55 protein-coding genes (1 of these 55 only partly in view) are annotated in these 55,779 nt (G+C 64.2%); 44 read left to right on the top strand and 11 right to left on the bottom strand.

All coding sequences use genetic code 11. From position 1 onward, the window contains the following. Positions 1-12: the beginning of a SurA N-terminal domain-containing protein gene (locus ASC75_RS15160; protein WP_055976997.1), read on the bottom strand. Its footprint begins 1,887 nt before the window's first position; the window shows 12 of its 1,899 coding nt (coding positions 1-12); the start codon lies at positions 10-12; its stop codon lies beyond the left edge, outside the window. A gap of 146 nt (positions 13-158) precedes the next feature. On the opposite strand from ASC75_RS15160, the gene tpiA reads away from it, so the two are divergent. The 20 genes from tpiA to ASC75_RS15060 all read left to right on the top strand — a co-directional run bounded on the left by tpiA (position 159) and on the right by ASC75_RS15060 (position 18,494). Further along, positions 159-923: a triose-phosphate isomerase gene (gene tpiA / locus ASC75_RS15155; protein ID WP_055976994.1), complete on the top strand. Its 765-nt coding sequence runs from the start codon at positions 159-161 to the stop codon at positions 921-923. A 157-nt stretch (positions 924-1,080) separates the two neighbouring features. After that, positions 1,081-1,560, top strand: coding sequence for a preprotein translocase subunit SecG (gene secG / locus ASC75_RS15150; protein ID WP_055976993.1), 480 nt, complete (start codon positions 1,081-1,083; stop codon positions 1,558-1,560). Positions 1,561-1,776: 216 nt separating this feature from the next. Then, positions 1,777-2,871: a L,D-transpeptidase gene (locus ASC75_RS15145; RefSeq protein WP_055976989.1), complete on the top strand. Its 1,095-nt coding sequence runs from the start codon at positions 1,777-1,779 to the stop codon at positions 2,869-2,871. 150 nt (positions 2,872-3,021) lie between these two features. Continuing rightward, positions 3,022-4,659, top strand: a complete 1,638-nt coding sequence (locus tag ASC75_RS15140) for a CTP synthase (RefSeq protein WP_156381272.1) — start codon at positions 3,022-3,024, stop codon at positions 4,657-4,659. A 63-nt stretch (positions 4,660-4,722) separates the two neighbouring features. Continuing rightward, positions 4,723-5,265, top strand: coding sequence for a DUF1697 domain-containing protein (locus ASC75_RS15135; RefSeq protein ID WP_055976986.1), 543 nt, complete (start codon positions 4,723-4,725; stop codon positions 5,263-5,265). A 48-nt stretch (positions 5,266-5,313) separates the two neighbouring features. Continuing rightward, a complete protein-coding gene (locus tag ASC75_RS15130; RefSeq protein WP_055976984.1) occupies positions 5,314-6,177 on the top strand; it encodes a VOC family protein in 864 nt (287 codons plus the stop codon). After that, positions 6,174-7,007 carry a 3-deoxy-8-phosphooctulonate synthase gene (kdsA, locus tag ASC75_RS15125; protein ID WP_055976982.1) on the top strand — a complete coding sequence of 278 codons (834 nt, stop codon included), beginning with the start codon at positions 6,174-6,176 and terminating at the stop codon, positions 7,005-7,007. Before ASC75_RS15130 ends, kdsA begins: the two co-directional genes overlap by 4 nt. 97 nt (positions 7,008-7,104) lie before the next feature. Further along, positions 7,105-7,308, top strand: a complete 204-nt coding sequence (locus ASC75_RS15120) for a dodecin family protein (RefSeq protein WP_055976979.1) — start codon at positions 7,105-7,107, stop codon at positions 7,306-7,308. Positions 7,309-7,396: 88 nt separating this feature from the next. Next, positions 7,397-7,762 carry a PRC-barrel domain-containing protein gene (locus ASC75_RS15115; protein ID WP_055976976.1) on the top strand — a complete coding sequence of 122 codons (366 nt, stop codon included), beginning with the start codon at positions 7,397-7,399 and terminating at the stop codon, positions 7,760-7,762. 411 nt (positions 7,763-8,173) lie between these two features. Further along, positions 8,174-9,448, top strand: coding sequence for a phosphopyruvate hydratase (gene eno, locus ASC75_RS15110; RefSeq protein WP_055976973.1), 1,275 nt, complete (start codon positions 8,174-8,176; stop codon positions 9,446-9,448). 134 nt (positions 9,449-9,582) lie between these two features. Further along, a complete protein-coding gene (locus tag ASC75_RS15105) occupies positions 9,583-9,912 on the top strand; it encodes a septum formation initiator family protein (RefSeq protein ID WP_055976970.1) in 330 nt (109 codons plus the stop codon). 175 nt (positions 9,913-10,087) lie between these two features. After that, on the top strand, positions 10,088-11,131 hold the full coding sequence (pdhA, locus tag ASC75_RS15100; RefSeq protein WP_055976967.1) for a pyruvate dehydrogenase (acetyl-transferring) E1 component subunit alpha: 1,044 nt from the start codon (positions 10,088-10,090) through the stop codon (positions 11,129-11,131). Positions 11,132-11,145: 14 nt separating this feature from the next. Then, positions 11,146-12,534: a pyruvate dehydrogenase complex E1 component subunit beta gene (locus tag ASC75_RS15095; RefSeq protein ID WP_055976965.1), complete on the top strand. Its 1,389-nt coding sequence runs from the start codon at positions 11,146-11,148 to the stop codon at positions 12,532-12,534. Positions 12,535-12,552: 18 nt separating this feature from the next. Next, the gene (locus tag ASC75_RS15090; RefSeq protein WP_055976961.1) at positions 12,553-13,920 is read left to right on the top strand and encodes a pyruvate dehydrogenase complex dihydrolipoamide acetyltransferase; all 1,368 of its coding nucleotides are present in this window, start codon (positions 12,553-12,555) and stop codon (positions 13,918-13,920) included. 75 nt (positions 13,921-13,995) lie between these two features. Beyond that, a complete protein-coding gene (locus ASC75_RS15085; RefSeq protein WP_055976952.1) occupies positions 13,996-14,634 on the top strand; it encodes an SGNH/GDSL hydrolase family protein in 639 nt (212 codons plus the stop codon). Position 14,635: 1 nt separating this feature from the next. Further along, positions 14,636-15,217, top strand: a complete 582-nt coding sequence (locus tag ASC75_RS15080) for a GNAT family N-acetyltransferase (protein ID WP_055976949.1) — start codon at positions 14,636-14,638, stop codon at positions 15,215-15,217. A 15-nt stretch (positions 15,218-15,232) separates the two neighbouring features. Further along, a complete protein-coding gene (gene lpdA, locus ASC75_RS15075; RefSeq protein WP_055976946.1) occupies positions 15,233-16,678 on the top strand; it encodes a dihydrolipoyl dehydrogenase in 1,446 nt (481 codons plus the stop codon). 82 nt (positions 16,679-16,760) lie between these two features. Further along, positions 16,761-17,045 carry a GlsB/YeaQ/YmgE family stress response membrane protein gene (locus ASC75_RS15070; RefSeq protein ID WP_055976944.1) on the top strand — a complete coding sequence of 95 codons (285 nt, stop codon included), beginning with the start codon at positions 16,761-16,763 and terminating at the stop codon, positions 17,043-17,045. Positions 17,046-17,054: 9 nt separating this feature from the next. Next, positions 17,055-18,017, top strand: coding sequence for a lipoyl synthase (gene lipA, locus ASC75_RS15065; protein WP_055976941.1), 963 nt, complete (start codon positions 17,055-17,057; stop codon positions 18,015-18,017). A gap of 15 nt (positions 18,018-18,032) precedes the next feature. Beyond that, complete coding sequence (locus ASC75_RS15060) at positions 18,033-18,494, top strand: type II toxin-antitoxin system RatA family toxin (RefSeq protein ID WP_055976938.1); 462 nt, start codon at positions 18,033-18,035, stop codon at positions 18,492-18,494. On the opposite strand, the gene ASC75_RS15055 is transcribed toward ASC75_RS15060, so the two are convergent. Then, a complete protein-coding gene (locus tag ASC75_RS15055) occupies positions 18,470-18,976 on the bottom strand; it encodes a CinA family protein (protein ID WP_055976935.1) in 507 nt (168 codons plus the stop codon). The two genes, ASC75_RS15060 and ASC75_RS15055, sit on opposite strands and share 25 nt — an antisense overlap. Next, positions 18,973-20,196 (bottom strand): bifunctional 2-C-methyl-D-erythritol 4-phosphate cytidylyltransferase/2-C-methyl-D-erythritol 2,4-cyclodiphosphate synthase, encoded by a 1,224-nt coding sequence (locus tag ASC75_RS15050; protein ID WP_055976932.1) that lies wholly within the window; start codon positions 20,194-20,196, stop codon positions 18,973-18,975. The genes ASC75_RS15055 and ASC75_RS15050 overlap by 4 nt, the downstream gene beginning before the upstream one ends. 140 nt (positions 20,197-20,336) lie before the next feature. Between ASC75_RS15050 and dusB the strand changes: the two genes are divergently transcribed. The 9 genes from dusB (at position 20,337) to hflX (ending at position 31,863) form a co-directional block, all read left to right on the top strand. Beyond that, positions 20,337-21,365 carry a tRNA dihydrouridine synthase DusB gene (dusB, locus tag ASC75_RS15045; RefSeq protein WP_055976928.1) on the top strand — a complete coding sequence of 343 codons (1,029 nt, stop codon included), beginning with the start codon at positions 20,337-20,339 and terminating at the stop codon, positions 21,363-21,365. Next, positions 21,362-22,504 carry a nitrogen regulation protein NR(II) gene (locus ASC75_RS15040; RefSeq protein ID WP_055976924.1) on the top strand — a complete coding sequence of 381 codons (1,143 nt, stop codon included), beginning with the start codon at positions 21,362-21,364 and terminating at the stop codon, positions 22,502-22,504. The genes dusB and ASC75_RS15040 overlap by 4 nt, the downstream gene beginning before the upstream one ends. Continuing rightward, positions 22,501-23,958 carry a nitrogen regulation protein NR(I) gene (ntrC, locus tag ASC75_RS15035; protein ID WP_055976921.1) on the top strand — a complete coding sequence of 486 codons (1,458 nt, stop codon included), beginning with the start codon at positions 22,501-22,503 and terminating at the stop codon, positions 23,956-23,958. Before ASC75_RS15040 ends, ntrC begins: the two co-directional genes overlap by 4 nt. A 128-nt stretch (positions 23,959-24,086) precedes the next feature. Then, a complete protein-coding gene (locus ASC75_RS15030; protein WP_055976897.1) occupies positions 24,087-26,387 on the top strand; it encodes a PAS domain-containing sensor histidine kinase in 2,301 nt (766 codons plus the stop codon). After that, positions 26,377-27,738 carry a sigma-54 dependent transcriptional regulator gene (locus tag ASC75_RS15025; RefSeq protein ID WP_055976894.1) on the top strand — a complete coding sequence of 454 codons (1,362 nt, stop codon included), beginning with the start codon at positions 26,377-26,379 and terminating at the stop codon, positions 27,736-27,738. The genes ASC75_RS15030 and ASC75_RS15025 overlap by 11 nt, the downstream gene beginning before the upstream one ends. 32 nt (positions 27,739-27,770) lie before the next feature. Continuing rightward, positions 27,771-29,147: a Trk system potassium transporter TrkA gene (gene trkA / locus ASC75_RS15020; protein ID WP_055976892.1), complete on the top strand. Its 1,377-nt coding sequence runs from the start codon at positions 27,771-27,773 to the stop codon at positions 29,145-29,147. A 78-nt stretch (positions 29,148-29,225) separates the two neighbouring features. Beyond that, the gene (locus ASC75_RS15015) at positions 29,226-30,089 is read left to right on the top strand and encodes a D-amino-acid transaminase (RefSeq protein ID WP_055976890.1); all 864 of its coding nucleotides are present in this window, start codon (positions 29,226-29,228) and stop codon (positions 30,087-30,089) included. A gap of 139 nt (positions 30,090-30,228) precedes the next feature. Continuing rightward, on the top strand, positions 30,229-30,474 hold the full coding sequence (gene hfq / locus ASC75_RS15010) for an RNA chaperone Hfq (RefSeq protein ID WP_018428055.1): 246 nt from the start codon (positions 30,229-30,231) through the stop codon (positions 30,472-30,474). A 57-nt stretch (positions 30,475-30,531) separates the two neighbouring features. Further along, positions 30,532-31,863 (top strand): GTPase HflX, encoded by a 1,332-nt coding sequence (gene hflX, locus ASC75_RS15005; RefSeq protein ID WP_055977678.1) that lies wholly within the window; start codon positions 30,532-30,534, stop codon positions 31,861-31,863. A 104-nt stretch (positions 31,864-31,967) separates the two neighbouring features. Here the strand turns inward: hflX and mazG are convergent, their stop codons facing one another. Continuing rightward, positions 31,968-32,792, bottom strand: a complete 825-nt coding sequence (mazG, locus tag ASC75_RS15000) for a nucleoside triphosphate pyrophosphohydrolase (RefSeq protein ID WP_055976887.1) — start codon at positions 32,790-32,792, stop codon at positions 31,968-31,970. A gap of 153 nt (positions 32,793-32,945) precedes the next feature. Here mazG and crcB point away from each other — a divergent pair, with 153 nt between their 5' ends. The 5 genes from crcB to ASC75_RS14975 all read left to right on the top strand — a co-directional run bounded on the left by crcB (position 32,946) and on the right by ASC75_RS14975 (position 37,097). Continuing rightward, positions 32,946-33,323: a fluoride efflux transporter CrcB gene (gene crcB, locus ASC75_RS14995; protein WP_055976884.1), complete on the top strand. Its 378-nt coding sequence runs from the start codon at positions 32,946-32,948 to the stop codon at positions 33,321-33,323. 35 nt (positions 33,324-33,358) lie between these two features. Further along, on the top strand, positions 33,359-34,342 hold the full coding sequence (locus ASC75_RS14990; protein ID WP_055976882.1) for an RluA family pseudouridine synthase: 984 nt from the start codon (positions 33,359-33,361) through the stop codon (positions 34,340-34,342). Between the two features lie 26 nt (positions 34,343-34,368). Beyond that, the gene (locus ASC75_RS14985; protein ID WP_055977675.1) at positions 34,369-35,019 is read left to right on the top strand and encodes an HAD-IA family hydrolase; all 651 of its coding nucleotides are present in this window, start codon (positions 34,369-34,371) and stop codon (positions 35,017-35,019) included. Between the two features lie 29 nt (positions 35,020-35,048). Beyond that, entirely contained in the window at positions 35,049-35,843 is a 795-nt protein-coding gene (locus ASC75_RS14980) for an ATP12 family chaperone protein (protein WP_055976880.1), read from the top strand. 213 nt (positions 35,844-36,056) lie between these two features. Then, positions 36,057-37,097 (top strand): glutamine synthetase beta-grasp domain-containing protein, encoded by a 1,041-nt coding sequence (locus tag ASC75_RS14975; protein WP_055976878.1) that lies wholly within the window; start codon positions 36,057-36,059, stop codon positions 37,095-37,097. A gap of 96 nt (positions 37,098-37,193) precedes the next feature. Here ASC75_RS14975 and ASC75_RS14970 read toward each other — a convergent pair whose 3' ends face one another. After that, positions 37,194-37,499 carry a ribbon-helix-helix domain-containing protein gene (locus ASC75_RS14970; RefSeq protein WP_055976875.1) on the bottom strand — a complete coding sequence of 102 codons (306 nt, stop codon included), beginning with the start codon at positions 37,497-37,499 and terminating at the stop codon, positions 37,194-37,196. A 203-nt stretch (positions 37,500-37,702) separates the two neighbouring features. On the opposite strand from ASC75_RS14970, the gene ASC75_RS14965 reads away from it, so the two are divergent. From ASC75_RS14965 to ASC75_RS14955, 3 genes are all read left to right on the top strand, one after another. Beyond that, the gene (locus ASC75_RS14965; RefSeq protein WP_055976872.1) at positions 37,703-38,098 is read left to right on the top strand and encodes a VOC family protein; all 396 of its coding nucleotides are present in this window, start codon (positions 37,703-37,705) and stop codon (positions 38,096-38,098) included. A 71-nt stretch (positions 38,099-38,169) separates the two neighbouring features. Further along, the gene (locus ASC75_RS14960) at positions 38,170-38,703 is read left to right on the top strand and encodes a twin-arginine translocation pathway signal (RefSeq protein ID WP_055976869.1); all 534 of its coding nucleotides are present in this window, start codon (positions 38,170-38,172) and stop codon (positions 38,701-38,703) included. 48 nt (positions 38,704-38,751) lie between these two features. Then, entirely contained in the window at positions 38,752-40,323 is a 1,572-nt protein-coding gene (locus ASC75_RS14955) for a GMC family oxidoreductase (protein WP_055976866.1), read from the top strand. Positions 40,324-40,436: 113 nt separating this feature from the next. Here ASC75_RS14955 and glnA read toward each other — a convergent pair whose 3' ends face one another. Continuing rightward, positions 40,437-41,846, bottom strand: a complete 1,410-nt coding sequence (gene glnA / locus ASC75_RS14950) for a type I glutamate--ammonia ligase (RefSeq protein ID WP_055976863.1) — start codon at positions 41,844-41,846, stop codon at positions 40,437-40,439. Between the two features lie 50 nt (positions 41,847-41,896). Then, complete coding sequence (locus ASC75_RS14945) at positions 41,897-42,235, bottom strand: P-II family nitrogen regulator (RefSeq protein ID WP_055976860.1); 339 nt, start codon at positions 42,233-42,235, stop codon at positions 41,897-41,899. 327 nt (positions 42,236-42,562) lie between these two features. Between ASC75_RS14945 and ASC75_RS14940 the strand changes: the two genes are divergently transcribed. Continuing rightward, positions 42,563-44,059, top strand: coding sequence for a bifunctional ADP-dependent NAD(P)H-hydrate dehydratase/NAD(P)H-hydrate epimerase (locus tag ASC75_RS14940; protein ID WP_055976857.1), 1,497 nt, complete (start codon positions 42,563-42,565; stop codon positions 44,057-44,059). A gap of 830 nt (positions 44,060-44,889) precedes the next feature. On the opposite strand, the gene ASC75_RS14935 is transcribed toward ASC75_RS14940, so the two are convergent. Continuing rightward, positions 44,890-45,648, bottom strand: coding sequence for an SDR family oxidoreductase (locus tag ASC75_RS14935; protein WP_055976846.1), 759 nt, complete (start codon positions 45,646-45,648; stop codon positions 44,890-44,892). A gap of 97 nt (positions 45,649-45,745) precedes the next feature. On the opposite strand from ASC75_RS14935, the gene ASC75_RS14930 reads away from it, so the two are divergent. Further along, the gene (locus ASC75_RS14930; protein ID WP_055976843.1) at positions 45,746-46,363 is read left to right on the top strand and encodes a TetR/AcrR family transcriptional regulator; all 618 of its coding nucleotides are present in this window, start codon (positions 45,746-45,748) and stop codon (positions 46,361-46,363) included. A gap of 4 nt (positions 46,364-46,367) precedes the next feature. On the opposite strand, the gene ASC75_RS14925 is transcribed toward ASC75_RS14930, so the two are convergent. After that, the gene (locus ASC75_RS14925) at positions 46,368-47,168 is read right to left on the bottom strand and encodes a DUF72 domain-containing protein (RefSeq protein WP_055976841.1); all 801 of its coding nucleotides are present in this window, start codon (positions 47,166-47,168) and stop codon (positions 46,368-46,370) included. A gap of 262 nt (positions 47,169-47,430) precedes the next feature. Between ASC75_RS14925 and ASC75_RS14920 the strand changes: the two genes are divergently transcribed. Next, a complete protein-coding gene (locus ASC75_RS14920; protein ID WP_055976838.1) occupies positions 47,431-48,444 on the top strand; it encodes a hypothetical protein in 1,014 nt (337 codons plus the stop codon). Positions 48,445-48,777: 333 nt separating this feature from the next. Further along, positions 48,778-49,407, top strand: a complete 630-nt coding sequence (locus ASC75_RS14915; protein WP_055977672.1) for an MBL fold metallo-hydrolase — start codon at positions 48,778-48,780, stop codon at positions 49,405-49,407. Positions 49,408-49,483: 76 nt separating this feature from the next. Here ASC75_RS14915 and uvrA read toward each other — a convergent pair whose 3' ends face one another. Then, positions 49,484-52,405 carry an excinuclease ABC subunit UvrA gene (uvrA, locus tag ASC75_RS14910; RefSeq protein WP_055976835.1) on the bottom strand — a complete coding sequence of 974 codons (2,922 nt, stop codon included), beginning with the start codon at positions 52,403-52,405 and terminating at the stop codon, positions 49,484-49,486. 692 nt (positions 52,406-53,097) lie between these two features. After that, positions 53,098-54,021 (bottom strand): DUF6161 domain-containing protein, encoded by a 924-nt coding sequence (locus tag ASC75_RS14905; protein WP_055976831.1) that lies wholly within the window; start codon positions 54,019-54,021, stop codon positions 53,098-53,100. Positions 54,022-54,240: 219 nt separating this feature from the next. Between ASC75_RS14905 and ASC75_RS14900 the strand changes: the two genes are divergently transcribed. Genes ASC75_RS14900 through ASC75_RS14890 form a run of 3 tightly spaced genes read left to right on the top strand, consistent with a single transcriptional unit; the run spans position 54,241 to position 55,771 of the window. Further along, positions 54,241-54,981, top strand: coding sequence for an amino acid racemase (locus ASC75_RS14900; protein WP_055976828.1), 741 nt, complete (start codon positions 54,241-54,243; stop codon positions 54,979-54,981). A gap of 3 nt (positions 54,982-54,984) precedes the next feature. Next, positions 54,985-55,410 carry a DUF1801 domain-containing protein gene (locus ASC75_RS14895; protein WP_055976825.1) on the top strand — a complete coding sequence of 142 codons (426 nt, stop codon included), beginning with the start codon at positions 54,985-54,987 and terminating at the stop codon, positions 55,408-55,410. Between the two features lies 1 nt (position 55,411). Next, the gene (locus tag ASC75_RS14890; RefSeq protein WP_055976822.1) at positions 55,412-55,771 is read left to right on the top strand and encodes a phosphatase PAP2 family protein; all 360 of its coding nucleotides are present in this window, start codon (positions 55,412-55,414) and stop codon (positions 55,769-55,771) included. The last annotated feature ends 8 nt before the right edge of the window (positions 55,772-55,779 follow it).

Here is a 55,779-nt window from a genome sequence, read left to right as displayed (position 1 = left end):
CGTTTCGAGCATGTATCAGATCCCGTATACGCGCATTTTCACATGCGCCTGCATGAACGAAGCGCAATAGCGCCCTTCGCCGCCAGTGTCGATTGCTTTGTGGCTTGTTTTTGGTAGTGAGGTTGCCCCAGCGAACATCGATTTCGAGGAACAAGCACATGACGCCAGGAATTCGCCCACTCGTCGCAGGCAACTGGAAAATGAACGGCACCAGCGCCTCGCTCAACGAATTGCGCAGCATTGCCGGCGGCTTCATGACTGGCCTCGATGCCGAGACCGAGGCGCTGCTGTGCGTTCCGGCTACGCTTTTGTCGCGGGCTGCCGAAATCCTTCACCGCACGCCGGTCAAGGCCGGGGGGCAGGATTGCCACGCCAAGGAAACCGGTGCCCATACCGGCGACGTCTCGGCCGAGATGCTGAAGGACGCCGGCGCCAGCCACGTCATCGTCGGCCATTCCGAGCGGCGCACCGACCATGGCGAAAGCGACGTGGTCGTCCACGCCAAGGCGGAAGCCGCTTGGCGGGCAGGGCTCGTGGCCGTCATCTGCATCGGCGAGACCCATGCCGAACGCGAGGCAGGCGCCACGCTGTCGGTACTGTCGCGCCAGATCGACGGTTCCGTCCCGGGTACGGCCACGCCAGCCAATGCCGTCATCGCCTACGAACCCGTCTGGGCCATCGGGACCGGCTTGACGCCGACCGTTGCCGATGTCGCCGAAGCCCACGCGCATATTCGCGCGCGACTTGCCGAGAAGCTCGGCGAGGCGGCGGGCAAGATGCGCATTCTCTATGGCGGTTCGGTCAAGCCGTCCAATGCCGGCGAACTGCTGGCGGTTGCCAATGTCGACGGCGCGCTCGTCGGCGGTGCCAGCCTCAAGGCGGTGGACTTCCTCGGCATCGCCGAATCCTACCGCAAGCTCTGATTCAGCCCCGGGGCGGCCGTTGCAAAGGCAACGTGTCACCCCATATTCCGCGGGCGGGCTTGGAAATGCCTAGAAAGCATTGTATTGAGCCGCCTCCGGAATGCCGGGCGCTGCGGCGCGCGGCCAATCCCCGTCAGGAAAGATCTCAGGAAGCGCAATGGAAACCGTCGTTATCGTCATTCACCTGATGGTCGTGCTCGCCCTCGTCGGTGTGGTGCTCCTGCAGCGCTCGGAAGGTGGCGGCCTCGGCATCGGCGGCGGTTCGGGCTTCATGACGGCGCGTGGTGCTGCCAACGCGCTCACCCGCGCCACGGCAATCCTGGCGACGGTCTTCTTTGTCACGTCGCTGACGCTGTCGATCATCGCGCGCTACGGCGAGAAGCCGATCGACATCCTCGACCGCGCTCCGGCGACCCAAAGCGGCGCTCCGAGCGGCAGCGGCCAGGGCATTCTCGACCAGCTCGGCGGCTCGACTCCGGCGCCTGCACCGGCGGCACCTGCCTCGGGCACGACGGCTCCTGCGGCTCCGACCGCCGAACAGCCGGCAGCGCCTGCCGCACCGGCGGCTTCGGGCACCACCGAGCAGCCTGCTGCGGGCACGCCTGCTGCGCCTGCCACGCCGCAGGTTCCGAACTAAATCTGGCCTGCTTGCCGCAACCTGTTGTTGTTTGAACACAGTCGCGGCAAATGCAGCAATGATCACCTGAATTCGCACATCCAGCCGGGGGCGCCTCACTTGAGGCGTCTCCGGCTAATCGATTATAGCTTGGGCTGCGGCATATCGGCGGGGGCGCCTTGGGGCACCGCGCGTTGTCGCGCAAAGATTTGCGTTGAACGTTCGGGATCCTTCGCCATGCAGCTCCGCCGCATCCTACTTGCTGGAATTTGCGCCTCTCTCATGAGTTCGATGGCCTTTGCCGCCACTTCGGCCGGCACGGCTGTTCCGCCGCAGCCCGGGGCTGCGAGCGACATCGTCGCGGTCGCCGCCAAGAGCGATGCCGCCGAGCTTAAGCTGTTGAAGAAAAAGAAGAAGCCGACCGACGAGGACCTGGTCCGGATCAAGGACCTTGAGGCCAAGATCAAGGCCGACAGGGAAGTCGCGCGCCTGAAGATGCTCGAAGCCAAGAAGCTGGCGATGCGGGCGGCGGCCAAGGAAAAGGCCGAGAAGGCACGTGAGGTCGCCCGCCTCAAGAAGGCCGAGAAGGCGACCACCCAGGTCGCAGCGGCAGAGCCAGCGCCGAAGCGCAATCTCCAGCCGCTGGACGTCACCAAGCCGATCGAGCCGCTGACGCCCGACGCCATGGAAATCGCTGCCACCGGTAACAACGGTGAGTTGCGCAGCGAGAGCAAGGAGCGTCCGCGCCAGACCGGCCTGCTGGCGGGTATCTTCGGCGGCAGCGCGCCCCAGCAGTCGATGCTGCCGCAGACGCGCGCGCTCGACGCCGTGCTGCAGGCCAAGCAGGCCAAGAAGCAGTTCAAGGTGAAGTCCGATTTCGAGCCGCAGGAAGTGTCGTTCTCGGGCTATGAGCGCGGCCAGATCGTGGTCGATACCGGCTCCCGCTACCTTTATCTGATCGAATCATCCTCGACGGCGCGCCGCTATGCCATCGCGGTCGGCCGCGAGGGCCTGGAGTTCAAGGGCAAGGCCACCATCGGCGACAAGCAGGAATGGCCACGCTGGATTCCGACCAAGGACATGCAGGAGCGCGAGCCCAAGAAATACGGCCAGTACAAGGACGGCATGAACGGCGGGCCGGAAAATCCGCTCGGCGCGCGCGCCATCTACCTTTACCAGGGCAAGAAGGATACCCATATCCGTATCCATGGTACCAACCAGCCGCAGACGATCGGCACGAATTCTTCGAACGGTTGTTTCCGCATGGTCAACGACCATGTCATGGACCTCTACAACCGCGTGAAGATGGGCTCTGAAGTCATCGTCATGTAAGGCGTCCACAAGACGCTGATATCCGGGCCGGCCTGACCGCCGGCCTTTTTGTTTGCGTGTCTACTCGGCAGCAAGACTGAACAGCCAGATAGGGAAAAGTCCGACGCGGCGGATTTTTCTCTGGCGGAATCGATTTGGCCGCGTTAAGCGATGAATCCCATGGCGCGATATGTTTTCATTACCGGCGGCGTGGTCTCTTCCCTTGGAAAAGGCATAGCCGCAGCGGCCCTAGGGGCTCTTCTGCAGGCACGCGGATATCGCGTGCGCATCCGCAAACTCGATCCGTACCTCAATGTCGACCCGGGAACGATGTCGCCTTACCAGCATGGTGAGGTGTTCGTGACCGACGACGGCGCGGAAACCGACCTCGATCTCGGTCACTACGAGCGCTTCACCGGGCGTTCGGCGAACCAGAGCGACAACATCACCACCGGCCGCATCTACAAGAACATCATCGAACGCGAGCGGCGCGGCGACTATCTCGGTGCGACAGTGCAGGTCATTCCGCACGTCACCGACGAGATCAAGAACTTCATCCTCGACGGCAATGACGAGTACGACTTCGTACTCTGCGAGATCGGCGGCACCGTCGGCGACATCGAGGCGATGCCGTTCCTCGAGGCGATCCGCCAGCTTGGCAACGACCTTCCGCGCAACAACGCGGTCTACGTCCACCTGACCTTGATGCCCTACATTCCGACGGCGGGCGAGCTCAAGACCAAGCCGACCCAGCATTCGGTCAAGGAACTGCGCTCGATCGGCATCGCCCCGGACATCCTCCTGGTCCGCGCCGACCGCGACATTCCCAAGGAAGAGCGCCGCAAGCTGTCGCTGTTCTGCAACGTGCGCGAATCGGCGGTCATCCAGGCGCTCGACGTCGGCCACATCTACGACGTGCCGCTGGCCTACCATAAGGAAGGCCTGGATTCGGAAGTGCTGGCCGCCTTCGGCATCGACCCGGCGCCCAAGCCGCGTCTCGACGCCTGGCAGAACGTCTCGCAGCTGATCCACAATCCCGAAGGCGAAGTCACCATCGCCGTGGTCGGCAAGTACACCGGCCTCAAGGATGCCTACAAGTCGCTGATCGAGGCGCTGTCGCATGGCGGTCTCGCCAACAACGTCAAGGTCAAGCTCGACTGGATCGAGAGCGAGGTCTTCGAGAAGGAAGACCCGGCGCCGTTCCTGGAAAAGGTCCACGGCATCCTGGTGCCCGGCGGCTTCGGCGAGCGCGGCTCGGAAGGCAAGATCCTGGCGGCCAAGTTCGCCCGCGAGCGCAAGGTGCCGTATTTCGGCATCTGCTTCGGCATGCAGATGGCCTGCATCGAGGCGGCCCGTTCGTTGGCCGGCATCGACAATGCCTCGTCGACCGAGTTCGGTGCGACCAAGGAGCCGGTCGTCGGCCTGATGACCGAATGGCTCAAGGGCAACATGCTGGAGAAGCGCCGGGCCTCCGGCGACCTTGGCGGCACCATGCGCCTCGGCGCGTTCGACGCCAAGCTGTCCGAGGGCTCGAAGATCGCCGATATCTATGGCGACACCGACATCTCCGAGCGTCACCGCCACCGCTACGAGGTCAACATTGACTACAAGGACCGGCTCGAAGAGTGCGGCCTGGTCTTTGCCGGCATGTCGCCGGACGGCGTGCTGCCCGAGACGGTCGAATATCCCGACCATCCCTGGTTCATCGGCGTCCAGTACCATCCGGAGCTGAAGAGCCGCCCGCTGGAACCGCACCCGCTGTTCGCCAGCTTCATCGAAGCCGCGGTCGAACAGAGCCGGCTCGTCTGATTTTTCCATGCGCGCCGCCGTGAACTCGCCGGCGCGCAAATCTTTCCAGTGGCTGCACCGCGCATGACCACCTACGTCGCGCTTCTCTACAGCATCGTGCTCGGACCCGGCCGGCGCGTCGTCATGTCCGACCTGCGCGACATGGCCGTTGGCCTCGGCCTCGAAAACCCGCGCACGCTGGTTGCGACGGGAAACCTGGTCTTCGAGGCTGACAAGCCGATTCCCGACCTTGAACGCGACCTCGAGGCGGCGTTCGCCCAGAAGTTCGGCAAACATGTCGACATCATTGTCCGTGACGCCGGTGCCTGGAGCACACTGGTTGGCGCCAATCCGTTTCCTGAGGAGGCGGAGCGCGAGCCGGATCAGGTGGCGGTTCGGGTGATGCGTCAGCCGGTGGCACCTGACGTCATCGAGCGGCTTCGGTCCTATGTCGCCGCCGACGAGAAGCTGGCCGTCGTCAACGGCGACATCTGGCTGCATTTTTCGCGCAGCGCCGGCACGTCGCGGCTGCTCGGCGTGCTGACGCCCAAGCGGGCCGGCGGCATCGGCACATCACGCAACTGGAACACCGTGCGGCGCCTCGGCGACATGGTTTCCGGGCTTTGAGGCGCTTCGTCTTGCGAAAATCGCTGATTTGAGGCACAGCGCAGGCCGATGACCAAAACCCTCCAGAATGGGCCTCGGGCTCTCGACCATGTGGTCCTGCCGACCGCAAGCCTCGCCGTCGCTCGCGAGAGGCTGACCTCGCTCGGCTTCACGGTTGCGCCCCGGGGCATCCATCCTTTCGGCACCGTCAACTGCTGCATCTATCTGGCCGACGGTACCTTCCTCGAGCCATTGGCGTTGGGCGATGTCGTGGCTGCCGACCAGGCCGTTGCAGTTGGCAATGTGTTCGTGGCGCGCGACCGTTCGTTCCGCGCCGCCCACGGTGACGACGGCTTTTCCGCGGTCGTCTTCGCCTCAGAGGACGCCGACGCCGATCACCGTCGCTATGTCGAGGCGGGCGTGTCGGCCGGCCCGCGCCTCGATTTCTCGCGGCCTTTCGTCGATGCCGGCGGCCTCGCCGACGTCGCGTCGTTCCGGCTCGCCTTTGCCGCCGAGCCCTCGAATGCCGGCGATGCGTTCTTCTTCGCCTGTGAGCGCGCCAATGCGCCGAATGTCGACCGCAGCGCCCTGCAGGCCCATGCCAACGGCGCCAGCCGCGTGGTTGCCGTCGAGGCGCGGGCCGGCGATGCCGCTTCGGCCGCGGCCTTCCTGGCGATGGTCGCGCGCAGCGTTGCAGGCGTCGCCTCCGGCGGGGCCAAGGTTCCGCTCGCCAATGCCGATGTGATGGTCCGCGCCTCGGCCGGTCGCAAGCATATCCAGCTCGACGCCATCGTTTTCGCCGTCGGCGATCTCGCTGCGGCGAGAGCGCTTCTTGTACGCAACGGCATCGCGCACGATCTAAGCGGGCAAAGGCTGGTGATTCCGCCAGCGCCGGGGCAGGGTGCCGCCTTCATTTTCGAGGAAAAGTCATGACCAAGCCGAATGCAAATGTGACGGTCGGCAAGACCCTGTTCGCCAATGACGCGCCGCTGTCGCTGATCGCCGGTCCCTGCCAGTTCGAATCGCGCCAGCACGCCTTCGACATGGCCGGCAAGCTCAAGGAGCTGACGCAGAAGCTCGGCATCGGCTTCGTCTACAAGTCGAGCTTCGACAAGGCCAACCGCAGCTCGCTGTCGAGCACCCGCGGCGCCGGCCTCGACGCGGCGTTGCCTGCTTTCTCCGACCTGCGCAAGGAACTGGGCGTCACCGTGCTTACCGATGTCCACACCGAAGAGCAGTGCGCCATCGTCGGCGAAGTGGTCGACGTGCTGCAGATCCCTGCCTTCCTCAGCCGTCAGACCGACCTGCTCATCGCCGCGGCCAGGACCGGCAAAGTCGTCAACGTCAAGAAGGGCCAGTTCCTGGCGCCCTGGGACATGAAGAACGTCGTCGCCAAGGTCACGGGCTCGGGTAATCCCAACGTCCTCGTCACCGAGCGTGGCGCCTCCTTCGGCTACAACACGCTGGTCTCCGACATGCGTGCGCTGCCGATCATGGCCGACATCGGCGCGCCGGTGATCTTCGACGCCACCCATTCCGTGCAGCAGCCGGGCGGGCAGGGCGCGACGTCCGGCGGTGAGCGCCGCTTCGTCGAGACCCTGGCGCGTGCCGCCGTTGCCGTCGGCGTCGCCGGCGTGTTCATCGAGACGCATGAAGACCCCGACAATTCGACCTCGTCGGATGGCCCCAACATGGTCCCCTTCAAGGACATGCCGGCCCTGCTGGAAAGGCTCATGGCCTTCGACCGGGTCGCCAAGGGCTGACGCCCGGGCAACGGGCGCCTGCAACTCCTGCTTGAGCCGAGCTTGCGCCCGGCGTAGGCTTTCCTCCGTGACTGAGCGTATCGGCCGGAGGAATCCCATGTCTGTTGCCCGCGTTACGGAAATCACCTCATCGTCGACCAAGAGCTTTCAGGATGCGATCGAGCAGGGCATCTCCCGTGCGTCGATGACGCTGAAGAACGTCGAGGGCGCCTGGATCCAGGACCAGAAGGTGGTCGTCGAGAACGGCAAGATCACCGCCTATCGGGTCAACATGAAGGTGACCTTCATCCTCACAGACTGAGGATCGGCTGGCTCGGCGCGGAAAATTTGGAACCTCCGCTTCGGGGGACCGTTAGTCCTGCATCCACCAACCAACGAGGAGCAGGATCATGACGACTGTCACTGGTCATACCGAAGCCATTCCCGCGTCGCGGGTCATCGGCACCAAGGTCTACAACACCGCCGGCGAGAGCATCGGCTCGATCGAGGATGTCATGCTCGACAAGACGTCCAACGGCATCATGTTCGCCGTCATCGGCTTCGGCGGCTTCCTCGGCATCGGCGAGCGCTATCATGCCATTCCGTGGTCCACGCTGGACTATGACAAGAGCCGCGGCGGCTATGTCGTCCCGTTCTCCACCGAGCAGTTGAAGGCCGCTCCGTCCTATTCGGTCAACGAACTGACCGAGGACGATGGCCAGTCGGTGCGCGATGCCTCGTTCCAGCACTATCGCGTCGAGCCTTATTGGCATTGACACCGCGAAGCAAAAAAAGCCCCGCATATGCGGGGCTTTTTCGTTGATGCCGGCATCTACCTTGCCGTCGGAATGATCCGCACCTGCGACGTGCCCTGAGGGGGCGGTTGACTGTCGCATGAGGTCAGGAATGCTGCGGCGATGAAGAACAAACTCAGGATACCACTTAACTCGGACATGGCGAAACTCCCTCTGTTTCGCCCCGCGCGCGGATAGTTTACCCGAAAGTTTGGATGATGCCTGCCCGTTGGGATGAATTATCATGACAGCGTTTTGTCTAAAGTGAATCCGGCGGCTGACGCAGCGTGATATTTGGCCGCCCGCGATTGCCTTTTCCAGATCTTTGGCTAAGACGGGCGCGGAAATCCAACCGATCCTTTTCTTTGCGATCAGCTCCCGGGGATGCCTCACATGACAGCAATCATCGATATCGTCGGCCGCGAGATTCTCGACAGCCGCGGCAATCCCACCGTCGAGGTGGATGTGGTTCTCGAAGACGGCTCGATGGGCCGCGCAGCCGTTCCCTCCGGTGCGTCGACCGGCGCCCACGAGGCGATGGAACTGCGTGACGGCGGCCCGCGCTATCTCGGCAAGGGCGTCGAGCGCGCCGTCGAAGCCGTCAATGGCGAGCTGTTCGAGGCGATCGGCGGCATGGAAGCCGAGAACCAGATCCATATTGACCAGACGATGATCGAGCTGGACGGCACGCCCAACAAGAGCCGCCTCGGCGCCAACGCCATCCTCGGCGTGTCGCTCGCCGTCGCCAAGGCTGCTGCCGAGGCTTCCGGCCTGCCGCTCTATCGTTATGTCGGCGGCCCGAACGCCCGCGTGCTGCCGGTGCCGATGATGAACATCATCAATGGCGGCGCGCATGCCGACAACCCGATCGACTTCCAGGAGTTTATGATCATGCCGGTCGGCGCGCCTTCGCTGCGCGATGCCGTGCGCTGGGGCTCGGAAATCTTCCACACCCTGAAGAAGGGGCTGAAGGACGCCGGCCACAACACCAATGTCGGCGACGAGGGCGGTTTCGCGCCGAACCTCAAGAGCGCCCAGGCGGCACTCGATTTCGTCATGGCCTCGATCGAAAAGGCCGGCTTCAAGCCGGGCGAGGACGTGGCGCTGGCGCTCGACTGCGCCGCGACCGAGTTCTTCAAGGGCGGCAACTACGTCTATGAGGGCGAAAAGAAGACCCGCGATCCCAAGGCCCAGGCCAAGTACCTCGCCAAGCTTGCCGCCGACTACCCGATCATCTCGATCGAGGACGGCATGTCGGAAGACGACTGGGAAGGCTGGAAGTACCTGACCGAGCTGTGCGGCGACAAGGTGCAGCTGGTCGGCGACGACCTGTTCGTCACCAATTCGGCGCGCCTGCGCGACGGCATCAAGATGGGCGTCGCCAACTCGATCCTGGTCAAGGTCAACCAGATCGGCTCGCTGACCGAGACGCTCGACGCCGTCGAGACCGCGCACAAGGCCGCCTACACCGCCGTCATGTCGCACCGCTCGGGCGAGACCGAGGATTCGACCATCGCCGACCTCGCGGTTGCCACCAACTGCGGTCAGATCAAGACCGGCTCGCTGGCCCGTTCGGACCGTACCGCCAAGTACAACCAGCTGATCCGCATCGAGGAAGAGCTCGGCACCCAGGCACGCTTCGCCGGCAGGTCCATCCTGCGCGGCTGAGTGCTTCACGATTGACGAACTGAAGAAGGCGGGATGTTTCCCGCCTTTTTTGTTTTTGGCGACGGCCCGGCAGGCCGACCGTAACCGTCCATTAAGCACAATCGGGCGACAAGAACCTGAGAGAGGTTCGGACCATGTGGACACGCCAGCACAAGCAGACGAAATCCGGGCGCCTGATCGTCCCGGCGCTGGCGGTGATGTTCCTGTCCTACTTTGGCTTCCACGCGTATCACGGCGAATTCGGCATCTATTCCAAGTACCGGCTCGAGGCCCAGGCCGTCGAACTGCAGGCCCGGCTCGACAGCGTTCGGGCGCAGCGCATGGATGTCGAGCGCCGCGTGCAGATGCTGCATGACGGCTCGCTGGAGAAGGACATGCTTGACGAGCAGGCGCGCAACGCGCTCAATATGTCCCATGCAGACGAGCTGACCATCATGCGCCCATCCGCGCAGGCGATTAACTGAGTCTCGGTTAATCAAGAAGAAATTCAACGTTTTTAGGCGCTTAACCGCATGCCTGCTATGCATTTTTCCGCATGGCGCCGCGTCACTCTCCATGCTAGCGTTTTGGTCATGGAGAGGAGAGACAAATGCATGATCTCCTCAATGTCCGCAAAGAGACGCCACTAGGGAGTGATGCATGGCCACCGCCGCCAAAAAAGCGCCTGCCAAAGCCAAATCCGATTCAAAATCCCCAACAGCACCGGTAACACCCAAGCCGGTTGAGTTTACCAAGGAACAGGATCTCAACGCCTATCGCGAGATGCTGCTCATCCGCCGCTTCGAGGAAAAGGCCGGCCAGCTCTACGGCATGGGCTTCATCGGCGGCTTCTGCCACCTCTATATCGGCCAGGAAGCGGTCGTCACCGGCCTGCAGATGTCGCTGATCGAAGGCGACCAGATGATCACTGCCTATCGCGATCACGGCCACATGCTGGCGATGGGGCTTTCGGCGCGCGGCGTCATGGCCGAGTTGACCGGACGCCGGGGCGGCTTGTCGAAAGGCAAGGGCGGCTCCATGCACATGTTCTCCAAGGAAAAGCATTTCTACGGCGGCCACGGCATCGTTGGCGCCCAGGTGTCGCTCGGCACGGGTCTGGCTTTCGCCAATCGCTACCGCGAGAACCCCAATGTCAGCGTCACCTATTTCGGCGACGGCGCGGCCAACCAGGGCCAGGTCTACGAGAGCTTCAACATGGCCGCGCTGTGGAAGCTGCCGGTGATCTACGTCATCGAAAACAACCGCTACGCCATGGGCACCGCCGTAACGCGTGCTTCGGCCGAGACCGATTTCTCGCAGCGCGGCGTTTCCTTCAAGATTCCGGGCATCAAGGTCGACGGCATGGACGTGCGCGCGGTCAAGGCCGCCGGCGATCTCGCCACTGAATGGTGCCGTTCGGGCAACGGCCCGATCATCCTCGAGATGGAGACCTACCGTTATCGCGGTCACTCGATGTCCGATCCGGCAAAGTACCGGTCGAAGGACGAAGTGCAGAAGATGCGCTCCGAGCACGACCCGATCGAGCAGGTCAAGGCGCGCCTGATCGCCAAGAAGTGGGCGAGCGAGGACGACCTCAAGGCCGTCGACAAGGATGTTCGCGACATTGTGGCTGACGCCGCAGACTTTGCTCAGACCGATCCCGAGCCGGATGCTTCCGAGCTCTGGACCGACATCTTGATCTAAGGGAGGGCGCGAACATGCCGATCGAAATTCTCATGCCTGCGCTCTCGCCGACGATGGAAGAGGGCAATCTGTCCAAGTGGCTGAAGAACGAAGGCGACAAGGTCGTCGCCGGCGACGTCATCGCCGAAATCGAAACCGACAAGGCGACCATGGAAGTCGAGGCCGTCGATGAGGGCACGCTCGCCCGGATCGTGGTTCCCGCCGGCACCGAGGGCGTCAAGGTCAATGCGCTGATCGCCGTGCTTGCCGCCGATGGCGAAGACATGACTAGGGCAGCCGAGGGTGCGGGTGAAGAAGCGCCGGCCAAGGCTGCTGCCCCAGCCGCCGCGCCGGCTCCCGCCAAGAGCGAGGCTGCCGCACCTGTCGCCGCAGCGCCCAGGACCGAAGTCGCTGCCGATCCGGACATTCCGGCCGGCACCGAGATGGTGTCGATGACTGTGCGCGAAGCATTGCGCGACGCCATGGCCGAGGAAATGCGCCGTGACGCCGACGTCTTCGTCATGGGTGAGGAAGTTGCCGAGTACCAGGGCGCCTACAAGATCACGCAAGGCCTGCTGCAGGAGTTCGGTCCGCGCCGCGTCGTCGACACGCCGATCACCGAGCATGGGTTCGCCGGCGTCGGCGTCGGTGCGGCGATGGCCGGCCTCAAGCCGATCGTCGAATTCATGACCTTTAACTTCGCCATGCAGGCGATCGACCAGATCGTCAACTCGGCCGCTAAGACGCTCTACATGTCGGGCGGCCAGATGGGCGCGCCGATCGTCTTCCGTGGACCGAGCGGCGCTGCTGCCCGCGTCGCTGCCCAGCACTCGCAGTGCTATGCGGCGTGGTACAGCCACATTCCGGGCCTCAAGGTGGTGATGCCGTACTCGGCAGCCGACGCCAAGGGCCTGCTCAAGGCGGCCATCCGCGACCCCAACCCGGTCATCTTCCTCGAGAACGAAATCCTCTACGGCCACCATTTCGATGTGCCGAAGATGGATGATTTCGTGCTGCCGATCGGTAAGGCGCGCATCCACAAGCCGGGCAAGGACGTCACCATCGTCTCGTTCGGCATCGGCATGACCTATGCGATCAAGGCCGAGGCCGAGCTCGCCGCCATGGGTATCGACGCCGAGATCATCGATCTCAGGACCATCCGTCCGCTCGACTTCGACACCATTATCGCGTCGGTCAAGAAGACCAATCGCCTGGTCGTGGTCGAGGAAGGCTTCCCGCAGTCATCGGTCGGCGACTTCGTTGCCAACCAGGTGTCGCAGCGCGCCTTCGACCATCTCGATGCGCCCGTCATCACCATCGCCGGCAAGGACGTGCCGATGCCCTACGCCGCCAATCTCGAAAAGCTGGCTCTGCCCAACGTGGCCGAGGTGGTCGAGGCGGTCAAAGCAGTCACGTATCGCTGACACGGGCGGGAGGTCATCATGCCGATCAATATCACCATGCCTGCCCTTTCGCCGACAATGGAAGAGGGCAATCTGGCCAAGTGGCTGGTCAAGGAAGGCGACAAGGTTGCGCCCGGCGACGTGATCGCCGAGATCGAAACCGACAAGGCGACGATGGAAGTCGAAGCCGTAGATGAAGGCACTGTCGCCAAGCTCGTCGTCCCGGCCGGCACCGAAGGCGTCAAGGTCAACGCGCTGATCGCGATCCTCGCCGCCGAAGGCGAGGATGCGTCGGCCGCTGCCAAGGGCGGCAACGGCGCGCCTGCCGCCGCCCCCAAGGCTGACGCGCCGAAGGCAGACGCTCCGAAGGCGGAGGCTGCCGCCGCACCCGCTCCGGTCGCCGCCGCTCCGGCTGCAAAGCCGGCTGCGACCAACGGGGCCGCAACCTCCAGCGAGGGCCGCTCTTTCGCGTCGCCGCTCGCCCGTCGCATCGCCAAGGATTCCGGCATCGACCTTGCGGCCGTCACCGGCACCGGCCCGCATGGCCGTGTCGTCAAGGCCGATGTCGAGGCTGCGATCTCGGGTGGCGGCGCCAAGGCTGCCCCTGCGGCCAAGGCTCCTGCCGGTGCTGCGGCTGCAGCGCCCGCCGCCAAGGGCATGTCGGACGACCAGGTTCTCAAGCTGTTCGAAGAGGGCAGCTACGAGCTCATCCCGCACGACAACATGCGCAAGACGATCGCGCGTCGTCTGGTCGAGGCCAAGAGCACCATCCCGCATTTCTATCTCACGCTCGACTGCGACATCGATGCGCTGCTGGCGCTCCGCGCCCAGCTCAACGCCGCTGCCCCGACCGTGAAGACCGAAAAGGGCGAGGTTCCGGCCTACAAGCTGTCGGTCAACGACATGATCATCAAGGGAATGGCGCTGGCCCTCAAGGCCGTGCCGGATGCCAATGTGTCGTGGACCGACCAGGCCATGGTCAAGCACAAGCACGCCGACGTCGGCGTCGCCGTGTCGATCCCGGGCGGCCTGATCACCCCGATCATCCGCCAGGCCGACATCAAGACGCTGTCCGTCATTTCCAATGAAATGAAGGACCTTGCCGGCAGGGCCCGCAACCGCAAGCTCAAGCCCGAGGAATACCAGGGCGGCACGAGCGCGGTCTCCAACCTCGGCATGTTCGGCATCAAGGACTTCTCCGCCGTCATCAACCCGCCGCACGCCACCATCTTGGCGGTCGGCGCGGGCGAGCAGCGGGCCGTCGTCAAGAATGGCGAGATCAAGATCGCCAATGTGATGTCGGTGACGCTGTCGACCGACCACCGCGCCGTCGATGGCGCGCTCGGAGCCGAACTGCTCGCTGCCTTCAAGCGCCTCATCGAAAACCCGATGGGCATGCTGGTGTAAGGCTTTCGCCCTCCTCGTCCGCGAGGAGGGCATCCGCCTCCAACGGCCGAAGGGGCAGGGAAAGAGGACCCTTTCATGAAGTCAGTTCTTTGCTACGGCGACTCGCTGACCTGGGGCTATGACGCCGCCGGTCCCGGCCGGCACGCCTTCGAAGACCGCTGGCCGAGTGTTCTGCAGCGGGAACTGGGCGAGGGCGTCAGCGTCGTCGCCGAGGGCCTCAACGGCCGCACCACCGCCTTCGACGATCATCTTGCCGCTGCCGACCGCAACGGGGCGCGCATGCTGCCGACGATCCTTGGCAGCCATACGCCGCTCGGCGTCGTCGTCATCATGCTTGGCTCCAACGACATGAAGCCGTGGATCCACGGCAATCCGCTTGCCGCCAGGCAGGGCATGGCGCGTCTGGTGTCGATCGTCAGGTCCTACGACCATGGCATGGACTATCCCGCACCTGAAATTCTCCTGGTTTCGCCGCCTGCCGTCAGCCGCACCGAAAATGCCGAGTACAAGGACACGTTCGCCGGCGGCGACAAGGCCTCGCACAAGCTTGCGCCGCTCTATGCGGCTCTCGCCGACGAGGTCGGTTGTGGCTTCTTCGATGCCGGCTCGGTTGCCGTCACCACGCCGCTCGACGGCGTGCATCTCGACGCCGAAAACACCCGCGCCATCGGCAAGGCGCTCGCGCCCGTCGTGCGCGTGATGCTGGAGCTCTGATTTGGGCGGCGCCGTCACCATACGCCGCGCCGAAAGGCGCGACGCAGCGGAGCTGGCGATCCTGGTCGACCTGTCGTCGCATGGGTTGGCGTCCTGGCTCTGGTATGGCGCCGTGCTCGACGGCACGACGCAGACCGCGCTCGAACATGGCCGCAACCAGATGCGCCACGACGACGAACGCGCCGGCTGGAAGGATGCCAGCCTGGCCGAAGTGGACAGCGAAATTGCTGGTATCGTGATCGGCCATCTGGTCGACCCTTCGTTCGCCGACGAAGTGGCGCCTCATCCGGTGTTCGAGCCGATCCTCGCCCTGCAGAAACAGGTCGTCGGAAACTGGTTCATCGACAGCGTCGGCGTCTACCGCCACCACCGCGGCCGCGGCATTGGCCGCCATCTTGTCGCCCACGAACTTTCGCGCGCCGCCGGCCGTGCGGTCAGCCTGATCACCGAAAGCGACAACGAGGTGGCGCTCGGGCTCTATGGGTCCCATGGGTTCGAGGAAATCGCGCGCCAGCCTTCCGTATCGACCGACACCTACAGCAAGAAACACGACTGGGTGCTGCTCACGCGCAGCGCGACCTGAACAAGAGGCACACTCATGGCTGACAATTACGACGTCATCATCATTGGCTCCGGTCCCGGCGGCTATATCGCGGCGATCCGCGCTGCCCAGCTCGGCCTCAAGACCGCTGTCGTCGAGCGCGAGCACCTTGCCGGCATCTGTTCCAACTGGGGCTGCATCCCGACCAAGGCGCTGCTGCGTTCGGCCGAGGTCATGCATCTGGCCGAGCACGCCAAGAACTACGGCCTGAAGCTCGAAGGCTCGATCTCGCCCGATCTCAAGGCCATCGTCGACCGTTCGCGCGGCATTGCCCAGCGCATGAATGGCGGCGTCGGCTTCCTGATGAAGAAGAACAAGGTCGACGTCATCTGGGGCGAGGCCAAACTTACGAAGCCCGGCCAGATCGTCGTCTCCAAGTCGTCGAAGAAGCCGATGGAGCCGCAGGCGCCGCTGCCCAAGAACACGCTGGGCGAGGGCACCTACTCAGCCAAGCACATCATCGTCGCCACCGGCGCCCGTCCGCGCGCGCTGCCCGGCATCGAGCCGGATGGCAAGCTGATCTGGACCTATTTCGAGGCGATGGTGCCGCCGGAGATGCCGAAGTCGCTGCTGGTCATGGGCTCTGGCGCCATCGGTATCGAGTTCGCCTCGTTCTACCGCACCATGGGCGTCGACGTCACTGTCGTCGAGGTGATGCCCGCCGTCATGCCGGTCGAGGACGCCGAAATCTCCGCCTTCGCCAAGAAGCAGTTTGATAAGCAGGGCATGAAGATCCATCTCGAAGCCAAAGTGACCAAGGTCGAGAAGGGCGCCAACTCGATCACCGCCCATGTCGAGATGAAGGACGGCAAGGTCGAGAAGATCACCGCCGACCGCATGATCTCGGCCGTCGGCGTCCAGGGCAACATCGAAAACATCGGCCTCGAAGCGCTGGGCGTGAAGACCGACCGCGGCTGCATCGTCATCGACGGCTATGGCAAGACCAACGTGCCGGGCATCTACGCCATCGGCGACGTCGCCGGCCCGCCCATGCTGGCGCACAAGGCCGAGCACGAAGCCGTTATCTGCGTCGAAAAGATCGCCGGCCTGCCCGACGTGCATCCTATGGACAAGCTCAAGATCCCTGGCTGCACCTACTGCAACCCGCAGGTCGCCTCCGTCGGCCTGACCGAAGCCAGGGCCAAGGCCGAGGGCAAGGACATCCGCGTCGGCCGCTTCCCCTTCGTCGCCAACGGCAAGGCGATCGCGCTGGGCGAGGACCAGGGCATGGTCAAGACCATCTTCGACAAGAAGACCGGCCAACTGCTCGGCGCGCATCTCGTCGGCGCTGAAGTCACCGAGCTGATCCAGGGTTTTGTCGTCGCGATGAACCTTGAAACCACAGAAGAAGAGCTCATGCACACCATATTCCCGCATCCGACGATCTCGGAAACGATGAAGGAAAGTGTGCTCGACGCCTATGGGCGCGCGCTCAACGCATGACGCCCGTGCATCGGCGCGCCTTTCGCAGCGCGCCGATTGCCACTATATGCGCTGAAGGCCAACGGTTGGCGGGAGAGGAGCGATGGAGCAGAGCTACGGAATTCTCGGCATGCCCGGTGTCGGATTTTTCGGCATGCTGCTCATCGGTTTTCTTGCCGGCTACGTCGCCGAGCGGACGATGAACCGCGACCACGGCTTTCTGACGAACATTCTCGTCGGCATCGCCGGCTCCTTTGTCGGCGGCACTCTGGCGGGGTTGCTCGGCATCAATTATTACGGGTTCATGGGCAATCTCATCGTCGCCATCGCCGGCGCCCTGATCTTGCTCTGGATTTTCGGCCGTTCGCAATCGGCGCGGCCACGATAGGAAGAACTGATGGTCACCGTTCTCGATCTCAAAGACCGTCCGCGCGCGCGGCACCCCGAAAAGGCCCACCGGCCCGACCAGGAGGTCCTGCGCAAGCCGGACTGGATCCGCGTCAAGGCGCCGGTTTCGCGCGGCTACCAGGAAACGCGCGAGATCGTGAAGTCGCACAAGCTGGTGACCGTCTGCGAAGAAGCCGGCTGCCCCAACATCGGCGAGTGCTGGGAAAAGAAGCACGCCACCTTCATGATCCTGGGCGAGATCTGCACCCGCGCCTGCGCCTTCTGCAATGTCGCGACGGGCATCCCGACCGCCGTCGACGCCAACGAGCCCGAAAGCGTCGCCAAGGCTGTTGCCCAGATGGGCCTGACCCACGTCGTCATCACCTCGGTCGACCGTGACGATCTGGCCGACGGCGGCGCGCAGCATTTCGCCGACGTGATCCATGCCATCCGCAGGCTGACGCCGCAGACGACCATCGAGATCCTGACGCCGGACTTCCTGCGCAAGGAAGGCGCATTGGAGATCGTCGTCGCCGCCAAGCCGGATGTCTTCAACCACAATCTCGAGACGGTGCCGTCGAATTACCTGACGGTGCGTCCCGGTGCCCGTTACTTCCACTCGATCCGCCTGCTGCAGCGGGTCAAGGAGATCGATCCGTCAATCTTCACCAAGTCCGGCATCATGGTCGGCCTCGGCGAGGAGCGCCACGAGGTGCTGCAGCTGATGGACGACCTGCGCACCGCCAATGTCGACTTCATGACCATCGGCCAGTACCTGCAGCCGACGAAGAAGCATCATCCGGTCAAGAAGTTCGTGACGCCGGACGAATTCGAATCCTACGCCACCGTCGGCAAGTCGAAAGGCTTCCTGCTTGTCGCGTCCAGCCCGCTGACGCGCTCGTCGCACCATGCCGGCGACGATTTCGCCAAGCTGCGTGCTGCCCGCGAAGCGCGTCTCGCCAAGTCGGCCTGACGCGCCCGGGCCAACATGCCGAAGTTCGAAACCACGCGCCGGGTCAGCCACTCGCCGGAAGAAATGTACGCGCTCGTGGCCGACGTGGAAAAATATCCGGAATTCCTGCCGCTGTGCGAAGCGCTGAACGTGCGCTCGCGCCGCGAGCGCGACGGCCGTGAAATCCTCGTCGCCGACATGACCGTCGGCTACAAGGCCATCCGCGAGACCTTCACCACCCAGGTGCTGTTGACGCCCGAGGCCAACACCATCGACGTCAAGTATCTCGATGGCCCGTTCCGCTACCTCACCAACGAGTGGAAATTCGTGGCGGCGGCAGGCGGCGGCTCGGACGTCGAGTTCTTCATCGACTACGAATTCAAGAGCCGCATTTTGGGCGCGCTGATGGGCACGATGTTCGACCGCGCCTTCCGCATGTTCGCCGAAGCCTTCGAAAAGCGCGCCGACGTGATCTACGGACCGGCGAATCCGGTCTGATCCACGGCGCGCAGGCCCAATCCCAGCGCCGTCCTGACCGTCTCGCGACGGATGAAGTCACGGCCCTTGTCTTCGAACAGGCGGAATTCTGCTTCGGCCGGTGCGCCCGTCCTGGCAACGCCGAACCAGACCAGCCCGACCGGCTTTTCGGCCGAACCGCCGCCGGGGCCGGCAACTCCGGTCACCGCCAGCGCCAGGCCTCCACGCGAATGGGCAAGGGCGCCAGCCGCCATTTCGAGTGCTGTTTCGCGCGAGACCGCGCCATGCGCCCTGAGCGTCGCTTCGGAGACGCCGAGCATCTCCATCTTGGCGTCGTTGGAATAGGTGATGAAGCCGCGGTCGACGACCGCCGAGGAACCGGCGATGTCGGTCAGCGCCGCGATGATCATGCCGCCGGTGCAGCTTTCGGCGGTGGCGATCATCGTGCCATGCGCCTCGCAGGCTTCCAGCATGGCCGAGGCGAGGGCGCCGATGTCGCTCATTCCGGCAGTTCCCCGGGATAGACCACGCTTGCGGTCGCGATCGCAGCGATGCCTTCTTCACGGCCGACGAAACCGAGCTTCTCGTTGGTGGTGGCCTTGATCGAGACCCGCTCCGGCGCGATGCGCAGCATGTCGGCCAGTTCCGCCGTCATCGCCTCCCTGTGCGGACCGACGCGCGGCGCCTCGCAGATCAGGGTGATGTCGGCATTGGCGATACGCCCGCCGCGGGCGCGCACGATCTTTGCGGCGTGCTCGACGAACTGGCGCGACGCGGCGCCCTTCCACTGCGGGTCCGAGGGCGGGAAGTGGGTGCCGATGTCGCCGGCGCCGCAGGTGGCCAGCAGCGCGTCGGTCAGCGCGTGCAGGCCGACATCGGCGTCGGAATGGCCGTTCAGCTTTTTGCTATGCGGAATCTTGATGCCGCACAGCCAGACATGGTCGCCGGCTTCGAAGGAATGCACGTCGTAGCCGTTGCCGGTGCGCACGTCGGGAAAGTTCGGTGTCTGGCCGGAAAGGCGCTGGTCGGCCATGGCGATGTCCTTTGCCCAGGTAAGTTTGATGTTGTCGGGCGAGCCAAGCACCAGCCGCACGGGGATGCCGGCCCATTCGGCGATCGCCGAATCGTCGGTGAAGTCGCTGCGCCCGGCCTCGTACGCACGCTGGTGGGCGGCCAGGATCGGCTCGAACGGGAAACCCTGCGGCGTCTGTGCCGAATGCAGGCCCGCGCGCGGCACGGTTTCCGCCACGGTGCGGTCGGATGCCTCCTTCTTCAGCGTGTCGGAGACCGGCAGCGATGGCAGCGAGCCGTGCCCGGCGTCGATGCCCTCGATCGTGCGGTCGATCACCTCGGCGCCGATGAAGGGCCGGACGCCGTCATGGATGAGCACTGCGCCTGGCTTGGCATCTTGCAATGCGAGAAGGGCAAGGCGCGTCGAATCCTGGCGCGTGGCGCCGCCGACAACGGTGGTGACGCGCGCGGCGAATTCGCCGGCGGCGGCCGTGAACAATCCGGCGTCGTCGGCATGGATGGCGACGGCCACCGCGCCGATGCGCGGATGGTCGAGAAACGCTTTCAGCGTGTGCCAGATGACGGCCTTGCCGCCGATGCTGCGATACTGCTTGGGGCCGTCGGCCTGGCCGGCTCGTTCGCCGCGCCCGGCCGCCACGATGACGACCGCGACCTTCGAACTCAAATGGCGGGAGGAGACTTCTGCATTCATGTGCAGAGGCTTAGCCGCGAGGTCTGCGGAAGGCCAGTAGAATCCAGAAAGCGCCGCATTCGGCTGTCATTTCGCAGTTGCACAATGAACCGATCATGGCTACTCATTGTGCAAAGGCGAATGGTGCTTTGTTTTTGTGCATGGATAAGCTTTCAAAACTCGGCGAGCCGCTTTGCATCGGTGGCGTCACGATCCGCAATCGGGTGTTTCTCGCCCCGATGTCGGGCGTCACCGACGAGGCTTTTCGCACGCGCGCCCATGCCCATGGTGCCGGTCTCGTGGTGTCCGAGATGGTCGCCAGCGGCGAACTTGCCAAGGGCCGCGGTTCCAGCGGTTTCCGCATCCGCCATTCGGGCTTGCCCGTGCACATGGTCCAGCTTGCCGGCCGCGAGGCCGCGCATATGGCTGAGGCCGCCCGTATCGCCGTTGGCGAGGGTGCCGATGTAATCGATATCAACATGGGCTGCCCGGCCAAGAAGGTGACCGGCGGCTATGCCGGCTCGGCGCTGATGCGAGACCTCGACTTTGCCCTGACGCTGATCGATGCGGTGGTCGAAACCGTCGACGTGCCGGTGACGCTGAAGATGCGGCTTGGCTGGGACGACGACGTGCTCAACGCGCCGGAACTGGCGCGCCGCGCCGAACAGGCCGGTGTTTCGATGGTCACCGTTCACGGCCGCACGCGCTGCCAGTTCTACAAAGGCAAGGCCGACTGGCGGGCGATCGCCCGCGTCAAGGAGGCGGTGAGCATCCCGGTGGTCGCCAATGGCGACGTCGAAACGCCGGAGGACGCCGCCGGGATTCTGGAGCAATCCGGTGCCGATGCCGTCATGGCCGGGCGCTCGCATTATGGCGCGCCGTGGACTGCGGGCATGATTGCCGCCGCAGCGGGCGGTACGAAGGCCGCGGGCGTGCCGCAAAGCCCGGTAGAAATGGCCGACTATGCCGTCGCCCACTACGAGGACATGCTGGCGCTCTACGGTACCGAGAGCGGACTGCGCCAGGCGCGCAAGCATCTCGGCTGGTATCTCGACCGCCACGCATCCGGCGTGCCTGACGATTTGCGCCGTGGCGTCCTCACCTCATTCGATCCTGCCCAGGTGGTCACGTCGCTGCGCGAAGCGCTGGTCTCGTTTGGCGAGATTTTTCCCGAAAGGAACGCGGCATGAAGTTCAACCCGGTTCCGGCAGCAGATCCGGCGGATGCCGCGCAGATCGTTCTCGACACGATCCGGCGTCCGGTCATCATGATTGGCCCCGACAACTTCATCACCTTCGCCAATGCCGACGCCGAGGACTTCTTCCGCTCCAGCGCCACCGTGCTGGCGCGTAGCGATCTTTCGCGCTTTGTGCCTTTCGGCAGCCCGATCCTGACGCTGGTCGAGCAGGTGCGCGAACGCCTGACGCCGGTCAACGAATACCGCGTCGACGTTTCGTCGCCGCGGCTTGGCGTCGAGAAGATGGTCGACCTCTACGTTGCCCCGGTGTCGGAACTTCCGGGCTCAGTCGTCGTGATGTTCCAGGAACGCTCGATGGCCGACAAGATCGACCGCCAGATGACCCATCGCGGTGCCGCGCGTTCGGTTACCGGGCTCGCCGCGATGCTGGCTCACGAGATCAAGAACCCGCTCTCCGGAATCAGGGGGGCGGCCCAGTTGCTGGAACTGTCGGCGTCCGACGAGGACCGTGCGCTGACGCGGCTGATCACCGACGAAACCGACCGCATCGTCAAGCTCGTCGACCGCATGGAGGTGTTCTCGGACGAGCGCCCCATCGACCGCTATCCGGTCAACATCCATGTCGTTCTCGACCATGTGAAGGCGATCGCCAAGAACGGTTTTGCCAATGGTATCAAGGTCCTGGAGGATTATGATCCATCATTGCCTCCGGTCTATGCCAACCGCGACCAGCTGGTCCAGATCTTCCTCAACCTGGTCAAGAACGCCGCCGAGGCTATCGGTCACCAGCCGGGCGGCGAGATCACGCTGTCGACCGCCTTCCGGCCCGGCATCCGCATGTCGATCCCCGGCACCCAGGACCGGGTCTCGCTGCCGCTCGAATTCTGCGTCCACGACAATGGTCCAGGCGTGTCCGAGGACATCCTGCCGATCCTGTTCGACCCGTTCATAACCACCAAGCCCAACGGCTCCGGGCTTGGCCTGGCACTGGTCGCCAAGATCGTCGGCGACCATGGCGGAGTGATCGAGTGCGATTCGACGCCGCGGGGCACCACCTTTCGCATCCTGATGCCTGCCTGGAAGGAACTGCCCGGGCATTCGACCGACGTCAGCGAAGGAGACCATCGATGAGCGTGCGCGGAAACATTCTGGTCGCCGACGACGATGCGGCCATCCGCACCGTGCTCAACCAGGCGCTGTCGCGCATGGGGCATGAGGTTCGCGTCACCTCCAATGCCGCGACGCTGTGGCGATGGGTGGCAGCCGGCGAGGGCGATCTCGTCATCACCGACGTCGTCATGCCCGACGAGAACGCTTTCGACATGCTGCCGCGCATCAAGAAGGCGCGGCCCGAGCTGCCTGTCATCGTCATGAGCGCCCAGAATACCTTCATGACGGCGATCCGCGCCTCCGAGACCGGCGCCTATGAATACCTGCCCAAGCCGTTCGACCTGACCGAACTGCTCAGCATCGTCAATCGCGCGCTTGCCGAACCGCGCCGGCCGAAGATCGACCAGCGCCATGACGAGCAACCCGACGCGATGCCGCTGGTCGGCCGCTCCGCCGCGATGCAGGACATCTACCGCATGCTGGCGCGCATGATGCAGACCGACCTGACGGTGATGATCTCGGGCGAATCGGGCACCGGCAAGGAGTTGGTGGCGCGTGCGCTCCATGAATATGGCCGGCGCCGCAACGGGCCGTTCGTCGCCATCAACATGGCCGCGATTCCCCGCGACCTGATCGAATCCGAGCTGTTCGGGCACGAGAAGGGCGCCTTCACCGGCGCGCAGAACCGCTCGACCGGCCGCTTCGAGCAGGCCGAGGGCGGCACTCTGTTCCTGGACGAGATCGGCGACATGCCGATGGAGGCGCAGACACGGCTGCTGCGCGTGCTCCAGCAGGGCGAGTACACCACCGTCGGCGGGCGCACGCCGATCAAGACCGACGTGCGCATCGTCGCCGCCACCAACAAGGATCTCCGGGCGCTGATCAACCAGGGCCTGTTCCGCGAGGACCTGTTCTACCGTCTCAATGTGGTGCCGCTGCGGCTGCCGGCGCTGCGCGAAAGATCCGAGGATATTCCAGACCTTGTGCGGCACTTCTTCAAGCAAGGCGTGAGCGAGGGGCTGCAAGCCAAGCGTATCTCCGCCGGCGGTGTCGAGCTGATGAAGCGCTACCCCTGGCCGGGCAATGTGCGCGAGCTGGAAAACCTGGTGCGCCGGCTGGCCGCGCTCTATCCGCAGGACGAGATCTCGGCCGAGATCATCGAATCGGAACTGAAGACCGGCGAGCAGGAGGCGGTCCCGGGCGGCAATCTGATCCCCGACGACCTGTCGGTCGGGCAGGCGGTCGAGCATTTCCTGCAGCGCTATTTCGCCATGTTCGCCGACGACCTGCCGCCGCCCGGCCTTTACCAGCGCATTCTGGCGGAGGTCGAATATCCGCTGGTCCTGGCGTCGATGACGGCAACGCGCGGAAACCAGATCAAGGCCGCCGAATTGCTGGGCCTGAACCGCAACACGCTGCGCAAGAAGATCCGCGAACTCGGCGTCAACGTCTACAAGTCGGCGCGGCCTGGCTGAGCAGGGGAAGTCGAAACGCTTATCTGTCGAAAGCCTGCCGAAACATTTTCGCTCGCGGCGAAAATGTTGCATAATCGCCACAATGCGTTGCATAGATGCGACGCATTGAAAGGCTTCTACACGGCAGCATGGCGAACCGGGCAACACCAGCAGGAGTGGCGGACCAACCCGCAAAGAGGACACAGGACGGCAGGCGCCTTCTTGCGCTTCCTGGCGTGGTGGCGATTGTCGCTGCCCTGGTCACGGCCGCGGTCTCCTTCGCCATCCTGGTCGGCGTCACGCCGATTACCCCGGATTCGACGACGACGCTGACCCTGATCGGCATCAACGCCGTTTTCATCCTGATCCTCGTCGGCCTGATCGTCATCGAGATCCAGCGCATCGCCATGGCGCGCAAGCGCGGCAAGGCGGCCTCGCGCCTCCATGTGCGCATCGTCACCATGTTTGCGCTGGTGGCGGCGCTGCCGGCGCTGCTGGTCGCCATCGTTGCGTCGATCACGCTGGACATCGGGCTCGACCGCTGGTTCGAGATCAGGACCAAGACCATCGTCAATTCGTCGCTGTCGATCGCCGAGGCCTATGTCCAGGAGAATGCGCGCAACCTGCAAAGCACGACCTTGTCGATGGCCAACGACCTCGACAATGCGCGTTCCCTCTACGGCCTCGACCGCAGCGGCTTCCTCGAATTCATGGGTCGGCAGGCGCAGTTGCGCGCGCTCGCCCATGCCGCGCTGATTCGACCCGACGGCTCGTTCGTCATGAGCGCCAAGACCGGCGCCGATTTCGCCATGCCCGAGCCGCCGCCGGTCGCGGTCGAATCGGCGGCGGACGGCAAGCCCGTCCTGATCGAGCCGAAGACGCGCAACATCGTCGGCGCCATCATCAAGCTGCGCGAGATCGAAGGGCTCTATCTCTACACGATCCGCTTGGTCGACCCCGAGGTCATCAAGGCGCGCCAGATCGTCACCGCGAACACCGAGGAGTACCGCGATCTCGGCGCCAGCCGGCGCACCACGCAGATCGCCTTTGCGCTGCTCTATCTCGGCCTGACGCTGATCGTCGTGCTGTCGGCGATCTGGACGGGCATTGCGGTCGCCGACCGGCTGGTGCGGCCGATCCGCCAGCTCATCGGCGCTGCCGACGAGGTCGCCACCGGCAATCTCGACGTGTCGGTGCCGGTAAGGCTGTCGGACGGCGATGTCGGCGCCTTAAGCGGCACGTTCAACAACATGCTGCTCGAGCTCAAGTCGCAGCGCAACGAACTCCTGACCGCCAAGGACGTCATCGACGAACGCCGCCGCTTTTCCGAGGCGGTGCTTGCCGGCGTCACCGCCGGTGTCATCGGCGTCGATCCCTATGGCAGCATCACCATCGTCAACCCGTCGGCGGAAGAGATGCTGGCGATCTCCGCCGCGGATTCGCTCGGACAGAACCTGTCGATCCTGCTGCCGCATGTCGGCCGCGTCTTCGAGATCGGGCGCAAGTCGGGACGGGACGTCTATCGCGAGCAGGTGACGTTCTACCGTGCCGGCGCCGAGCGCACCTTCAACGTCCAGGTGACGGTGGAGGAAGGCGACAAGGAAGCGATGGACGCCGACGACACGTCCTATGTCGTGACCATCGACGACATCACCGACCTCGTCACCGCCCAGCGCACCTCGGCCTGGGCCGACGTGGCGCGGCGCATCGCCCACGAGATCAAGAACCCGCTGACACCGATCCAGCTTTCGGCCGAACGCATCCGCCGCCGCTACGGCAAGGTGATCACCGAGGATCGTGAGGTCTTCGACCAGTGCACCGAAACGATCATCCGCCAGGTTGGCGATATCGGCCGCATGGTCGACGAGTTCTCCGCTTTCGCGCGCATGCCGAAGCCCGAGATGAAGGTAATCGACATTCGCGAACCGCTGCGCGAGGCGTCGTTCCTGGTCGAGGTCAGCCGGGCCGACATCGCCTTCGAGCGCGACATCACGCCGGGGCCGCTCAAGGGAACCTTCGACAGCCGCTTGATGGCCCAGGCGTTCGGCAATGTCATCAAGAATGCCGCCGAGGCCATCGAGGCGGCGGAACGCCAGACCGGCGAGTCCGGGGTTATCAAGATCCGGGCGCGACGCGACGGCAATTCGATCCGCATCGACGTCATCGACAATGGCAAGGGCCTGCCGCGCGAACATCGCCAGCGGCTGCTCGAGCCCTATATGACGACGCGCGAGAAGGGCACCGGCCTCGGCCTCGCTATCGTCAAGAAGATTGTCGAGGACCACGGCGGAAGATTGGAACTTCACGACGCACCGGCCGATTTCCATGGCGGGCGCGGCGCGATGATCAGCATGGTCCTGCCTGCGGCAGCCGAAGAGGCGGCAACACCCAAGGGTGCCGCCGACGCAGTGCAGGTCCAAGAAATCGAGAAGGTCGGAAATGGCGTCTGATATTCTTATCGTTGACGATGAGGAAGACATCCGTGAACTGGTCGCGGGCATCCTGAGCGACGAAGGTCACGAAACCCGCACGGCGTTCGACGCCGACAGTGCGCTTGCCGCGATCGCGGATCGTGCGCCGCGCCTGGTTTTCCTCGATATCTGGCTCCAGGGGTCGCGGCTCGACGGGCTGGCGCTGCTCGACGAGATCAAGACCCTGCATCCCAACCTGCCCGTGGTGATGATCTCGGGCCACGGCAACATCGAAACCGCGGTTTCGGCGATCCGTCGCGGCGCCTATGATTTCATCGAAAAGCCGTTCAAGGCCGACCGGCTCATCCTGATCGCCGAGCGTGCGCTCGAAACGTCGAAGCTCAGGCGCGAGGTCTCCGACCTCAAGATGCGCAGCGGCGAGACCCACGACCTGATCGGCATGTCGTCGGCGATGAGCCAGTTGCGACAGACCATCGACAGGGTCGCGCCGACCAACAGCCGCATCATGATCATCGGTCCGTCCGGCTCGGGCAAGGAAATGGCGGCGCGGGCCATCCACGCGCTTTCCGCGCGCAAGAGCGGGCCGTTCGTGACGCTGAACGCCGCCACTATCACGCCCGAGCGCATGGAGATCGAGCTGTTCGGCACCGAATCGAACGGCGGCGAGCGCAAGGTCGGCGCGCTGGAGGAAGCCCACCAGGGTATCCTCTACCTCGACGAAATCGCCGACATGCCGCGCGAGACCCAGAACAAGATCCTGCGCGTGCTGGTCGACCAGCAGTTCGAGCGCGTCGGCGGCACCAAGCGGGTCAAGGTCGACGTCCGCATCATCTCGTCGACCGCGCAGAACCTCGAGGCGATGATCGCCGAGGGCCGCTTCCGCGAGGATCTCTACCATCGCCTGGCGGTGGTGCCGGTCATGGTGCCGGGGCTTGCCGAACGGCGCGAGGACATTCCCTACCTCGTCGACAATTTCATGAAGCAGATGGCCAAGCAGGCCGGCATCAAGCCGCGCCGCATCGGCGATGACGCACTGGCCGTTCTCCAGGCCCACAATTGGCCCGGCAATGTGCGCCAGCTGCGCAACAACGTGGAGCGCCTGCTGATCCTTGCCCGCAGCGACAATCCCGAGGCGCCGATCACCGCCGACCTGCTGCCGTCCGAGATCGGCGACGTCATGCCGCGCGCGCCCAACCAGTCCGACCAACACATCATGGCGCTGCCGCTGCGCGAGGCGCGCGAGATGTTCGAGAAGGAATATCTCATCGCCCAGATCAACCGCTTCGGCGGCAACATTTCCAAGACGGCGGAGTTCATCGGCATGGAGCGCTCGGCGTTGCACCGCAAGCTCAAGTCGCTGGGCGTGTAAGCTGTGGCTGGCAGTCAGGATAGAGATCCCGCATGCGCGTAATCATCTGCGGGGCCGGACAGGTCGGCTACGGCATTGCCGAACGATTGGCGGCGGAAAAGAACGACGTCTCGATCATCGATACGGCTCCCGAGCTGATCCATGCCGTGCGCGACCAGCTCGACGTGCGCGGTTTCGTCGGCCACGGCTCGCATCCCGAGGTCCTTGAGGCCGCCGGCGCGCAGAACGCCGACATGATCATCGCGGTGACCTTGTTCGACGAGGTCAACATCGTTGCCTGCGAGGTGGCGCACGCGCTGTTCAACGTGCCGATGAAGGTCGCGCGCATCCGTTCGCAGGCCTATCTCCAGCCGCATTACCAGGACCTGTTTTCGCGCGAGCACCTGCCGATCGACGTGATCATTTCGCCCGAGCTCGAGGTCGGCGAGATGGTGCTGCGGCGCATCACGCTGCCGGGCGCAACCGACGTGGTGCGCTTCGCCGACAACCACATCATCATGGTGGCGATCGAGTGCCTGGAGGATTGCCCGGTCATCAACACGCCGCTGGCCCAGCTCAGCGAACTGTTCCCCGATCTGCCCTCGACGGTGGTCGGCGTCAGCCGCAACAACCGCCTGTTCATCCCGCATTCGGCCGATCAACTGGTGGCGGGCGATCTCGCCTATGTCGTGACGACCAAGGAACAGGTGCGCCGGACGCTCGGCTTGTTCGGGCATGAAGAGCAGGAAGCGACGCGCATCGTCATCGCCGGCGGCGGCAACATCGGCCTCTATGTCGCCCGCACCATCGAGAAGCGCCAGAGCCGGACTAAGATCAAGATCATCGAGGCGAACCGCGACAGGGCGGTCAAGGTCGCCGACGAACTGCGCCGGACCGTGGTGCTCAACGGCAGCGCGCTCGACCAGAAACTGCTGATGGAAGCCGACATCCAGGATGCCGACCTGATGGTGGCGCTGACCAACAACGATCAGGTCAACATCCTGTCCTCCGTCATGGCCAAGCGCCTGGGCTGCAAGGGCAACCTCGCCCTCATCAACAATCCGGCCTATCACGATCTCACCAAGCCGCTCGGCATCGACGCGCATGTCAATCCGAGTGCGGTGACCATCTCGCGCGTTCTCCAGCATGTCCGGCGCGGACGGATACGCCAGGTGCATTCGATCCAGCGTGGCGCCGCCGAAATCATCGAGGCCGAGGCGCTGGAAACGTCGCCGCTGGTCGGCACGCTGCTTCGCGACCTCGAATTGCCCGATGGCATGCGCATCGGCGCGATCTATCGCGACGGCAAGATCGTCAAGCCCAGCGGTTCGGTGCTGATCAAGCCCAAGGACCGCGTCGTCATCTTCGCGCTCGACAAGGCGGTCAAGCAGGTCGAGCAGATGTTCCGGGTCAGCCTCGAATTCTTCTGACCTGGACCAGCCGTTTGAACATTGCCGCCCGGCGCAGATCGACTAGAACTCCGTAAAACTCCGAGGGTCACCAAAACCATGCCGCGCATCGCTTACGTCAACGGGCGTTACGTCGCCCATTCGGACGCCTCCGTGCATATCGAGGATCGCGGCTATCAGTTCGCCGATGGTGTCTACGAGGTTTGCGAGGTGGCGCGCGGCTTCATCGTCGACAGCGTCGGTCATCTCGACCGGCTCGACCGCTCGTTGTCGGAACTCAGGATCGACTGGCCGGTCAATCGCGCCGTGCTCGTGCACGTCATGCGCGAGGTCATCCGCCGCAACCGCGTCCACAACGGCATGGTCTACCTCCAGGTGACGCGTGGGGTGGCGCCGCGCGATCACGTATTTCCCGCCAACGGCACGCGTCCCGCGCTGGTGGTGACCGCCAAGCGCACCGACCCGGTGGCCGCGGCCAAGAAGGCCGGGGCAGGGCTCAAGGTCATCACCGTTCCGGAAAACCGCTGGGAGCGCGTCGACATCAAGTCGGTCGGCCTGCTGCCCAACGTGCTGGCGCGCCAGCAGGCCAAGGAAGCCGGCGCCCAGGAAGCGTGGTTCGTCGATCCGGACGGCACGGTCAAGGAAGGGGCGGCCACCAACGCCTGGATCGTCACCAGGGACGGTGTCCTGGTCACGCGCCCGGCCGATCATGGCATCCTGCGCGGCATCACCCGCGCCACGCTGTTCAAGGTCGCCGAGAAGCTCGGGCTGACGGTCGAGGAACGTGGCTTTACCGTCGCGGAAGCCAAGGCAGCGCGCGAAGCGTTCATCACGGCTGCAACCACAGTGATCATGCCGATTGTTGCGATCGACGGCCAACCCGTGGCCAATGGACACCCCGGCTCGGTGGCGCTTTCCCTGCGCGAAGCCTTTTTTGACGTTGCGGAAAAAATCCAAGCCTGATAACCGCTTGGGCGTAAATGGTTAAATTCATCTCGTTCAGCTTGCCGCGCGATGTGGCAAGGGGGTGTTTGCTCGCTTGACATGAGCCCGGTAATTTGGCGCATTGGCAGCAGACAGGGATCGGCGAAAGAAAAAAACAATGGCGGAACGATCGCAGAATCTTCAGGACCTTTTCCTGAATTCAGTTCGCAAGAGCAAAAACCCACTCACCATTTTCCTCATTAACGGCGTGAAATTGACCGGGGTCGTTACTTCCTTCGACAATTTCTGTGTTTTGTTGCGCCGTGACGGGCATTCCCAGCTCGTCTACAAGCATGCCATCTCCACGATCATGCCGAGCCAGCCGGTTCAGATGTTCGATGGCGAGGAAAGCCAGGGCGGCTGATTGGCACGCGACAGGAACGCCGGCGCCAAGGCCGGTGCCAGCAATGGACCCGAATCGATAGGGGGCGACAAAGCCCCCACGCGCGCGATCGTCATCGTGCCGGTGCTGACGCGCCAGCCCAAGGGTGACGACGACAGCGCGCGCCCGCGATTGCAGCGTTCGGCCGAGGCCCGCCACGACGAGGCCGTCGGGCTGACCCGGGCCATCGATCTCGAACCCGTGCACACCGCGATCGTCACCCTCAACGACCCGCGCCCGGCGACCCTCCTGGGCACCGGCAAGGTCGAGGAGTTCGCCGAGATCGTGAAGGAGCGCGGCGCTGAGCTGGTCATCGTTGACCATCCGCTGACGCCGGTGCAGCAGCGCAACCTCGAAAAAGAGATGAACGCCAAGGTGCTCGACCGCACCGGGCTCATCCTCGAAATCTTCGGCAGGCGCGCGCGCACCAAGGAAGGCACGCTGCAGGTCGAGCTTGCCCATCTCAACTACCAGAAGGGCCGGCTGGTTCGCAGCTGGACCCACCTCGAGCGCCAGCGCGGCGGTGCGGGCTTCCTCGGCGGTCCCGGCGAAACCCAGATCGAATCCGACCGGCGCGCGCTGCAGGAAAAGATCATCAAGCTCAAGAAGGAGCTTGAGACGGTGGTCCGCACGCGCGACCTGCACCGTGCCAAGCGCCGCAAGGTGCCGTTCCCGGTGGTCGCCATCGTCGGCTACACCAACGCCGGCAAGTCGACGCTGTTCAACCGGCTGACCGGTGCTGCCGTGTTGGCCGAGAACATGCTGTTTGCGACGCTCGATCCGACGCTGCGCCGGGTGCGGCTGCCGCATGGCACGCCGATCATCCTGTCCGACACCGTCGGTTTTATCTCCGATCTGCCGACGCACCTGATCGCGGCCTTCCGGGCGACGCTGGAAGAGGTGGTCGAAGCCGACCTCGTCATCCACCTGCGCGACATTTCCGACCCCGATACCGCGGCCCAGGCCGACGATGTCGAGCGCATCCTGTCCGACCTCGGCGTCGATGCGGCCGATACCGACCGTGTCGTCGAGGTCTGGAACAAGATCGACCAGCTCGACGAGGGCAATCGCGAGCGGCTGCTTTCCGACAGCGTTGACGGTCGCAAGACGCCGCCGATCGCCATTTCGGCAATCACGGGCGAGGGCCTCTCTGCGCTTACTGGCCTGATCGAGCAGCGGGTTTCGGGCGAGCTCGAATCCATCGACGTCACGCTGGAGCCGAGCCAGCTCGGCCAGATCGACTGGCTCTACCGCAATGGCGACGTCGTTTCGCGCACCGACAATGACGATGGCAGCGTCTCGATGACGCTCAAGGCGACAGCTTCGGCCCGCGACGAGATCGCGGCCAAAATCCTCAGGAACAAGCGCTAGGCTTGCCATGTTGGGTTCCTCGCCCCCCGCGAAGCGGGGGAGAGGTGGTTCGCGCAGCGAACCGGAGAGGGGGCGTGCCAGGCTGAGCCCGGTATAGGAACTACCTACTTCGCTGTCTTTGCCTGCTGCCACAGCGCTTCCATCTCGTCGAGCGTTGCCGCCTCCAGGCTGTGGCCGGCATCGTTGAGCGACTTTTCGACATAGTGGAAACGCTTGCGGAACTTGTCGTTGGTGCCGGCAAGCGCCGCCTCGGAATCGAGCTGCAGGTGGCGGCCGAGATTGACCAGCGCAAACAGCATGTCGCCGAACTCGTCCTTGACCGCGGCCTGGTCGCCCTGGGCCATCGCCTCGCGCAATTCGCCGATCTCTTCTTCGATCTTGTCGAGGATCGGTGCTGCCTCGCCCCAGTCGAAGCCGACGCGGGCCGCTTTTTCCTGCAGCTTCAGCGCACGCGTCAGTGCGGGCAGGGCGACGGGCACCCCGTCGAGGAAGCCGTGGCCGTGATCCTCGGGGTCGAGCCCGCGGGCGATGCGCGCGGCACGCCGTTCCGCCTTTTCTTCCGCCTTGATCTTTTCCCACATGCCCTTGGCCGAACGCGCCTCACGCGCCTTGGCGTCGCCAAAGACGTGCGGATGCCTGCGGATCATCTTGGTGGTGATGGCATCGACCACGTCGCCGAAGGCGAACTCGCCGGCCTCTTCGGCCATCTGGGCGTGGTAGACGACTTGCAGCAGCAGGTCGCCCAGCTCTTCCTTCAGATGGTCGATGTCGTTGCGCGAGATCGCGTCGGCGACCTCGTAGGCTTCCTCGATCGTATAGGGCGCAATGGTCGCGAAATTCTGCTCGATGTCCCAGGGACAGCCGGTTTCCGGATCGCGCAGGGCAGCCATGATCTCGATCAGGCGGGAGATGTCTTTGGAGGGTTGCATGGGGCGATGCTATAGCCCGGCTGCCGCCCGCCCAACAATGGCTTGCGGCGCAGCTGCCTTGTCCACAGCCTAGTCGGTGCTGCGCCGGCGCATAACGCCTGCCTGGGCGCGGTTCTGTGTTATGGACCATGCAATTGCGCGCAGGACCTGCCTATGCTTCATCTATCGCTCGTTGCACTCGGCGGCGCCATCGGCGCCGCGCTGCGTCATCTCGCCAATCTGCTGGCGCTCAGGCTCGTCGGGCCTAATTTTCCCTGGGGCACGTTGGCGATCAACGTGCTGGGCTCTTTTGCCATGGGACTGTTCGTCGGCCTGCTGGCACGCCGGTTCGGCGGCTCGAACGAGTTGCGCCTGTTCGTGGCCACCGGCATCCTCGGCGGCTTCACCACCTTTTCGGCATTCTCGCTGGATTTTGCCGCCTTGTGGGAGCGCGGATCGACTTTGCCGGCCTTCGGTTATGCTTTTGCCAGCGTCATATGCGCCATTCTGGCGCTGTTCCTGGGAATGTGGCTCGCAAGAAGCATCGGCTGATGCTATTGGGCCGCTTCGAAAAGGACAATTGAACAATGGCAGGCGTTGAACAGGTCACGGTGGAAGCTGGCGAAACGGGCATGAGGCTCGACCGCTGGTTCAAGTCCCATTATCCGGGGCTCGGCTTCGGCCACCTGCAGAAACTGCTGCGCTCGGGCCAGATCCGCGTCAATGGCGGCCGCGCCAAGGCCGATACGCGCGTCGAGCCGGGACATGTCATCCGCATACCGCCGCTCGAAGTCGACAAGAAGAACGATGGTCCGCTGACCGCCCGCACGATGCGCGACCAGGACGATGGCGACGTGCTGGCCAAGATGCTGATCTACGAGGATTCCAAGGTCTTCGTCTTCAACAAGCCGGCCGGCCTTGCCGTGCAGGGCGGTTCGGGCGTGGTGCGCCATCTCGACGACATGCTCGAGGCCTGGCGCAACAAGAAGGGCGAGAAGCCGCGCCTGGTCCACCGGCTCGACCGCGACACCTCGGGAGTGCTGGTCGTGGCGCGCACGCGTCTGGCGGCGATGAAGCTCGCCGAGGCTTTCCGTGCCCGCGAGACCAAGAAAACCTACTGGGCCCTGGTCAAGGGCGCGCCGCCGAAGCGCGAAGACAAGATCTCGACCTGGCTGGTCAAGGAACAGACGCCGGACGGCGACCGCATGCGCGTCGCCAAGCATGGCGAAAAGGGCGCCGACCACGCGGTTTCCTACTACCGCGTGCTGGAGCAGGCCGCCCAGACCATGACCTGGCTGGAGATGGAGCCCTATACCGGCCGCACCCACCAGCTGCGCGTGCACGCCGCCTATATCGGCTGCCCGATCATCGGCGATCCGAAATATTTCGAGCACGACACCAACTGGGAGTTTCCGGGCGGGCTGCAGAACAAGCTTCACCTGCATGCGCGCCGGATCGTCATTCCGCATCCCGACCATGGCGTGATCGACGTCACCGCGCCGATGCCGCCGCATATGCGCCAGAGCTGGAACCTCATCGGCTTCGACGATGAAAGCGGGGAGCCGGCGTGACGGCAGGCTCCGTGGGCGACAGCGCCTTGAAGCTGGTGCTGTTCGACTGCGACGGCACGCTGGTCGACAGCGCCGACCTCATCCACGCCACCATGGTTGCGACGTTTCGCGAGGCGGGCCTCGCCGAGCCGGCACTGGAGGCGACCAAGAGCATCATCGGGCTGACGCTCGATCTTGCCATTGCGACGTTGCTCGGCCGTCCGCTCGATGCCGAGTGCGGCCGTCTGGCCGAGCGCTACAAGGCGCATTTCATCGCCTCGCGCGCACCCTCGAATTTCCATGAGCCGCTCTATGACGGCATCGCCGAACTGATCGACGTGCTCGCCAAACGCGACGACGTGCTGATCGGCATGGTCACCGGCAAGTCGCGCCGCGGCGTGCAGCGTGTGATGGAAGCCTATGGTTTCGAGCGCCATTTCGTGACCATCCGAACTGCCGACGACTGCCCCTCCAAGCCGCATCCCGCCATGGTGCTGGAATGCTGCGCCGAAACCGGCATCGATCCGGCCTCGACTTTCGTGGTTGGCGACGCCATCTATGACATGCAGATGGCCAGAAGTGCCGGCGCCCGCGCGATAGGCGTGTGCTGGGGTTACCATGGCCGCGACGGCTTGCTGGCGACCGGTGCCGAGACCGTTTTGGCCAAGCCCGGCGATTTGCTCGCCCTCATCGATTGATTGCCCTTTTCGACTGATTGGAACAACCCATGCGTGACATCCTGAGCGACCTTGAAGCTGGCGACGCGCTGTCCGATCCCGATCCGATCCGCCGTGCCCAAAGCACGATGCGCCGGCAACTGCCCAAGCGGTTCTACGAAGCCGCTTCGGTTGCCGCTGTCGACGAAGGCTTTGCCGTGCAGCTCGACGGCAAGCCGGTGCGCACGCCGGGCAGGGCACTGCTTGCCTTGCCGACGGAGGCCGCAGCGCAACTGGTGGCCGACGAATTTGCTGCCCAGGTCGACAACATCGACCCGTTCACCATGCCGGTGCTGCGCCTGGTCAACACGGCGATCGACGGGGTCGCCACCGATCCGCAGGCGGTGCTCGAGGACATCTTGCGCTTCTCGTCGTCGGATCTGCTTTGCTACCGTGCCGACAGCCCGGAAAAACTCGTCGAGCGCCAGTCCGAGGCATGGGACCCGGTACTGGATTGGGCGCGCGCGTCGCTGAGCGCGCATTTCGTGCTGGCCGAAGGCGTCATGCATGTCGAGCAGCCGCGCGCTGCCATCGCCGCGCTTGGCATCCACCTGTCGCAGCGTGCCGAACCGATGCGGCTGGCAGCGCTCCACCTGATGACCACATTGACCGGTTCGGCTCTTCTGGCGCTCGCCGTCGAGGCCGGCGAGCTCGATGTCGAGGCGGCGTGGGCCGCCGCCCATGTCGACGAAGACTGGCAGATCGAGCATTGGGGCCAGGATTCCGAGGCCATCGCCCGCCGGAGCAACCGCAAGCGGGACATGGTTTCCGCGGTGGCTTTGCTCGAGGCGTTGAAGGCTGGCTGATCCCGTTCTGGCCGGCCGGGCGGGCTGCGCCCGAGTCTTGGGCAGAATGTCAGCGCTGCTGCCTTAGTTTGCCTGTTTTTTGAGCATCGGCTTTTTCCGCGAACTCTCCCCCCGTTGCGGTTCCTGCATTTTTCGAGTTGGCACGAGGCTTGCTTCTTCTCTTGCGACACGCCGGCCGCCAATGGCCGGCAGGCACGACACCGAGAGGATAGCATGACGAAGTACAAGCTCGAGTACATCTGGCTGGATGGTTACACGCCTGCGGCCAATCTCCGCGGCAAGACCCAGGTCAAGGAGTTTGCGGAGTTCCCGAAGCTCGAGCAGCTTCCGCTCTGGGGTTTCGACGGCAGCTCGACCAGGCAGGCCGAAGGCAAGAGCTCCGATTGCGTGCTCAAGCCGGTCGCAATCTATCCCGATCCGGCCCGCAAGAACGGCGCGCTCGTCATGTGCGAAGTCATGATGCCGGATGGCGTCACCCCGCACCCGTCCAACACGCGTGCGACCGTCCTTGACGACGAGGGCGCCTGGTTCGGTTTCGAGCAGGAATATTTCTTCTACAAGAACGGCCGTCCGCTCGGTTTCCCCGAAACCGGCTTCCCGGCGCCGCAGGGTCCGTACTACACCGGCGTCGGCTACCAGGCAGTCGGCGATATCGCCCGCCAGATCGTCGAGGAGCATCTCGACCTTTGCCTTGACGCCGGCATCAACCACGAGGGCATCAATGCCGAGGTGGCCAAGGGCCAGTGGGAATTCCAGATTTTCGGCAAGGGCTCGAAGAAGGCGGCCGATGAGATGTGGATCGCGCGCTACCTGCTGCAGCGCCTGACCGAAAAGTACGGCATCGACATCGAGTATCACTGCAAGCCGCTGGGCGACACCGACTGGAACGGCTCGGGCATGCACGCCAACTTCTCGACGGCTCACCTGCGCGAAATCGGCGGCAAGGCCTATTTCGAGGCGCTGATGGAAGCGTTCGGCGAGGCCCGCGAAGATCACATCGCCGTCTACGGCCCCGACAACCACCTGCGCCTGACCGGCAAGCACGAGACGGCGTCGATCGACGTCTTCACCTGGGGTGTTGCCGACCGTGGCGCCTCGGTGCGCGTCCCCCACAGCTTCGTCCGTGACGGCTATCGCGGCTATCTCGAAGATCGCCGTCCGAACTCGCAGGGCGACCCCTACCAGATCGCCTCGCAGATCCTGAAGACCATCAGCACGGTGCCGACCAGCGTCGAGACCAAGGCTGCTGCTTAAATTTTAGGCGAGATCGAACAGCGCCCCGGGTCTCGGCCCGGGGCGTTTCTTCTTCCGAGTCGCAAGACCTGGTAGCAAGAACTGAGTTAGGCTCGGCTATGCCGCGTAGCGCTTCAGCGCCTCGATCTCTTCGGCGCCCGGCTTGTGGCCGCGCAGATAGAGGGCGCATGTGGTGCGCAGCATGGATGCGAAGTTCGGGATCGTTCCATTGATCTCGATCGCCTCGTCATAAAGCTTGGAAATGAACTTCGGCGTCGTCAGTCCTTGCGAGGCTGCGATCTCGTCGAGCAGGTCCCAGAAGGTAGCCTCCAGCTGGATGCTGGTCGAATGCCCGGCGATCCTGATCGACCGGTTGATCTGGTGATAGCCTTTCGGATCCTGTCCGGCAAATACCCTGCACATATCAATCCTCCCGATGGCTTGCGCGGCGTTTTCGGCACCGGCGCTGGCGTTCGACGCCCATCATCGGCCCAACCGTCCGCTGCCGCAACCTGTACGTCGTCCGTGCCTAGCAAAGTCTGTCTTCGGGGGCGTGGTAACGGGCTGCCACCACTTGGAACTGCACGGATTCATAATCCCCTGGCAAGCAACTGCCAGGAGGACGAATGGCGAAGGCAATACATTCCATGGTGCGCGTGCTCGACGAGACGCGTTCGGTATCCTTCTATCGCACGGCCTTCGGCCTCGAAGTTGCCGACCGCCTCGATTTCGAGACGTTCACCCTTCTCTATCTCAGCAATCCTGAAACCGAATTCGAGGTCGAGCTGACCGTCAACAAGGGTCGGGCCGAGCCCTATGCGCTGGGCGACGGCTACGGCCACCTTGCAGTATCGGTGGACGACCTGGACGCCACGCGCCAGCGGCTGGTTGCGGCCGGCCTGACCCCAAAGGACATCGTCGACTTCGCGCCGGGCGGCAAGCCGCTCGCCCGCTTCTTCTTCATCGAAGACCCCGACGGCTACAAGATCGAGGTCTTGCAGCGGGGAGGCAGGTTCAAGTGAAGCATATGCGGCGAGGGAGAGCGCCGCGCCAGCCAAGCGCCGACGGCGCATCGCAAGCAAGGGAGGAAATCATGGTGACGATCTATCAAGGCAGGTCCGGCCTGTCGCGGCGTGAACTGCTCAAGCGTGGCAGTGCTGCCGGCGCGCTGCTCATCATCAGCGGCTCGGCCGTGCTCAGCACGGGCGAAGCATGGGGGCTTGAGAGCACGGCGCTGAAGCCGGAAACGTTGGCGACGCTGATCCAGATGGCGCGCGACATCTATCCGCACGATCAGGTGCCGGACAAGTTCTATGCCATCGCCATCAAGAGCCACGACGAACAGGCGGGCAAGGATGCGGCGCACAAGGAATTGATCGAGAAAGGCATCGCCGACCTCGACCAGAAGTCGGGTGCCGGCGGCTACACCGGCCTCGGCTGGGAGGACGAGCGCGTGGCCATCCTCCGGCAGATCGAGGAGACACCGTTCTTCCAGGCGATCCGCGGTGGGCTCGTCGTCGGCCTCTACAACCAGAAGGAGGTGTGGCCGATCTTCGGTTACGAGGGCGAGTCCTACTCCAAGGGCGGATACATCGCGCGCGGTTTCGACGACATCGAGTGGCTCTGATCGGCCGGTTGTCGCGAACAGCCTTTTCAGCATTCCCGGGAGGAAAACATGCCTGCACCCTACGATCTCAACGACGACAGCGTCGTCGTCATCATCGGCTCCGGAGCCGGCGGCGGCACGCTTGGCAACGAACTCGCCCAAAAGGGCATCGATGTCGTCATTCTCGAAGCCGGCCCGCGCATCGAATATGACGAATTCATCAACGACGAATGGGACTCTTTCGGCCAGCTTGCCTGGCTGGACAACCGCACGACTGGCGGCGGCTGGCGGGTCCACAAGGACTTCCCCAACCTGCCGGCCTGGATCGTCAAGGCCGTGGGCGGCACGACCACGCACTGGGCCGGCGCGTCGCTGCGTTTCCAGGAGCATGAATTCAAGACGCTGACCAACTACGGCAAGGTCGAGGGCGCCAACCTGCTCGACTGGCCGATTACGCTTGCCGATCTCGAGCCCTATTACGCCAAGGCCGAGGACAAGATGGGTGTCACCCGCACCAACGACATCGAGGGCCTGCCAGGCAACAACAATTTCAAGGTGTTCAAGGCCGGGGCCGACAAGCTCGGCTACAAGGAATGCCACACCGGCAGGATGGCGATCAATTCGGCCGAACGCGACGGCCGCATGGGCTGCCAGCAGACCGGGTTCTGCTTCCAGGGCTGCAAGTGGGGGGCCAAGTGGTCGACCCTCTATACCGAAATCCCCAAGGGCGAGACGACGGGCAAGCTGGAGGTCAGGCCCAGCAGCCATGTGCTCAAGATCGAGCACGACGACAGCGGCAAGGTGACCAGCGTCGTCTATGCCGACAAGGACGGCAAGACCCAGAGCCAGAAGGCGCGCATCGTCTGCGTCGCCGGCAATTCGATCGAAAGCCCGCGGCTGCTGCTCAACTCGGCGTCGTCGAAATTTCCGGACGGGCTGGCGAATTCGTCGGGGCAGGTGGGCAAGAACTACATGCGCCACACCACCGGGTCGGTCTATGCCATCTTCGACAAGCCCGTGCATTTCTGGCGCGGCACGACCATGGCCGGCATCGTACGGGATGAAGCCAGGCACGACCCGTCGCGCGGTTTCGTCGGCGGCTACGAGCTCGAAACACTGGCGCTCGGACTGCCGTTCATGGCGGCGTTCCTCGATCCCGGTGGCTGGGGCCGTTCGTTCACCACCGCGCTCGACCACTACGACAAGATGGCGGGCATGTGGATCGTCGGCGAAGACATGCCGCAGGAGCAGAACGCCGTGAAGCTGCATGGCGAACTGAAGGACAAGTACGGCATGCCGATCCCCGATGTCTGGTTCACCGACCATCCCAACGACGTCGCCATGCGCAACCACGCCTACAAGCAGGGCATGGCGATGTACGACGCCGTCGGCGCCACTCGTTCGTTCCCGACGCCGCCCTATCCGTCGACGCACAACCTGGGCACCAACCGGATGAGCGAAAAGGCATCCGACGGCGTGGTCAACAAATGGGGCCAGACGCACGACATCAAGAACCTGTTCGTCTCCGACGGCAGCCAGTTCACCACGGGCGGCGCGGAAAACCCGACGCTCACCATCGTGGCGCTGGCGATCCGGCAGGCCGACTACATCTCCGAGCAGATGAGCGCCAAAAGCATCTGACGGGTCGTTCGGCTACGCATCCTCCGCAGCAGTCCGGCATTTACCGGATTGCTGCCCCGCCAAACAAAAAAGCCCCGGATCGCTCCGGGGCTTTTTTCTTTGTTTCTCTGGTCTTAGACCGAGTAGTACATGTCGTACTCGACCGGATGGGGGGTCATTTCGAAGCGCATGACCTCGGCCATCTTCAGCTCGATGAAGCTGTCGATCTGGTCGTCGTCGAAGACGCCGCCGGCCTTGAGGAAGCCGCGGTCCTTGTCGAGGCTCTGGAGCGCTTCGCGCAAGCTGCCGCAGACGGTCGGGATCTTCTTGAGTTCCTTCGCCGGCAGGTCATAGAGATCCTTGTCCATCGGCTGGCCGGGGTGGATCTTGTTCTTGATGCCGTCGAGGCCGGCCATCAGCAGCGCGGCGAAGCAGAGGTAGGGGTTCGCGCCCGGGTCGGGGAAGCGGACCTCGACGCGCTTGGACTTCGGCGAGTTGCCGAAGGGAATGCGGCAGGAGGCCGAGCGGTTGCGCGCGGAGTAGGCGAGCAGCACCGGTGCCTCATAGCCCGGGACCAGGCGCTTGTAGGAGTTGGTCAGCGGGTTGGTGAAGGCATTGATCGCCTTGGCGTGCTTGATGACGCCGCCGATGAAATAGAGGCAGTTTTCCGACAGGCCGGCATATTCGTTGCCGGCGAAGGTTGGCTTGCCATTCTTCCAGATCGACAGGTGGACGTGCATGCCCGAGCCGTTGTCGCCGAAGATCGGCTTCGGCATGAAGGTGGCCGTCTTGCCATAGGCATTGGCGACCTGGTGCACGACGTACTTGTAGATCAGCATCTTGTCGGCGTTGCGGACGAGCGTGTCGAACTTGATGCCGAGTTCGTGCTGGGCGGCAGCCACCTCGTGGTGGTGCTTTTCGACGCGCACGCCCATCTCGGACAGCACGGTCAGCATCTCGGAGCGCATGTCCTGGCAGCTGTCGATCGGCGGGACCGGGAAATAGCCGCCCTTGACGCGCGGACGGTGGCCGAGGTTGCCGGTCTCATAGTCGGTGTCGTCGTTCGAGGGCAGTTCGGTCGAATCGAGCTTGAAGCCGGTGTTGTAGGGGTCGGCCTTGTACTTGACGTCGTCGAAGACGAAGAATTCGGCTTCCGGGCCGACGAAGACGGTGTCGCCGATGCCTTCGGCCTTGAGATAGGCCTCTGCCTTCTTGGCGATGCCGCGCGGGTCGCGGTTGTAGGCCTCGCCCGAAACCGGATCGAGAATGTCGCACAGGATGACCATGGTCGACTGGGCGAAGAACGGGTCCATGTGGACCGTGTCCATGTCGGGCATCAGCACCATGTCGGATTCGTTGATCGCCTTCCAGCCGGCGATGGAGGAGCCGTCGAACATGACGCCGTCGGCGAACATGTCTTCCTCGACCTCGGCGATGTCCATGGTGACGTGGTGGAGCTTGCCCTTGGGGTCGGTGAAGCGCAGGTCAACGAACTTAACGTCGTTGTCCTTGATCTGCTTCATGATGTCTTTGGCTGTCGTCATGTGATGGTTCCCTGTCTGATGACGTTAGGACGAGAAGAAATTTCGAAGGGTCAGATGGCGTCGACGCCGGTCTCGCCCGTGCGGATGCGGACGACTTCCTCGATGTTGGAGACGAAGATCTTGCCATCGCCGATGCGGCCGGTCTGGGCGGCCTTGCGGATCGCCTCGATGGCGGCCTCGACCGACTCGTCGCCGAGCACGACCTCGATCTTCACCTTGGGCAGGAAGTCGACGACATATTCGGCGCCGCGGTACAGTTCGGTATGGCCCTTCTGGCGGCCGAAACCCTTGGCTTCGGTGACCGTGATGCCTTGCAGGCCGGCCTCCTGGAGCGCCTCCTTCACTTCGTCGAGCTTGAACGGCTTGATGATCGCTTCGATCTTTTTCATGCGAATACTGGCCTCCACTGCCGTAACTCAGGGGTAATGCACCCACTCGCGCCTATCTCAAGCACGAAGCGTGCCAAGTCTAGTGGCTGCGACAAGTTTGACCAGTTTGCCCTGGTGGCTGCCACGGAACGCAGGTTCCACAGCCGGTTTTGCCCTGTCGCACGAAGATCGCCCAAAATTTCAGCGTCCTCCGCCTTAAACCTATGCACAAAAAAGCGGCATGATGCTCATAATTTGTACCTGTTGCGCATTGCTGCATCCTTGTTTCGGCCGGGCGCGGCGGCGTGCTAATTCTCGGATCGATGCTGGATTCTCGCGGACACCGCCATGGCGTTTGAACTGCTGACACCTGACGAAATGGCCGAGGCCGACCGGCTGACGATCGGCGCGGGTCCGGTCGACGGCATCGGGCTGATGCGGCGGGCCGGGGGCGCGATCACCGATGTGGTGCTGTCCCGGTTTCCATCCGTGCATCCGGTCCTTGTGCTGTGCGGGCCGGGCAACAATGGCGGCGACGGTTATGTCGTGGCACGCCTGCTGCGCGAAAGCGGCGTCGTCGTCAGGCTTTTCGCGACATCGGCGCCGCGCGCCGGCAGCGATGCCGCGCTTGCGGCGGCGGAGTGCCCGGTCGCGGTCGAGCCATTGTCCGCCTTCGCGCCCGAAACGGGTTCGCTCGTCGTCGATGCGCTCTACGGCGCCGGGCTTTCCAAGCCGCTTGCCGGCGATGTGCTGGCGGCGGTGGCGCGGACTGCCGATGCTGGTGTGCCGGTGGTCGCAGTGGACCTGCCGTCGGGCGTGTCGGGCAGGTCGGGCGAGGTGCCGGGCGGTGCCTTCAAGGCGGTGATAACTGTAACCTTTGCCCGCAAGAAGCCCGGTCACCTGCTGTTTCCCGGGCGGACGCATTGCGGCGAGATCATTGTCGCCGACATCGGTATTTCCGACGCGACGGTGGCGGCAACAGGCACGCGATGCCTCGAAAACGACCCGGCATGGTGGCGGGCGCTGTTCCCGTCGCCGGCCAATGACGCCCACAAATACAGCCGCGGCCATGTCGGCGTCTTTTCCGGTGGCATCGCGGCCACCGGGGCGGCGCGGCTGTCGGCGATGGCTGCGGCACGGGCAGGGGCGGGCGCGGTGACGGTGTTGTCGCCGGGGGCTGCGCTGGCGGCCAACGCGGCGCATCTCACCTCGATCATTCTCCGGCGTTGCGACGGTCTCGACGATGCGATTGCCTTCCTCGACGAGCGCAAGCCCGCCGTTCTGGTCCATGGCCCGGGACTGAGCCCGGAGCCCGAGGTCGGCCGTTTGGCGCTGGAGCTCATGGGGCATGCATCCGGACGCTTTGGCGCGTTGGTGCTCGATGCCGACGGCATCACTTCGATGGCGCGGCAGCGGGCCGCGTTCTTCGAGGCGCGTAGGCGGTCGGGGCCCGCACTGGTGCTGACGCCGCATCATGGCGAGTTCGGTCGGCTGTTTTCCGACATCGCCGCCGACACGTCGCTGTCGAAGCTCGAGCGGGCGCTGGCTGCTGCGGCCAAGGCAAATGCCGTCATCGTCTACAAGGGCCCCGACACGGTGATCGCCGCACCCGACGGGCGCGCCGCGATCAACGGCAACGGCACGCCGCTGCTGGCCACCGCCGGTTCTGGCGACGTGCTGTCGGGCATCGTCGCAGCACTCTTGGCGCAGTCCATGCCGCCGTTCGAGGCGGCCTGCGCTGCCGTGTGGATGCATGCCGAGGCGGCGCGACGCTTCGGGCCGGGGCTCATCGCCGAGGATCTGCCGCTGGCGCTCAGGGAGGTGGTGGCGGGATTGAGCGGGTGACTTTTGTCTTCTCTTGGGGGCTCGCGCCGTGCCCGTCATCCCATCCTTCGACAGGCTCAGGATGAGGGCTGCGCTTAGGCTCAGGATGAGGGGCTCAGGAAGAGGGGCTCAAGATGAGGAGGCTCAGGATGAGGGCTGTGCCCAAGATGGTGTTGAGCCCAGGACGTAGAGGTTTGCGCTGCCGCTCATCCCCCTGCCGGGACCTTCTCCCCGTGAACGGGGAGAAGAGGCCAAGTTTCTTCACCGCCACGCCCCGTTTCCGGTCTGGCCATTGTCATCCCTCGACAAGCTCATCCTTCGACAAGGGAAGCGGGGCGCGAGGCCGTGCCTTCCGATAGTTTAGTAATGGCGCGACGTCCGCGCCCCGCCGGCGATTTCTGTTCCCGTCCGTTCCGCTTCCGGGAGCCGGGGCATTGGCGCCCTTGCTCACCCTAGCGCATCGTCCAGCGCACCCGGGCCGTAGTGCCCGAAGGGGAACCCTTGGACGGAACCTCCCCGGACCGCGAGCCACGTTAGCCCACGAGCGGAGGCGCCGGTTCCTCCCCGCATGCCGCCGTCGCGACCGGCGTTCCCGCGGGAGGAACTGGCATGGATTGTAGGGGAGGGTTTGAGGGGTGTGGAAAAAGGAGGTCGGCTATCCACGCGGATTGCTGACAAGGTTCCTGACAAATTGGGGGGCGAGCTTTGCCGAGCCGATCCTTGGCGTCGCGATCCCTCCGGGACCGCCACCTGCCGATCACCGAACGATGGCGACCGCTCTTGCCGTCGCAGCGAAGACAAGTGGGGAACACATTTCCCCGCTTGTCTCGCCGAAACGCGCCCCGAAAACCTCAGGCGTTGGTGCCGCCGTCGATGGTGAGTGCGGCGCCGGTGACGAAGCGGCCCTGGGGACCGGCGAGCCAGGCGACGAGGCCGGCGATGTCGTCGGGGGAGCCGAAGCGCGGGATGGCCATGAGGTTGCGCTGGTGGTCGGCGCCGTCGCCGTGGGCCGGGTTCATGTCGGTTTCGGTCGAGCCGGGATGAACGACATTGACGGTGATGCCGCGCGGTCCGAGGTCGCGTGCCAGCCCCCTGGTCAGGCCGACGAGGGCTGCCTTGCTGGCCGAATAGAGGCCGATGCCTTCAAAGGGAACCCGGTCGGCGAGATTGCTGCCGATGGAGATGATGCGGCCGCCCTCGGGCATAACAGCGGCAGCCGCGCGCGCGGCGACGAACGGGGCGCGGAAGTTGACCGACATGACCTCGTCGAGCTGGGCGAGCGTGACCGTGTCGATGGTGCCGGCGTGCCAGATGCCGGCACTGTTGACCAGGATGTCGAGCCGGCCGAGCGACGCGACCGTTTCGGCGACGGCCGCCTCGACGGCCTCGGCATCGATATTGTCGGCCTGGATCGCGATTGCCCGGCGGCCGGAAGCCTCGACTTCGGCAACGACGTCCAGGGCCTTTTCGGCCGAGCGGGCATAGGTCAGCGCGACATCGGCACCTGCCGACGCCAGGTGCCGGACGATGGCGGCGCCGATGCCGCGGCTGCCGCCGGTGACCAGGGCGACCTTGCCGTGGAGAGGATTTTGGGTGGACGTGGAGGACATGTTTTCATCTTTCTGTAGTGACCGATATATAATTGGTTGCACTCTTGCCCGATGCGGTCAAGGGATTTATGTATCGGTCATGACAGAAAGGAATTCGATGTCTGGAAAGGGACGTCCGCGCAGCTTCGACCGCGATGAGGCATTGCGGCAGGCGATGCTGCTATTCTGGCAGAAGGGCTATGACGGCGCGTCTCTGGCGGAGCTGACGGCAGCCATGGGCATCAATTCGCCCAGTCTTTATGCTGCTTTCGGCTGCAAGGAGGCGTTGTTTCGCGAGGCGGTGGACCTCTACAGCGCCACCGAGGGCATCGATATCTGGGGCGCCTTCAACAGGCCGGGCAGCGTGAAGCAGGCGGTCGCCGATTTCCTGCGTGCTTCGGCCAGGGCGTTCAGCGAGCCCGGCGATCCCAGGGGCTGCCTGATCGTGCTCGGTGCGCTCAATGCCAGCGAGACCAATCGCGAGGTGTTCAACGACCTGAGCGCCCGCAGGCTGGCAGGCGCGCGGCAACTGGAGGAGCGGCTGAAGGCGGCGGCCGAAGAGGGCGAACTGCCGGCGGCGGCCGACCCCGCCGGTCTCGCCGCCTTCATCATTGCCGTCCAGCAAGGCATGTCGGTGCAGGCGCGCGACGGTGTCGGGCGCGAAGCGCTGCTGGCCGTCGCCGACGGCGCCATGGCGGCCTGGGACGCGCTGACAGGCCGCAGTCCCGCGGCCTGACCGCCTAGCCGTTGACCTGCTTCATCAGCGCCATGGCGCCGAAGGGGGCGCGGACCTTGCCTTCGGTGATGAAGTAGACGAACACGTCGCGCGGCTTGACCGGCGCCTCGACCGAGGGATCGGCGCGCGGCAGATCGGCCGGCACGCCGCCGGCGGCGAAGGTCTTTGCCCTGGCGGCCCATTCGTCCAGTCCCTTCGGCGTGTAGCAATCGGGATTCTCGTCGCTGCCGGTCTGCAGCCTGAGATAGACGAAGTCGCCGGTGACGTCGGCAATTGCCGGGTAGGTGGCGTGGTCGGCGTAGACGATCGTCGCGTTGTGCTTGCGCGCCAACTGGACGAATTCGGGCACGGCAAAGCTTGGATTGCGCACTTCCAGCGCATGGCGCAGCGTGATGCCGTCCTGCTTTTCCGGCAAAAGCTCGAGGAACGCCTCGAAATCGTCTGCGTCGAACTTCTTGGTCGGCGCGAACTGCCACAGGATCGGGCCGAGTTTTTGGCCGAGGGCGGCGATGCCCTGGGTGACGAAACGCTGGACCGACTCGCCTGCCTCGGCGAGCACGCGGCGGTTGGTGACGAAGCGGTTGCCCTTGAGCGAGAAGACGAAATCGTCGGGCGTCTCGCTTGCCCATTTGAGGAAGGTGGGTTCCTTGAAGCCGGAGTAATAGGTGCCGTTGACCTCTATGGACGGTACCTGCGTGCCGGCAAATTGCAGTTGCTTCGTCTTGGACAGCTTGTCGGGATAGAAGGTGCCTTCCCAGGGCTCGAACGTCCAGCCGCCCATGCCGGCGCGGATTTTTCCACTCATCGCTCAACCCTTTGATGTCATTGCGCGTCATTTCTAGCCGAACAGGCCGGAGCGGCAAAGCCGCCAAGGCGGGCTGCCGGAACCATACTGACATGAAGCCGTGCCCGGCAGGGTTCGGCCGCGCCCGCCGACGGTAGCCCGCTTTACACTTTGTTCGACAGTCGTCGGCTAGAACATCTCATACAAACGCAAACATAATGACGGGCCGGTCATGTCGACGCTGCAGCAACCGCAAGCTCATTCCTTGGCTGGACCGGCGCGCATGGGGCTGATCGCCGCGGCGGCTACGATTCTAGTTTCGCTGGTCGCTTATGATCTTGCGATCAACGACCGCGACCTGCTGGCCAAGGATCGCGTCGACTGGTCGATGTTCGGGCTGGTCCGGCCGGTCGCGGCATTCGTCTCGGCCTTCCTGCTGGTTGCGGCACTGCTGCCGAAGCCGGCCCTGGCACGGCCGCTGATCGACGGCCAGGCGCCGCTGCTGCTCGGGGCGGCGTATCTGATGGCCGCTGCCCTGCTGGTTGCCACGGCGACGGTGGCGGTGATGCCCAGGATCCTGAACGAGACGGTGCGGGAGGGGCAGGTGCTCAGCATCCTGACCGAAGTGGCGTTCGTGCTTGCATTGTCGGCCCTGGGCGCTGCCGCGTGGCGCGATCGCGGCGATCGCGCCCGGGTTCTCGGCCTGCCGCGCCAGGCCGTGCATGCGGCGCTGATCCTGGTTGTCTTCCTCATCCTGATGGAGGAGATGTCGTGGGGGCAGCACTGGGTTGGCTGGACCGCCGGGCCGATGTTCGAAGGCAACGCCCAGAACGAAACGAACCTGCACAATTTCGCCACCTACCGGTTCGAGGCGGCCTATTACTCGGCTGCGTTCCTGCTGTTCGTCGTGCTGCCGATGGCCTGGCCGGCGCATGTCGGACCGCTCCTGAAGACGGCGGAGGGGTTCGTTCCGCCACGGCTGTTTGCGCTCGCCGGCCTGCCGCTGGCCGGGTTGCTGTTCGAAGAGTGGAACGTCGTGCCCTACCAGCTCTGGTTCTTCATGGGCACGCTGATCGGTATCAGGCTGGCGCTCGACCTTTGGGGGACGCCGGCGCCGTTCCGGGTTGCGGGGCTTGCCATGGCGATCCTTTTGCCGCTGTCGCAACTGGTCTTCGTGTTCGGCGGACACCGGATGGCCGATGGCTACGAATTGTCCGAGATTCGCGAGTTCCTGATCGCCTGCCTGATAGGCGCATATGGCCTGTGGCTGTTTCGCCGCGCGGCCACGGCGGGGTAGACAGGAGCCTGGCGCTGCGCAACCAGAATCGGCGACGGCGATATCGTGCCTCCTCGCGCGCCAAGGCGATGCCGGTCGATCGACCTCTCGCATCGAGCTCGCCGGGGATTCTGGTTCATGCGCACTTCAAAAATCGATTGCAAAAGCGATTTTTGATCCTATTCTGAAACCAGTTTTATAATGCAATCAGTTTTGCGTCGGCGTGAGCAAAGTGGCAGGCCAAGCGCGTTCGGAATGGACCATGACTGGCGCGCCAAGCCCACTCTTTTCCCGCCGGTGATCGCGGACATGCGGGCCTGCAGGCAGCGTGCAAATGTCGAAGGAGATGAGAAGATGAGCGCCCATGCCTCCATCACCATCACGCCAATCCTCGTTGCCGAACTGAGCGTCGAAGGCGAGAGCATGCCGGTCTATGTGCACGTCATCGACCATCCCGATGCGCGGATACTGGTCGACACCGGCATGACGGAGCTGCACCCGGCAGTGGTCGCCGCTTTCGACCCTCGCCTCTATCCACTGAGCAAGCAGGACTTCGACCTCGACGGCATCGATATCGTCATCAACACACACCTGCACGCCGACCATTGCGGCGGCAACCACCTCTTCGCCGGCAAGCCGTTCTACGTCCAGCGGCGTGAACTCGAAGACGCGCACAGCGATGAGAACGAATACCCCATTCGTGAGTGGGTCGATGCACCCGGCGTGCAGTATGTGCCGGTCGACGGAGAACTCGAGCTGCTTCCCGGGCTCCGGCTCGTCCCGGCGCCGGGCCATACAGCCGGCATGCAAGTGGTCGTCGTCGAGACTGGCGGGCGCCCGGTCGTCATTGGCGGCGACGTCGCGGTCTGGTTCGGCGAGCTTGACGAGCCGCGCAGCGAAGGCCAGTTGCGGGTGCTCGCGCTCGACCCCGAACTGGTCTGGCTCGCGCACGAGCACGAGCCCTGGCGACCCCAGACGACATAAGGCCGGCCCCGTCTGGGCTGGCAGGCAAGATGAGACCACGCCCTGGCGCAAGCCGTAAGGCGCGCCGCGCCGATTGCTACTCCGCCGCCTCGCGCTTGCCTCCGGGCCGGCGCTCCAGCAATTCCCTCAGGAACTGGCCGGTGTAGCTGCGCGGTTCGGCGACGATATCTTCGGGGCGGCCGGACGCCACCAGTTCGCCGCCGCCATCGCCGCCCTCGGGGCCGAGGTCGAGGACCCAGTCGGCGGTTTTGATGACCTCGAGATTGTGCTCGATGACGACGACCGTGTTGCCCTGGTCGACCAACTCGTGCAGCACCTCGAGCAGCTTGGCGACGTCGTGGAAATGCAGGCCGGTTGTCGGCTCGTCGAGGATGTAGAGCGTCTTGCCGGTGGCCTTGCGCGACAGTTCCTTGGCGAGCTTGATGCGCTGGGCCTCGCCGCCCGACAGCGTGTTGGCCTGCTGGCCGATGTGGATGTAGCCGAGGCCGACCTGGTTGAGCGTCATCAGCTTGTCGCGCACGACGGGAACGGCGGCGAAGAACTCGACGCCTTCCTCGACTGTCATGTCGAGCACGTCGGCGATCGACTTGCCCTTGAACAGCACGTCGAGGGTTTCGCGGTTGTAGCGCTTGCCGTGGCAGACGTCGCAGGTGACGTAGACGTCGGGCAGGAAGTGCATCTCGATCTTGATGACGCCGTCGCCCTGGCAGGCTTCGCAGCGGCCGCCCTTGACGTTGAAGGAGAAGCGGCCCGGCTGGTAACCGCGCGCCTTGGCCTCGGGCAGGCCGGCGAACCAGTCGCGGATCGGCGTGAAGGCGCCGGTGTAGGTCGCAGGGTTCGAGCGCGGCGTGCGGCCGATGGGCGACTGGTCGATGTCGATGACCTTGTCGAGGAATTCGAGGCCCTCGATGCGGTCGTGCTCGGCCGGGTGCTCGCGCGAGCCCATGATGCGGCGCGACGCGGCCTTGAACAGCGTCTCGATGAGGAAGGTCGACTTGCCGCCGCCCGACACGCCGGTGACGGCGGTGAAGGTGCCGAGCGGGATCTCGGCGCTGACATTCTTGAGGTTGTTGCCGCGCGCGCCCACAACCTTGATGCGCTTGTTCTTCTTCAACTCGCGGCGCTGGGCGGGGATGGCGATCTCGAGCTCTCCCGACAGGTACTTGCCGGTGATCGAGTTCGGATTGGCCATGACCTGCTGCGGCGTGCCTTCGGCGATGATCTCGCCGCCATGGATGCCGGCGGCGGGGCCCATGTCGACGACATAGTCGGCGGTGAGAACCGCGTCCTCGTCATGCTCGACGACGATGACGGTATTGCCGATGTCCCTGAGGTGGCGCAGCGTGTCGAGCAGGCGGGCGTTGTCGCGCTGATGCAGGCCAATGGACGGCTCGTCGAGCACGTAGAGCACGCCGGTGAGGCCCGAGCCGATCTGCGAGGCCAGCCTGATGCGCTGGCTTTCGCCGCCCGACAACGTGCCGGAGTTGCGCGACAGCGTGAGATACTCGAGGCCGACATCGTTGAGGAAGCGCAGGCGCTCGCGGATTTCCTTGAGCACTCGGACGGCGATCTCGTTCTGCTTGTCGTTGAGCAGGGCCGGCAGTTCCTCGAACCAGGCATTGGCCTTGCGGATCGACTGCTCGGTGACCTCGCCGATATGCTTGCCGCCGACCTTGACGGCGAGCGACTCCGGCTTGAGGCGATAGCCTGAACAGGCCGGGCAGGGCGTCGCCGACATGAAGCGCTCGATCTCCTCGCGCATCCAGGCGGATTCGGTTTCCTTCCAGCGGCGCTCGAGATTGGGGATCACGCCCTCGAAGGTCTTGGTCGTCTTGTAGGAGCGCAGGCCGTCGTCATAGTTGAAGGTGATTTCCTTGGTGCCGGTGCCGCGCAGGATGGCTTCCTGCGCCTCGGCAGGAAGGTCGCGCCAGCGGTCGCCGAGCTTGAAGCCGTATACCTTGCCGAGGGCTTCCAGCGTCTGGGTGTAATAGGGTGAGGTCGACTTGGCCCACGGCGCCACCGCGCCCTCGCGCAATGAAACATGGTCTTCCGGCACGATCAGCAGCGGATCGATGGCGCGCTGGTTGCCCAAGCCGTCGCAGGCCGGGCAGGCGCCGAACGGGTTGTTGAACGAGAACAGACGCGGCTCGATCTCGGGAATGGTGAAGCCAGAGACGGGACAGGCGAATTTTTCCGAGAACAGAATGCGTTCGTGGGTTTCGTTCGCGCTCTTGTTGACCGAGTCAGCGCCGGTCAGGCTGGCGTCGAGCGGCTTGTCGGCGAATTCGGCGACGGCGAGGCCCTCGGCGAGCTTGAGCGCGGTTTCCATCGAATCCGCAAGGCGCGTGGCGAGGTCCGGGCGAACGACGATGCGGTCGACGACGACGTCGATGTCGTGCTTGTATTTCTTGTCGAGGGCCGGTGCGTCGCCGATCTCGTAGAAGGCGCCGTCGATCTTGACGCGCTGGAAACCCTTCTTCTGGAGCTCGGCGAGTTCCTTCTTGTACTCGCCCTTGCGACCGCGGACGATGGGGGCGAGGATGAACAGGCGGGTGCCTTCGTCGAGCGCCAGCACGCGGTCGACCATCTGCGATACCGTCTGGCTCTCGATCGGCAGGCCGGTGGCCGGCGAATAGGGCACGCCGACGCGCGCGAACAGCAGGCGCATGTAGTCGTAGATCTCGGTGACGGTGCCGACCGTCGAACGCGGGTTGCGCGAGGTCGTCTTCTGCTCGATCGAGATCGCCGGCGACAGGCCGTCGATCTGGTCGACGTCGGGCTTCTGCATCATCTCGAGGAACTGGCGGGCATAGGCCGACAGGCTCTCGACATAACGGCGCTGGCCCTCGGCATAGATGGTGTCGAAGGCGAGCGACGACTTGCCCGAGCCGGACAGGCCGGTCATGACAATCAGCTTGTCGCGCGGCAGGTCGAGATCGACGTTCTTGAGATTGTGTTCGCGCGCACCGCGAATGGAAATGTACTTGTGATCGGCCATTGCCGCGCCGCCGCCTCAAATCTGGAATTGCCCGGAGTGGCGGGTTTGCCCGACCATTCCCTCATGTAGGTATTTTCGCCGCCCGGTCGAGAGGCAGCGCGATACACCCCGCCCTGCGTTTAAGCGCCTTTGGCGGGCAGGGGCAAGTGAAAAGAACAAAGGCCGAACGGGCTCCTGACAACGGTATGGCAGGAGCCATGCCGGAAACGTGGCGGACGAAAGCCGCGCTTCGATCACATTTTTCGCCTCTAACAATGTTGTGGTTGACGTAGCGGAATCAGGGATGCAAACTCCTGAAGTCGCCTGAGGCCGAGCCTCCTTGAGGGCTCCTCACCATGCTACGGTCGGTCTGCGAGACGCCGCAGACACGCGAGTTGAGCAGCAGGCGTACAATTGGCGCAACTGACGAAGGAGCTAGGCATGACTCCACCGGACAGCCCCAAAGGGTTCCGCTAAAAAAGACGGAACCGCGGCAGGCGCAGGTGCCAGGCTTTCCCTTGTGAAACGCCCCGCAAACCGTGATCTGGCGATCCCCTACAATCTGAGACCATGGTCGGATCCGTGGCCCTGAGCCACTAAGAGTCCGAGAGAGCAAAGCCGGTAAACCACTCCCGGCAGTCAAGGGTACAACCCGACAACAAGGCCCCGTGCGCTCCTGGGAGCGGCGGGGCCATATTTTTGGCGCCCAGACGTCAGCTTCTGGTCGTTGGCACATTCAACCTGATGATGTCTGTCAGATTGGGCGGCTCGATAGCCTCGGGCCCATGGCCGGGTGTCCGCCTGAACAGGGCCTCCAGGATGAGAGGCCGATCCGCCTTCACAGCGGCGTCTTGCTCGACCAGATGAAGATAGGTTTCGAGCATAGTGTTGCGTTGCATGGCATCATCCATCAACAGCAGCGAGCGCATGTTGAAGCGGACCACGATGCGGATAAGCCAGATGTAGAGCGCCACCGGGAGCGTCACGAGCACGAGTCGGCTGACGGCTGAAATCAAGGTGGCTGTTTCGGATGTGCTTGGAGATAAATCGGCGAAGACGGCGTCGCCGACCGAACGGAAAAAGGTGAAAACCGCGTCCGCCTTCCAGACGACAACGGCAGGGACAATGACCAGCAGCAAAGCAAGCGCAATCCAGGATATCGCGTATGCCTTACGCGCCCTTCGCGCGCTATCGCCCCAAAGTTGACGGGCATTTTGGAGCTTCTGGTTTTCGTCGAAAGACGCCTTCAAACCCTCCAGCGCGGCGACCGGATCTTCGATCGTGGTCACCAGATCTGCCGTCTTGCCGTGCCAGTACGCTAGGTTCGTCTCGATAGAACGCAAACCCGAGATCAGGCTACTTTTCCTTCTTTCCGCAGCGGTCATATCTATCCGAAACTTCGAATAGGCGTCAGTCAGTTTGGCGCGGGTGTAGGCATCGAGCACTGCCTCAAAGTACCTAAAAGTGTCGTTCGGCTTCCTTTTTTCGAGTGCAGCTTCTCTGAAATAGGTGAACGCCATTTCGCTAAGATTGGTTGGGTCAGGTGGCAAGCCCGCTGACATAAAGCCCTCAATGCGCTCCAACAGCGGGTCCATTCCCAGTTCGGACTGTTCGAGCCGCGTCTTGTTGTCGACCATCGCTGCCTCCCCGCTTCGAATTGCTGACGAAGCTGGCGCATAGTCTAAGCGCAGATGAGAGCGCAGGAACGTCCGCTGTGGCTCTTCCACCAGAAAATTCCGGAAGTAGTCGAAGAATGGCAGGGGTTGGTGGTTCTCACGGTAATTGACGCTTGCTGATACGTTGCTAGTCTCCCATTGCCGAATTGGAGTACGTCGTTACTGACCTCGGGGAGGGCAATGATTGTGCGCCAGACACAACTCATCGGCTTGATCGGGGGCATGAGCTGGGAATCCAGCGCGCTCTATTATCGCCTGATCAACGAGGCCGCGCATCGCCGGCTCGGCGGGCATCACAATGCGCGGTCGCTGATGTTCACGCTCGATTTCGACGAGTTGAACGACCTTGCCGCCGGGGGCGAGTGGGAGCGGGTTGCCGAGGTGATCATCACGGCGGCGCGGCATATCGAGGCGGGAGGTGCTGCTTTCGCCATGCTGACGGCGGTGACGGCGCATTATGTCGCCGACAAGGTTGCCGCCGCCATCAGGATCCCGCTTCTGCACATCGCCGACCCGGCCGGGCGGACATTGCAGGCGGCCGGGCACAAGCGGGTGGGGCTGCTGGGCACGCGCTACACGATGGAGCTGGGTTTTTTCGGCGAAAGGCTGGAGAGACAGTTCGGCATCGAGGTGCTGGTGCCGCCTGAGGACGAGCGCACGGCGTTGCACCGCATCATCATCGACGAGTTGACACTCGGCGTGGCGAAGCCGGAGTCCAGGGCAGTGCTGCTGCACCTGGCGAAGGGGCTGCAGGCCCGGGGTGCCGGGGCAGTGGTTTCGGCCTGCACCGAGCTGCCGTTGCTGCTTGCCATGGAGGATTATCCGGTGCCTGCCTATGACGTGGTCAAGCTGCATGCCGAAGCCGCGGTCGACCTGGCGCTTGGCGACGGGTCATCGCCATCGCACGAGGATCGGGGCTGACACATGGCGCCACCACCCGTGCCGAGGACGATCATCGAGGCGCTTTCGCGCCATCCTGAGGCGGTGCAGGCCCGGCTGCTCGACATCCGCGGCCTGATCTTCGAGGTGGCGGCGGAAACCGCCGGCGTCGGCCCGCTGACCGAAACGCTCAAATGGGGCGAGCCGGCTTACCTGACGGAGGCCAGCGGCAGCGGCTCGACCGTGAGGCTGGGCGTGGCAAGATCCTTTCCCGGCAAATGCGCGGTGTTCTTCAACTGCAATACGACGCTTCTCGAGACCTTCCGCTCGCATGTGGGCGGCGAGCTGGAATTCGAAGGCAACAGGGCGGTGATCGTGCCCGCTGAGGCGGCCATTCCGAAGGCTGTTCTCGCATCTTGCCTGCGTGCGGCGCTGACATATCACCAGCGGAAAGCCGGCCCCCGGCCATAGAATGGCAGGTCGCGGCGCGGCAAGAACGTTGGTCCGTCAGGGGTGGTCTACTGGTTGCAGGCAGTTCGTGCAGTGCTGCGTCAGTGCCTGCCAGCAAAATTGCTCCTTCGTCTCGGGAGAGGCGTCCGCCATCGCCTGTCTCGCCTGTCTCTTGCCGCTCTGCTCGCAGCAGGCCAGGGGGATGCTCATCCTGCCGATCGGGTTGATCATCGTCACGGCGAGCATGCTGCGCGTCGCATTCGGCCGCCACTTCTTTTCCGACGTCGTCCTTGGGGCGCTTTTGACGCTGGTCGTGTTCTGCCTCCTGGCCTGGGCCTGCGAATATCTGGCACGCGGCAGCCGGGCGTTGAGCCCGAGATAGCCAGCGAC

Origin of the sequence: Aminobacter sp. DSM 101952, from assembly GCF_001424795.1 — a bacterium.
Lineage (GTDB): Bacteria > Pseudomonadota > Alphaproteobacteria > Rhizobiales > Rhizobiaceae > Aminobacter > Aminobacter aganoensis.
This window is presented reverse-complemented; position numbering and strand designations above follow the sequence as displayed.

Coding starts and splice junctions, on each gene's coding strand:
- tpiA (WP_055976994.1), top strand. CDS start 159: ATGACGCCAGGAATTCGCCCACTCGTCGCAGGCAACTGGAAAATGAAC.
- secG (WP_055976993.1), top strand. CDS start 1,081: ATGGAAACCGTCGTTATCGTCATTCACCTGATGGTCGTGCTCGCCCTC.
- ASC75_RS15145 (WP_055976989.1), top strand. CDS start 1,777: ATGCAGCTCCGCCGCATCCTACTTGCTGGAATTTGCGCCTCTCTCATG.
- ASC75_RS15140 (WP_156381272.1), top strand. CDS start 3,022: ATGAATCCCATGGCGCGATATGTTTTCATTACCGGCGGCGTGGTCTCT.
- ASC75_RS15135 (WP_055976986.1), top strand. CDS start 4,723: ATGACCACCTACGTCGCGCTTCTCTACAGCATCGTGCTCGGACCCGGC.
- ASC75_RS15130 (WP_055976984.1), top strand. CDS start 5,314: ATGACCAAAACCCTCCAGAATGGGCCTCGGGCTCTCGACCATGTGGTC.
- kdsA (WP_055976982.1), top strand. CDS start 6,174: ATGACCAAGCCGAATGCAAATGTGACGGTCGGCAAGACCCTGTTCGCC.
- ASC75_RS15120 (WP_055976979.1), top strand. CDS start 7,105: ATGTCTGTTGCCCGCGTTACGGAAATCACCTCATCGTCGACCAAGAGC.
- ASC75_RS15115 (WP_055976976.1), top strand. CDS start 7,397: ATGACGACTGTCACTGGTCATACCGAAGCCATTCCCGCGTCGCGGGTC.
- eno (WP_055976973.1), top strand. CDS start 8,174: ATGACAGCAATCATCGATATCGTCGGCCGCGAGATTCTCGACAGCCGC.
- ASC75_RS15105 (WP_055976970.1), top strand. CDS start 9,583: ATGTGGACACGCCAGCACAAGCAGACGAAATCCGGGCGCCTGATCGTC.
- pdhA (WP_055976967.1), top strand. CDS start 10,088: ATGGCCACCGCCGCCAAAAAAGCGCCTGCCAAAGCCAAATCCGATTCA.
- ASC75_RS15095 (WP_055976965.1), top strand. CDS start 11,146: ATGCCGATCGAAATTCTCATGCCTGCGCTCTCGCCGACGATGGAAGAG.
- ASC75_RS15090 (WP_055976961.1), top strand. CDS start 12,553: ATGCCGATCAATATCACCATGCCTGCCCTTTCGCCGACAATGGAAGAG.
- ASC75_RS15085 (WP_055976952.1), top strand. CDS start 13,996: ATGAAGTCAGTTCTTTGCTACGGCGACTCGCTGACCTGGGGCTATGAC.
- lpdA (WP_055976946.1), top strand. CDS start 15,233: ATGGCTGACAATTACGACGTCATCATCATTGGCTCCGGTCCCGGCGGC.
- ASC75_RS15070 (WP_055976944.1), top strand. CDS start 16,761: ATGGAGCAGAGCTACGGAATTCTCGGCATGCCCGGTGTCGGATTTTTC.
- lipA (WP_055976941.1), top strand. CDS start 17,055: ATGGTCACCGTTCTCGATCTCAAAGACCGTCCGCGCGCGCGGCACCCC.
- ASC75_RS15060 (WP_055976938.1), top strand. CDS start 18,033: ATGCCGAAGTTCGAAACCACGCGCCGGGTCAGCCACTCGCCGGAAGAA.
- ASC75_RS15055 (WP_055976935.1), bottom strand. CDS start 18,976: ATGAGCGACATCGGCGCCCTCGCCTCGGCCATGCTGGAAGCCTGCGAG.
- ASC75_RS15050 (WP_055976932.1), bottom strand. CDS start 20,196: ATGAATGCAGAAGTCTCCTCCCGCCATTTGAGTTCGAAGGTCGCGGTC.
- dusB (WP_055976928.1), top strand. CDS start 20,337: ATGGATAAGCTTTCAAAACTCGGCGAGCCGCTTTGCATCGGTGGCGTC.
- ASC75_RS15040 (WP_055976924.1), top strand. CDS start 21,362: ATGAAGTTCAACCCGGTTCCGGCAGCAGATCCGGCGGATGCCGCGCAG.
- ntrC (WP_055976921.1), top strand. CDS start 22,501: ATGAGCGTGCGCGGAAACATTCTGGTCGCCGACGACGATGCGGCCATC.
- ASC75_RS15030 (WP_055976897.1), top strand. CDS start 24,087: ATGGCGAACCGGGCAACACCAGCAGGAGTGGCGGACCAACCCGCAAAG.
- ASC75_RS15025 (WP_055976894.1), top strand. CDS start 26,377: ATGGCGTCTGATATTCTTATCGTTGACGATGAGGAAGACATCCGTGAA.
- trkA (WP_055976892.1), top strand. CDS start 27,771: ATGCGCGTAATCATCTGCGGGGCCGGACAGGTCGGCTACGGCATTGCC.
- ASC75_RS15015 (WP_055976890.1), top strand. CDS start 29,226: ATGCCGCGCATCGCTTACGTCAACGGGCGTTACGTCGCCCATTCGGAC.
- hfq (WP_018428055.1), top strand. CDS start 30,229: ATGGCGGAACGATCGCAGAATCTTCAGGACCTTTTCCTGAATTCAGTT.
- mazG (WP_055976887.1), bottom strand. CDS start 32,792: ATGCAACCCTCCAAAGACATCTCCCGCCTGATCGAGATCATGGCTGCC.
- crcB (WP_055976884.1), top strand. CDS start 32,946: ATGCTTCATCTATCGCTCGTTGCACTCGGCGGCGCCATCGGCGCCGCG.
- ASC75_RS14990 (WP_055976882.1), top strand. CDS start 33,359: ATGGCAGGCGTTGAACAGGTCACGGTGGAAGCTGGCGAAACGGGCATG.
- ASC75_RS14980 (WP_055976880.1), top strand. CDS start 35,049: ATGCGTGACATCCTGAGCGACCTTGAAGCTGGCGACGCGCTGTCCGAT.
- ASC75_RS14975 (WP_055976878.1), top strand. CDS start 36,057: ATGACGAAGTACAAGCTCGAGTACATCTGGCTGGATGGTTACACGCCT.
- ASC75_RS14970 (WP_055976875.1), bottom strand. CDS start 37,499: ATGTGCAGGGTATTTGCCGGACAGGATCCGAAAGGCTATCACCAGATC.
- ASC75_RS14965 (WP_055976872.1), top strand. CDS start 37,703: ATGGCGAAGGCAATACATTCCATGGTGCGCGTGCTCGACGAGACGCGT.
- ASC75_RS14960 (WP_055976869.1), top strand. CDS start 38,170: ATGGTGACGATCTATCAAGGCAGGTCCGGCCTGTCGCGGCGTGAACTG.
- ASC75_RS14955 (WP_055976866.1), top strand. CDS start 38,752: ATGCCTGCACCCTACGATCTCAACGACGACAGCGTCGTCGTCATCATC.
- glnA (WP_055976863.1), bottom strand. CDS start 41,846: ATGACGACAGCCAAAGACATCATGAAGCAGATCAAGGACAACGACGTT.
- ASC75_RS14945 (WP_055976860.1), bottom strand. CDS start 42,235: ATGAAAAAGATCGAAGCGATCATCAAGCCGTTCAAGCTCGACGAAGTG.
- ASC75_RS14940 (WP_055976857.1), top strand. CDS start 42,563: ATGGCGTTTGAACTGCTGACACCTGACGAAATGGCCGAGGCCGACCGG.
- ASC75_RS14935 (WP_055976846.1), bottom strand. CDS start 45,648: ATGTCCTCCACGTCCACCCAAAATCCTCTCCACGGCAAGGTCGCCCTG.
- ASC75_RS14930 (WP_055976843.1), top strand. CDS start 45,746: ATGTCTGGAAAGGGACGTCCGCGCAGCTTCGACCGCGATGAGGCATTG.
- ASC75_RS14925 (WP_055976841.1), bottom strand. CDS start 47,168: ATGAGTGGAAAAATCCGCGCCGGCATGGGCGGCTGGACGTTCGAGCCC.
- ASC75_RS14920 (WP_055976838.1), top strand. CDS start 47,431: ATGGGGCTGATCGCCGCGGCGGCTACGATTCTAGTTTCGCTGGTCGCT.
- ASC75_RS14915 (WP_055977672.1), top strand. CDS start 48,778: ATGAGCGCCCATGCCTCCATCACCATCACGCCAATCCTCGTTGCCGAA.
- uvrA (WP_055976835.1), bottom strand. CDS start 52,405: ATGGCCGATCACAAGTACATTTCCATTCGCGGTGCGCGCGAACACAAT.
- ASC75_RS14905 (WP_055976831.1), bottom strand. CDS start 54,021: ATGGTCGACAACAAGACGCGGCTCGAACAGTCCGAACTGGGAATGGAC.
- ASC75_RS14900 (WP_055976828.1), top strand. CDS start 54,241: ATGATTGTGCGCCAGACACAACTCATCGGCTTGATCGGGGGCATGAGC.
- ASC75_RS14895 (WP_055976825.1), top strand. CDS start 54,985: ATGGCGCCACCACCCGTGCCGAGGACGATCATCGAGGCGCTTTCGCGC.
- ASC75_RS14890 (WP_055976822.1), top strand. CDS start 55,412: ATGGCAGGTCGCGGCGCGGCAAGAACGTTGGTCCGTCAGGGGTGGTCT.